General features: G+C 73.1%; 45 protein-coding genes. 22 read left to right on the plus strand and 23 right to left on the minus strand.

Annotated features, from left to right (window positions below):
* Positions 1-250: 250 nt before the first annotated feature.
* Positions 251-673: a hypothetical protein gene (locus ACF09K_RS16485; RefSeq protein ID WP_392244121.1), complete on the minus strand. Its 423-nt coding sequence runs from the start codon at positions 671-673 to the stop codon at positions 251-253.
* A gap of 2 nt (positions 674-675) precedes the next feature.
* Entirely contained in the window at positions 676-1,065 is a 390-nt protein-coding gene (locus ACF09K_RS16490) for a hypothetical protein (RefSeq protein ID WP_392244122.1), read from the minus strand.
* 396 nt (positions 1,066-1,461) lie between these two features.
* Between ACF09K_RS16490 and ACF09K_RS16495 the strand changes: the two genes are divergently transcribed.
* The 3 genes from ACF09K_RS16495 to ACF09K_RS16505 all read left to right on the plus strand — a co-directional run bounded on the left by ACF09K_RS16495 (position 1,462) and on the right by ACF09K_RS16505 (position 4,763).
* Entirely contained in the window at positions 1,462-3,108 is a 1,647-nt protein-coding gene (locus ACF09K_RS16495) for a M6 family metalloprotease domain-containing protein (protein WP_392244124.1), read from the plus strand.
* Positions 3,109-3,117: 9 nt separating this feature from the next.
* Positions 3,118-3,423 carry a hypothetical protein gene (locus ACF09K_RS16500; RefSeq protein ID WP_392244126.1) on the plus strand — a complete coding sequence of 102 codons (306 nt, stop codon included), beginning with the start codon at positions 3,118-3,120 and terminating at the stop codon, positions 3,421-3,423.
* A 236-nt stretch (positions 3,424-3,659) separates the two neighbouring features.
* On the plus strand, positions 3,660-4,763 hold the full coding sequence (locus ACF09K_RS16505; RefSeq protein ID WP_392244128.1) for a trypsin-like serine peptidase: 1,104 nt from the start codon (positions 3,660-3,662) through the stop codon (positions 4,761-4,763).
* 169 nt (positions 4,764-4,932) lie between these two features.
* On the opposite strand, the gene ACF09K_RS16510 is transcribed toward ACF09K_RS16505, so the two are convergent.
* Together ACF09K_RS16510 and ACF09K_RS16515 are read right to left on the minus strand one after the other, a co-directional pair.
* Positions 4,933-6,387: a M14 family zinc carboxypeptidase gene (locus ACF09K_RS16510; protein WP_392244129.1), complete on the minus strand. Its 1,455-nt coding sequence runs from the start codon at positions 6,385-6,387 to the stop codon at positions 4,933-4,935.
* Positions 6,387-6,731, minus strand: a complete 345-nt coding sequence (locus ACF09K_RS16515; RefSeq protein WP_392244131.1) for a hypothetical protein — start codon at positions 6,729-6,731, stop codon at positions 6,387-6,389. Before ACF09K_RS16515 ends, ACF09K_RS16510 begins: the two co-directional genes overlap by 1 nt.
* Before the next feature lie 371 nt (positions 6,732-7,102).
* Here ACF09K_RS16515 and ACF09K_RS16520 point away from each other — a divergent pair, with 371 nt between their 5' ends.
* The 3 genes from ACF09K_RS16520 to ACF09K_RS16530 all read left to right on the plus strand — a co-directional run bounded on the left by ACF09K_RS16520 (position 7,103) and on the right by ACF09K_RS16530 (position 10,915).
* A complete protein-coding gene (locus ACF09K_RS16520) occupies positions 7,103-8,437 on the plus strand; it encodes a S8 family serine peptidase (protein WP_392244132.1) in 1,335 nt (444 codons plus the stop codon).
* Positions 8,434-8,682, plus strand: a complete 249-nt coding sequence (locus ACF09K_RS16525; protein WP_392244134.1) for a hypothetical protein — start codon at positions 8,434-8,436, stop codon at positions 8,680-8,682. The genes ACF09K_RS16520 and ACF09K_RS16525 overlap by 4 nt, the downstream gene beginning before the upstream one ends.
* Before the next feature lie 667 nt (positions 8,683-9,349).
* Positions 9,350-10,915, plus strand: a complete 1,566-nt coding sequence (locus ACF09K_RS16530) for a hypothetical protein (protein ID WP_392244136.1) — start codon at positions 9,350-9,352, stop codon at positions 10,913-10,915.
* 4 nt (positions 10,916-10,919) lie between these two features.
* Here ACF09K_RS16530 and ACF09K_RS16535 read toward each other — a convergent pair whose 3' ends face one another.
* From ACF09K_RS16535 to ACF09K_RS16555, 5 genes are all read right to left on the minus strand, one after another.
* On the minus strand, positions 10,920-12,374 hold the full coding sequence (locus tag ACF09K_RS16535; RefSeq protein WP_392244138.1) for a hypothetical protein: 1,455 nt from the start codon (positions 12,372-12,374) through the stop codon (positions 10,920-10,922).
* 445 nt (positions 12,375-12,819) lie between these two features.
* Complete coding sequence (locus ACF09K_RS16540; protein ID WP_392244139.1) at positions 12,820-13,557, minus strand: adenosylcobinamide amidohydrolase; 738 nt, start codon at positions 13,555-13,557, stop codon at positions 12,820-12,822.
* Positions 13,558-13,653: 96 nt separating this feature from the next.
* Positions 13,654-14,250, minus strand: coding sequence for a HEAT repeat domain-containing protein (locus ACF09K_RS16545; protein ID WP_392244141.1), 597 nt, complete (start codon positions 14,248-14,250; stop codon positions 13,654-13,656).
* A 328-nt stretch (positions 14,251-14,578) separates the two neighbouring features.
* Positions 14,579-15,160 carry a rhodanese-like domain-containing protein gene (locus ACF09K_RS16550; protein ID WP_392244142.1) on the minus strand — a complete coding sequence of 194 codons (582 nt, stop codon included), beginning with the start codon at positions 15,158-15,160 and terminating at the stop codon, positions 14,579-14,581.
* A gap of 132 nt (positions 15,161-15,292) precedes the next feature.
* A complete protein-coding gene (locus tag ACF09K_RS16555) occupies positions 15,293-16,702 on the minus strand; it encodes a rhodanese-like domain-containing protein (RefSeq protein WP_392244144.1) in 1,410 nt (469 codons plus the stop codon).
* 331 nt (positions 16,703-17,033) lie between these two features.
* On the opposite strand from ACF09K_RS16555, the gene ACF09K_RS16560 reads away from it, so the two are divergent.
* The 6 genes from ACF09K_RS16560 to ACF09K_RS16585 all read left to right on the plus strand — a co-directional run bounded on the left by ACF09K_RS16560 (position 17,034) and on the right by ACF09K_RS16585 (position 26,151).
* A complete protein-coding gene (locus ACF09K_RS16560) occupies positions 17,034-18,362 on the plus strand; it encodes an MFS transporter (protein ID WP_392244146.1) in 1,329 nt (442 codons plus the stop codon).
* A 190-nt stretch (positions 18,363-18,552) separates the two neighbouring features.
* Positions 18,553-19,098 carry a DUF2231 domain-containing protein gene (locus tag ACF09K_RS16565; protein WP_392244148.1) on the plus strand — a complete coding sequence of 182 codons (546 nt, stop codon included), beginning with the start codon at positions 18,553-18,555 and terminating at the stop codon, positions 19,096-19,098.
* Between the two features lie 286 nt (positions 19,099-19,384).
* A complete protein-coding gene (lanKC, locus tag ACF09K_RS16570) occupies positions 19,385-22,039 on the plus strand; it encodes a class III lanthionine synthetase LanKC (RefSeq protein ID WP_392244150.1) in 2,655 nt (884 codons plus the stop codon).
* Positions 22,040-22,079: 40 nt separating this feature from the next.
* The gene (locus ACF09K_RS16575) at positions 22,080-22,208 is read left to right on the plus strand and encodes a SapB/AmfS family lanthipeptide (RefSeq protein ID WP_006130296.1); all 129 of its coding nucleotides are present in this window, start codon (positions 22,080-22,082) and stop codon (positions 22,206-22,208) included.
* 122 nt (positions 22,209-22,330) lie between these two features.
* Positions 22,331-24,214, plus strand: a complete 1,884-nt coding sequence (locus tag ACF09K_RS16580) for an ATP-binding cassette domain-containing protein (protein WP_392244533.1) — start codon at positions 22,331-22,333, stop codon at positions 24,212-24,214.
* A complete protein-coding gene (locus tag ACF09K_RS16585; RefSeq protein WP_392244152.1) occupies positions 24,211-26,151 on the plus strand; it encodes an ATP-binding cassette domain-containing protein in 1,941 nt (646 codons plus the stop codon). Before ACF09K_RS16580 ends, ACF09K_RS16585 begins: the two co-directional genes overlap by 4 nt.
* Positions 26,152-26,265: 114 nt before the next feature.
* Here ACF09K_RS16585 and ACF09K_RS16590 read toward each other — a convergent pair whose 3' ends face one another.
* Positions 26,266-26,856, minus strand: a complete 591-nt coding sequence (locus tag ACF09K_RS16590) for a LuxR C-terminal-related transcriptional regulator (protein ID WP_392244153.1) — start codon at positions 26,854-26,856, stop codon at positions 26,266-26,268.
* Positions 26,857-27,502: 646 nt separating this feature from the next.
* On the opposite strand from ACF09K_RS16590, the gene ACF09K_RS16595 reads away from it, so the two are divergent.
* Entirely contained in the window at positions 27,503-28,615 is a 1,113-nt protein-coding gene (locus ACF09K_RS16595; protein ID WP_392244155.1) for an ABC transporter substrate-binding protein, read from the plus strand.
* A gap of 573 nt (positions 28,616-29,188) precedes the next feature.
* On the opposite strand, the gene ACF09K_RS16600 is transcribed toward ACF09K_RS16595, so the two are convergent.
* On the minus strand, positions 29,189-30,016 hold the full coding sequence (locus ACF09K_RS16600; RefSeq protein ID WP_392244535.1) for an endonuclease/exonuclease/phosphatase family protein: 828 nt from the start codon (positions 30,014-30,016) through the stop codon (positions 29,189-29,191).
* Between the two features lie 533 nt (positions 30,017-30,549).
* Between ACF09K_RS16600 and ACF09K_RS16605 the strand changes: the two genes are divergently transcribed.
* The 4 genes from ACF09K_RS16605 to ACF09K_RS16620 all read left to right on the plus strand — a co-directional run bounded on the left by ACF09K_RS16605 (position 30,550) and on the right by ACF09K_RS16620 (position 35,607).
* Complete coding sequence (locus ACF09K_RS16605; protein WP_392244157.1) at positions 30,550-33,450, plus strand: cation-translocating P-type ATPase; 2,901 nt, start codon at positions 30,550-30,552, stop codon at positions 33,448-33,450.
* Complete coding sequence (locus tag ACF09K_RS16610; RefSeq protein WP_392244159.1) at positions 33,447-34,106, plus strand: NAD-binding protein; 660 nt, start codon at positions 33,447-33,449, stop codon at positions 34,104-34,106. The genes ACF09K_RS16605 and ACF09K_RS16610 overlap by 4 nt, the downstream gene beginning before the upstream one ends.
* A complete protein-coding gene (locus tag ACF09K_RS16615) occupies positions 34,103-34,759 on the plus strand; it encodes a potassium channel family protein (RefSeq protein WP_392244160.1) in 657 nt (218 codons plus the stop codon). The genes ACF09K_RS16610 and ACF09K_RS16615 overlap by 4 nt, the downstream gene beginning before the upstream one ends.
* A gap of 182 nt (positions 34,760-34,941) precedes the next feature.
* The gene (locus ACF09K_RS16620) at positions 34,942-35,607 is read left to right on the plus strand and encodes a DUF4389 domain-containing protein (RefSeq protein WP_392244162.1); all 666 of its coding nucleotides are present in this window, start codon (positions 34,942-34,944) and stop codon (positions 35,605-35,607) included.
* 111 nt (positions 35,608-35,718) lie between these two features.
* On the opposite strand, the gene ACF09K_RS16625 is transcribed toward ACF09K_RS16620, so the two are convergent.
* On the minus strand, positions 35,719-36,474 hold the full coding sequence (locus ACF09K_RS16625) for a hypothetical protein (RefSeq protein WP_392244163.1): 756 nt from the start codon (positions 36,472-36,474) through the stop codon (positions 35,719-35,721).
* A gap of 73 nt (positions 36,475-36,547) precedes the next feature.
* On the minus strand, positions 36,548-37,105 hold the full coding sequence (locus tag ACF09K_RS16630) for a CGNR zinc finger domain-containing protein (RefSeq protein ID WP_392244165.1): 558 nt from the start codon (positions 37,103-37,105) through the stop codon (positions 36,548-36,550).
* A 241-nt stretch (positions 37,106-37,346) separates the two neighbouring features.
* Here ACF09K_RS16630 and ACF09K_RS16635 point away from each other — a divergent pair, with 241 nt between their 5' ends.
* Complete coding sequence (locus ACF09K_RS16635) at positions 37,347-39,686, plus strand: heavy metal translocating P-type ATPase (protein WP_392244166.1); 2,340 nt, start codon at positions 37,347-37,349, stop codon at positions 39,684-39,686.
* Positions 39,687-39,781: 95 nt separating this feature from the next.
* Here the strand turns inward: ACF09K_RS16635 and ACF09K_RS16640 are convergent, their stop codons facing one another.
* The 6 genes from ACF09K_RS16640 to ACF09K_RS16665 form a co-directional block, all read right to left on the minus strand.
* Positions 39,782-42,781, minus strand: coding sequence for a carbohydrate binding domain-containing protein (locus tag ACF09K_RS16640; protein WP_392244168.1), 3,000 nt, complete (start codon positions 42,779-42,781; stop codon positions 39,782-39,784).
* Between the two features lie 311 nt (positions 42,782-43,092).
* The gene (locus tag ACF09K_RS16645; protein ID WP_392244170.1) at positions 43,093-43,764 is read right to left on the minus strand and encodes a LysE family translocator; all 672 of its coding nucleotides are present in this window, start codon (positions 43,762-43,764) and stop codon (positions 43,093-43,095) included.
* A 265-nt stretch (positions 43,765-44,029) separates the two neighbouring features.
* Positions 44,030-44,530, minus strand: coding sequence for a hemerythrin domain-containing protein (locus ACF09K_RS16650; RefSeq protein WP_392244172.1), 501 nt, complete (start codon positions 44,528-44,530; stop codon positions 44,030-44,032).
* Between the two features lie 90 nt (positions 44,531-44,620).
* Complete coding sequence (locus ACF09K_RS16655) at positions 44,621-45,802, minus strand: PP2C family protein-serine/threonine phosphatase (RefSeq protein ID WP_392244537.1); 1,182 nt, start codon at positions 45,800-45,802, stop codon at positions 44,621-44,623.
* A gap of 480 nt (positions 45,803-46,282) precedes the next feature.
* Positions 46,283-46,675: a VOC family protein gene (locus ACF09K_RS16660; RefSeq protein WP_392244173.1), complete on the minus strand. Its 393-nt coding sequence runs from the start codon at positions 46,673-46,675 to the stop codon at positions 46,283-46,285.
* Positions 46,672-46,974, minus strand: coding sequence for an ArsR/SmtB family transcription factor (locus ACF09K_RS16665; protein WP_392244175.1), 303 nt, complete (start codon positions 46,972-46,974; stop codon positions 46,672-46,674). The genes ACF09K_RS16660 and ACF09K_RS16665 overlap by 4 nt, the downstream gene beginning before the upstream one ends.
* A gap of 494 nt (positions 46,975-47,468) precedes the next feature.
* Here ACF09K_RS16665 and ACF09K_RS16670 point away from each other — a divergent pair, with 494 nt between their 5' ends.
* Complete coding sequence (locus ACF09K_RS16670; RefSeq protein WP_392244177.1) at positions 47,469-48,821, plus strand: cellulase family glycosylhydrolase; 1,353 nt, start codon at positions 47,469-47,471, stop codon at positions 48,819-48,821.
* Between the two features lie 65 nt (positions 48,822-48,886).
* On the opposite strand, the gene ACF09K_RS16675 is transcribed toward ACF09K_RS16670, so the two are convergent.
* A complete protein-coding gene (locus ACF09K_RS16675) occupies positions 48,887-49,924 on the minus strand; it encodes a LacI family DNA-binding transcriptional regulator (RefSeq protein WP_392244179.1) in 1,038 nt (345 codons plus the stop codon).
* The gene (locus tag ACF09K_RS16680) at positions 49,921-52,383 is read right to left on the minus strand and encodes a glycoside hydrolase family 2 protein (protein ID WP_392244181.1); all 2,463 of its coding nucleotides are present in this window, start codon (positions 52,381-52,383) and stop codon (positions 49,921-49,923) included. Before ACF09K_RS16680 ends, ACF09K_RS16675 begins: the two co-directional genes overlap by 4 nt.
* Before the next feature lie 268 nt (positions 52,384-52,651).
* On the opposite strand from ACF09K_RS16680, the gene ACF09K_RS16685 reads away from it, so the two are divergent.
* The 3 genes from ACF09K_RS16685 (at position 52,652) to ACF09K_RS16695 (ending at position 55,992) form a co-directional block, all read left to right on the plus strand.
* Positions 52,652-53,971, plus strand: coding sequence for an ABC transporter substrate-binding protein (locus ACF09K_RS16685; protein ID WP_392244183.1), 1,320 nt, complete (start codon positions 52,652-52,654; stop codon positions 53,969-53,971).
* Between the two features lie 198 nt (positions 53,972-54,169).
* Positions 54,170-55,147: a carbohydrate ABC transporter permease gene (locus ACF09K_RS16690; RefSeq protein WP_392244184.1), complete on the plus strand. Its 978-nt coding sequence runs from the start codon at positions 54,170-54,172 to the stop codon at positions 55,145-55,147.
* Positions 55,144-55,992 (plus strand): carbohydrate ABC transporter permease, encoded by an 849-nt coding sequence (locus ACF09K_RS16695; protein ID WP_392244186.1) that lies wholly within the window; start codon positions 55,144-55,146, stop codon positions 55,990-55,992. Before ACF09K_RS16690 ends, ACF09K_RS16695 begins: the two co-directional genes overlap by 4 nt.
* Before the next feature lie 231 nt (positions 55,993-56,223).
* Here the strand turns inward: ACF09K_RS16695 and ACF09K_RS16700 are convergent, their stop codons facing one another.
* Positions 56,224-56,976, minus strand: coding sequence for an anti-sigma factor domain-containing protein (locus ACF09K_RS16700; RefSeq protein ID WP_392244188.1), 753 nt, complete (start codon positions 56,974-56,976; stop codon positions 56,224-56,226).
* Positions 56,973-57,557 carry a sigma-70 family RNA polymerase sigma factor gene (locus tag ACF09K_RS16705; RefSeq protein WP_392244190.1) on the minus strand — a complete coding sequence of 195 codons (585 nt, stop codon included), beginning with the start codon at positions 57,555-57,557 and terminating at the stop codon, positions 56,973-56,975. Before ACF09K_RS16705 ends, ACF09K_RS16700 begins: the two co-directional genes overlap by 4 nt.
* Between the last annotated feature and the right edge of the window lie 114 nt (positions 57,558-57,671).

The following is a 57,671-nucleotide window of genomic DNA, read 5'->3' on the forward strand; positions in this document are numbered from 1 at the left end:
CCCCGTGCCGGCCACGGGCATGCCCGCCGGGCGCACGCGTTCGCGCGACGGCGACGGGTGACGGGTGACGGGCCGGCTCACCGAACCCGACGACCGGCTGCGCGACAAGGCCCGCCGCGGGGAAGGCCGCGAGGCCGACCCGGCGGCCGCGAGCGGGGAACGGACGAGAGTTCCGGCAAGCGGGGTGACCGCCGGTGTGATCACCGCGAGGTGGCCGGCGCGGTCGCCCTCACGTTCCGCACCGGAATCGTCAGCGCCGCCCCGCGAGTCCCGCCGAGCCGGCGGCGGCCGTCTCGAGCTGACCGGGTACGGCGGCCGGCAGCGCGGTGAGGGCTCCGGCGGGCGGGTTGAGGTTGACGATGCCGGACCGGACCTTGACCGTGCTGACCACCCGGCTCTGCGTGTCCCCGATCAGCAGGCAGGAGTCGAACGCCTCCTCGCGGACGTAGATCCGAGGGCCGTTCACGTCGGTCCAAAGGGTGCCGTCGGCGGCTTCTCCGTAGACGTACGACCAGGTGTTGCCGGTGTTCAGGACGTACGCCTCGCCGCCGGGCGGAATGTTCCACCAACCGCGCGTTCCCCAGCGGCCGTAATCGGCGCAGGTATCGGGGCTGAAGAAGAGGATGGCGGTGGAGACGGTCAGGTGGTATCGGTTGCGGATGCGAAGTTCCATGATCAGCTCTCTCCTTCCTGGAACCGTACGCGCAGTGGCCTGAGGTCCACGGCCTCGTTGCACGGGGGGAGTTCGTGGTTCGACGTCCCGTCGCTCCCGGCGGAGCGGGACGGCGGCGGGGCGGCGCCGAAGGCGGACGTCGAATCCGTCGGCCGCGGCTCGCTCCCCTGCCGCTCCTGGAACTGCTGCCGCAGCGGCCTGGGCTCGACGCCCCCGTCGTCGGCAGGGAGCTGCTCGTCCGTTTGCGGGGCGGAGCCGCCGTCCCGCGGGGAACCGGCGTCCTGAGCCGCGTGGAATGCCGCCCACAGGTCGGCGTCGGCCCGGTGTGACGCCGTCCCGGTATCGAAGTCGGCGGTGGGATCAGGTTGTTTTCGCAGGGCGCTGTCGCTCATCTTTCCTCCCTGTGTCCGTTGACCCGACGGATGGTGGAAGAGAGCGCGAGGAGGCACGGGTTCCGTGCGCCAAATTCCGCTCAAACGCCCTCATTTACCACGATAGAACCGTCTGGTTCATCCGGCATCATCCCGAGCGGGGGCACGCTCGGCCGAAGGGCGAGCGCGACGGGCGGGCGGCCCGCGCGGCACGGCAAGGGGACGACGGCGAGGCCGTCGGTGCGCGCGGCCGGCTCGACGAGGCCCGCGCCCTCGTCGACCCCCTCGCACCAACACCCGTCCCGACGGCGCCAGTCCGCTTCGCGCGGCGGTGTGATCGGTTTGCGGGCCCTCTGCGGGAGTGGGTCACTGGAGGGAGAGGAAAGTCCGAAAAACCTTTATGCGAAGGAAAATTCAATGGTTCACCATCATACTGTCCAGCATTCCACGACCGCGGCCTGGTCGGATTTCTGCGCCATCGCCCCCAGCCCGGAACTGCGCGAGAGGATGCGGCGGGAACTCGAGCGGGTCCGAGGGGAATCGGACCTGACGAGCATCTTCAGCCTCGGCGGTCCTCCCCGGCCTCTCGGGTTCGACGACGGCACCATCGTCCCGCCCGACGAGTTCCCCCCCGGCACTCCGCACGAGGCCATCCGCACCGCGGCCGCCGCCCGCTCGCCGCTGAGCGGCGTGGTGCGCGTCGTCGTCGTCCTCGCGGACTTCCAGGACAAGCCGATGACCACGGACAGGGAGCACTTCGAGAAGCTGTTCTTCTCCCTCGGTGAGCTCCCGCACGGCAGTGTCCGCGACTACTACCGCGAAGTGACACACGGCCTGGTGGACATCGTCGGCGAGATCATCGGTCCCGTCCGGATGCCGCAGAAGCTCTCCTGGTACGCCAACGACAACTTCGGCATCGGACGCCCGACGGGGCAGGCGCGGGCCCAGATCATGGCCCGGGACGCCGCCGTCGTCGCCAACCCCCTCGTCAACTACGCGCCGTACGACAACGACGGCAACGGTTTCGTCGACGCCTTCATGGTCCTGCACTCCGGCCCGGGTGGCGAGGCCACCGGCAACCGCGGGGACATCTGGTCGCACAAGTGGGTCCTGCCGAGTGCGTACAACGCCGACGGATCCCGGATCTACGGCTACCTCACGATCCCCGAGGACGCCAGAATCGGTGTCTGCGCCCACGAGCTGGGGCACCTGCTGTTCGGTTTCCCCGACCTGTACGACATCGACGGCTCGTCGGAAGGGATCGGCGACTGGTGCCTGATGGGCGGGGGCTCATGGGGCGGGGGCGGTGACATCCCGACACACCCGTCGGCGTTCTGCAAGATCCAGCAGGGGTGGGCCAAGGCCGTCGACGTCACGAGCGACGGGACCCTGTCCATCCCCGACATCAAGAACGGCTTCGAGGCCTACCGGTTGTGGACGGACGGTCTGCCGGGGAGCGAGTACTTCCTGCTGGAGAACCGCCAACGCACCGGTTTCGACGTGTCGTTGCCCGCCGGCGGAATTCTGATCTCGCACATCGACACCGGCCAGCGGGACAACTCGGACGAGAACCACTACATGGTGGGCCTGGTCCAGGCCGACAACCAGCGCGACCTGGAGTGGGGGACGAACCGCGGTGACGACGGCGACCCCTACCCCGGGAGCACCGGCAACACCTCGTTCACCTCGTCGAGCAACCCCGCGTCCCTGTCCTACGCCGGAGCCCCGACCGGTGTGTCCGTCAAGGACATCTCGGCGTCGGCGGCGACGATGACCGCCACGGTGTCGGTTTCGGCTGCGGGCACCGCGCGCGGGCCGCTCGGTGCCGCGGCCCGCCAGGAGGCGGAGGCCGTACCGGAGCTGGTCGAGGCCCTGCACGACCTCCGGGAACGGCTCGCCGCCCTGGAACACGCCGTGTCGAACTCCCCCTGGGTGGGGGCCGAGGCCTTCCTGAGGCAGAGCCTGCGCCCCGAGCCGAGGGAGACGGCGAGCGGCTCACCGCCCTTCGCCAAGGCGGGCAGCGCAGAAGGCGGGTACCGGCACGACGGCCCGTCCCACCCGTGACCGTCAGCCATGGTGCAGGCGGTCGACAACCGTACCGATCTGACCGTACGGCTGGTCGGCACGGGTCCACATCCGCGGCTGGAGGCCTGGGACCGGGCGGAGGTGGCCGTGGTCGGCGCCGAGCCGGTGGCCGGCTACGCCGACCTGCTGTCAGGAAACGTCGGACAGCACATGCTGCTCGCCGTGCCCAGCGGACTTCTGGCGGACGCGGTACCCGGGTCCACCATCCGCGTGAGGGCCAGGCTGGCCGCAGGTGAGGCGATGGCCGAGAGCAGGCCGCCCCCGGGTCGTTTCGCCGTCGAACCGCCGCCGTGAGAAGCGTGCGCCGGTGAAGGGGACGGACTGCGCCGGTCCCCTTCACCTCGCGTGCGCCCGCCGGGCCGGGTCGACGTGTGCCGGCAGCCGTTCGCGCCGGTCGGCCACACGGTTGTCGACGCTTCACGCGACCCGAGGAAGTTCCCCGCGCCCCGGCCCCAGGCCTCTCGCTCCCGTCACGGTGCCGACGACTCGGTTCCGAAGCAGTGTTTCCGGATCCCCCACGAAGGAGAGCCATGTCGAACGACCGGCCAGACCCGCTCGACCGCATCGTCGCGCGGTCGCGCCCGCAGCAGGGCGACGTACCCGCGGAGCTCGGCAACCCGCGCAACTACCTCGTCTTCGACCGTCCGTCGTCCGCCGCCCCGGTCGACGACCCTGCCGCGGTCCTCACCGCGGGCGAGGACGGACGCTGGGGGGTCAGCGATTCCGACACCGTCCTCGGTGTCGTCGTCGGGGCCGTGGAACCGGTGACCCCGGAGGCCGTCGAGTCCGAACTCGCCGACATGCGGGCGGCCGACGACACCGTGGGCCGCGACAGTTCGTCGTACATCCCGGACTGGACCGCCGTGTCCACGACGCCGACCCTGGCGCCCGGCGCCGAACGCCCCCGGATGGTGCGCCGCAACGGGACCCGGGTGCGTCCGGAGTGGGTGATCCCGCCCGACAACCGGTCGCCGTACTATCCCCATTCCTATCCGTTCTCCCTCGTCGGCCGGATCTTCGTCTGGCAGGACGCGGCCCGCCCGGACTGGTCCTGGTGGGGTACGGCCTCGCTCCTCGGCACCCGCACCGTCATGACCGCCAGTCACGTGGTGCCGTGGGGCTCGTCGAGCTGGAAGGCGCTGTTCGTGCCGGCCTATTACGACGGCGCCTCGGTCCACGGGTCGTGGGCGGCCTCATGGGTGACCGACGCCCGGGGCTACAGCAGCCACTCCCAAGGCGACGACATGGCGGTCATGCGCCTGAACGTTCCGCTCGGCAGCAACCTCGGCTGGTTCGGCTTCCGGACCTACAGCAGTGGCTGGGAGGACCTGAGCGTCTGGACACTGCCCGGCTACCCGTGGGACCACGACTCCGGCAACCGGCCGTGGCTGCACCTGAACTTCCCGATCATCGACGACGACAACGACGGCGCCGGCGTCGAGCTGGAGTACCAGGCCGACACCGAGGGCGGCCAGAGCGGCGCACCGGTGTTCGCGTGGTTCGACGGATCACCCGACGTCGTCGGCACCCACTCCGGGGGCGAGGACAACTTCGGCGAGCCGCGTCAGAACGTCGCCGCCGGCGGCAACGCACTGACGAACCTCCTGCACTGGGCGCGCAACAACTGGCCGTGAGGCCTGCCTGGAGCAGCACGGCCATCGGGATCGGGGTCCCCCGATGCCGATGGCCGACGTCTTCTGCTCTCGATGGCCGACGTCTTCTGCTCTCGGTCTTCTGCTCTCGATGGCCGACGTCTTCTGTGCCTTCTGCCGCGCTGGAGGTCCGGCGGAGCCCGGGCGACCGCTACAGCGGGCCCCGGCTCGTCAGTTGCCTCAGCACCTCGGCCGACGGCATCTTCCTCGCCTGCTCCAGAGCCGCGCCCACGGCTTCCAGATCGGTGCGCACCCGGGCGTCCTCGGCTCCGGCCCGCTCGGCGAGTTCGTCCAGCAGGGCCCGTCCCAGGTCGACGTCCTCGTCACTGACGACGGACGTCTCGCCCTCGAACCGCCTGCCCGCGCGCTCGATCAGCTCGGCTGCCCGGCCTGCCAGCTGCTCGTCGGTGAACAGGAGGGAGGCGACGGGCAGTTCGACCCGTTCGATGAGGGCGATCCACTCGCGGCCCGCCTCGGTGCTCGCGAGCACTTCCTCACGGACCCTGCGCAGCGCGTCCACCTCGGTCCGACGCCCGAGCAGGCGCAGTCCGATCAGGTCGAAGGCGCAGACGCTCTGCTGGGCGAGGGCCAGCAGGCCCGCCTTGGCGTCGCGCTTGATGAGGGTGGGGTCCGGCGGGTGGAAGGAGTCCTCCACGGTGCCGACCGGCGGACCCGTCTCGAGGGTGAAGCCGTAGGTCTTGTGCAGCGCGGGGTCGGCGATGTGGCGGCTGTAGGCGTAGTCGCTCTGCACGCCGGTGGTGGCGTACAGGGCCCGGCCCGTCTGCGGTGTGTACGCGCGCCCGCGTACTGCCGCGATCGCGTCGACGACCCGTTGCCCGACCGTCGTGAAGCGGAGCAGGTCCTGGGGCGTGATGTACTCCCGGTGACCCGGGACACCGATGGGCGCGCAGGTTCCGGTGGGCAGGCTGGTGAACCGCTGTGCCGGATCGCTGGTCTGGCTGTGGGCGTGACCCCACGGATACAGGACGAGCTCCGAGAACGAGTGCACGTCCACGAAACTGTGGATGTTCCGGGTGTCCAGCAGGTACTTGACGTTGCGGGTCTCCGGCTCGGAGAACGCGCCGGACCCGACGAAGACATCGCTGCAGGGGCTGCAGGAGGTCTGCCCCTCGGTGACTCCCCAGAGGAGGTCCGCGTTGCGGTTGAGGTCGACCCCGTCGCACGAGGTCCCCGGGTTGTCACGGAGGTTCTTGCGCCACATGTTGTCGACGGTCAGCACCCGGTTGCGGCCGTCGGGATTGGAGCAGGGCACGAACCAGAGGTCGAGGCTCTCCAGGACGAGTCCGACCTCCTGAGCCGTCCAGGTACGGCCGCCGTACACGACGTCGGTGCCCTTCAAGCGGCTCACGACGAGGTCGACGGCGAGTTCCACCAGGGCGTCCGGGTTCATCAACTCGCGGGCGTGGGTACCGCCCACGAACAGGACACCCCTGCGGTCCCCTTCCTCGCCGGCCCGCAACCGCAGGGCGAACACCGGGCGGCCCTCGACGGAGGTCTCGGGCAGTCGGGTCCTCGTGCACAGCTGCGGGAACCACGTGGCGAGGAGCGAGATCACGGAGTCGAGTTGGGGGACCGTTCGATACATCACGTGCCTCCCTGCCGCTCGATGCCCTGGAGGCGTTCCTCCAGCCAGGCCCTCACCGAGTCGTCCTCCTCCACCAGTTCGGCGGGGAGGGGCCGCACGGGCACCTGGGCGTGCAGACGTACTTCGTAGCCGTTCTCCAGCAGTCGCCGGCACTCCTCCGGGGAGACGACCACCCGGACGTCGCCCTCCCGATCGGGGATCCGGTCCAGATCCAGATCGGCGACGCCGAGGAGATCACGGTTCCTCGCGCCGGGATGGACCGTGGCGTCGAAACGCACCGTGGGGTTCTCACCCCCGGTGTCCCGGGGTGGAGGCTGGTGTGGGTGTTCGGACGGTTCGTTCATGTCCGTCTCCCTCGGTGTGTTTCCGTCTGCCACCAGGACCGTCGAGATCCACCAGATGCGCGCAAGTCGGACATTTCACCGGTACTGACATAGTCGGACACGTCCGCTCCGCTGTCAACTCCGTTGCCGCACAAGGCAGTCAGTACCTCCGCAACGGGTGAGGCAGCGCCGTGTTGCAGGCCCCTGTACCCGGTGGGACGGTGGAAAGGAGGGCATTGCCCGGGCGGCGGCCCGACAGGGACAGCCCTGCAGGCGACGACTCGCGCGTCGATGCGCGGCCGAACCGCGACCCACCGTTCCCAGAAGCCCGGCACCGGATGCGTCGGCGCGCCTCCCCTGGTCGAGGAAGCGCACAGAAAGCGGGAAATCCCATGGCGAACGAACCCTTGAACAGGCATGCCTTCGGCGAACAGCCGCCCCACCACAACGGGGGCCCGGCGGGCCGGGACACCGAGTACACCGGCCGGTACGTGGTCCTGCTCGACCTGGGCAACCAGCAGAGCGGTCTGAGCGCGCTGCGCTCCGCCGCCGACATCGCGCCCGTGGAGCGGGTGAGCGGAGCCGAGACCACCGACGTCGCCGAACTCCTGAAGAACCCCGAGGTGTCGGTGCACTTCGAAGAACTCGGCGCCGCCGTCGTCGAAGTGCGGGCCGAGCAGCGCCACGCACTGGTGACCACGGCCGAGGCCGATCCGTCGATCATCGCGGCCGAACCGGAACGCATGGTCTACGCCTCGATGATCACCGCCCCGCAGCAGGCACCGACCGAGTTCTTCCCGGCCTACCGCAGCGACGAGGAGACGGTCGAGCGCCACACCAAGGCAGAGATGGCAGCTGCGCAGGGGCCGGCTTTCGACGAGCAGAAACTGACCTGGGGCCTCCAGGCGATCCGGGCCGGCCTGTCCGGAATGACCGGACGCGGTGTGAAGATCGCCGTCCTCGACACCGGCGTGGACACCGGCCACCCGGACCTGGCCGGACGGATCGAGGACACGGCCTCCTTCGTGTCCGGCGAGACGGTCGAAGACGGCCACGGCCACGGCACGCACTGCATCGGCACCGCCGCCGGCCCGGCCGGCCCCCAGCAGGGGCCCCGCTACGGCGTGGCGACCGAGGCCCGGATACTCGCCGGGAAGGTGCTCAGCAACGCGGGCAGCGGCGCCGACGGCCAGATCCTGGCGGGCATGGCCTGGGCCGTCAACCGCGGTGCACAGGTGATCTCCATGTCGCTCGGCGCGCCCGTCTGGCCGGGTGAGCTCTTCCCCCAGACGTACGAGCGGCTGGCCCAACGAGCGCTCCGGCGGGGGACACTGATCGTCGCCGCCGCGGGCAACGAAAGCCGGCGTCCCCAGTTCGTCGCACCCGTCGGCCGGCCCGCCAACTGCCCCTCCGTCCTCGCGGTGGCCTCGCTCGACCAGTCACTCACGACATCGTTCTTCTCCTGCGGCGCCATCAACGGCGCGGGCGGCGAGATCAACATCGCCGCGCCCGGCAGGGACGTCCACTCGGCCGCGCCCGGCGGGGGATACCGGTCGATGTCGGGTACCAGCATGGCCACGCCGCACGTCGCGGGTGTCGTCGCACTGCTCGCCGAGGCCAACCCCGACGCCGGTTCGGCCGACCTCAAGGCCGCTCTCCTGGCCGGTGCCTTCCCGCTGACGCAACCCGTCGAGGACGTCGGCTCGGGTCTGCTCCAGGCCCCGTGAGCGAGTCCTCGCAGCCCGAGCCCGTCGGAGTCGTACTCGCAGTCGACCCCGACCGGTTCGCGGAAGTGACCGAGACAGCGCGACGGGCCGGGCTGACCGTCACGGGCGAGCAGCCGGTCCTCGGCACGCTGTCCGGAACCATCGCCGAGGACCGGATCCCGGCTCTGCGGGAGGTCGCCGGAGTGGAAGCCGTGGACCGGGAGCGCACCGTCCGCCTTCCCCCGCCCGACTCCCCGATCCAGTAGGTCCGCGCGGTCGGGCCGTACGGCCTCTCGAAGTATCGGCTCGCGCCCCGTCGAGCGGCCTGACGCGGGCCGCATCCGCTCCCGCCGCACCTGCCCACGCCGACGGCAGAAACCCGTGGTGGCTCGCTCCCGGCTGCCGGCCGGGTCGGTCGACGAACCCGGTCGGCCTCCAGGCCCTCTGTGCGGGATCGGCGTCCTGCCACGGTGCTCTCCGAAACGCACAGGGGCCAGGGCAGCCGTCGCGCCTCCACGGAACCACGGAGGCCACCGGTCGAGGCCTGCGCCTGCCGGTCGGCCACGGTCGCCCTGCTTCCCCCACGCGCCCGGGGCACGTCGCGTGCGATTCCGGAAAGCCACTGGCGTACAGGCTTTCTGACGGTCACTTCGTCGAAGTCCGCAGAGCGCCGGACGGCGGACGCAGTGCCGCCGGAGCAACAGCGGGCACCGCGCCACCGGGCTCGGTGCGCGGACACCTGGCCGGCCGAGCGCGTCCCGGAGCCGATGCCGCCGCGGCCCCGTGTTCCCGTTGCGGGACGCCCCGGACAGGTGAAGAGTGGACGTATATCGGTTCTGTGTTCTGTCGGCTCCGCATCTCCCGGAGCCCCCGTCAGCAGGAAGAATCCGCAACGGACGGAACAGCACCGCGCCAAGCGTCTCTGGAACCATCATGGCCAGAATTTCTCGGCGACATGTCTTTCACGCAGCCAGCGCGTCCGTTCTGGCCGCGGCGCTCGCGCTGCCGGCAGGTCTCATGACAGCCGCGGGAAACGCTCCGAGCCCGAACGAGAACCGTGCCGGTGCACCGGCACGGACCACGGCTCCTCCGCCGTCCCCTTCGCCTCCTCCGTCCGCCCCGGGCGATCCGACGGGGCCTGCCGCGTCCGCCTCCTCGCCCCCCGGTCCCGCACCGCCGTCCGAACCGAGCGACCCGTCGGAAACCGCGACGTCTCCTTCCTCCCCACCGAGCGGGACACCCGACGCGTCGGAGCCGTCGGAGCCCGGCGGCACGGACGACCACACGGACGGTGGGACCGACGGCGGAACGGGCGGCGAAACGGATGGGGAAACGGACGGTGACGCGGACGGACAGACGACCGAGACACCGGCGGAGCAGCAGGCGGAAATCGTCGAGGCGACGACCACGCTGAACGAGGAGAAGGAACAGCTCCCCGAAGACCTCGTCTCGACGGTGGAGACGCTCATCACCGTCATCGACTCGGTCGAGGATCCCGAGACGTCACCGCAGGACAGGCAGGGAGTCGTCGAGAGCGCGGAGAACCTGTCCACGGCGCTGGCTGCCATCAGCGACCGCGGAACACCTCCCGAGCTGCGGAAGGAGTTGGCCGCGATCGTCACGCAGGTGACGTCGACACTCGATGCGGTCAGCAGTTCGCGGGTGCCGGCCGAGCAGCGGTCCATGCTCACTCTGGTGGTCAAACGGACCACGACCCTCCTGGACGCGATCTGCGATCCCCGGACGCCACAGGCCGTGCGGAAACAGATGATCACCATCATGAAAGACACGACCTACGTCGTGGCAAGGAGCCAGGAGGAGCAGCAGGCCGGCTCGGCGCACACGAGCCGGGACTCACCCGGGAGCCTCGGTTCGAATCAGGCGATCGGGAACACCCTGGTGCTGGTGAGTTCCTCTTCGGACATCATGCACGACCGGAGGACCCCACCGAAGGAAAAAGAACGGCTCGCGAACATCACGCAGCAGGTCAGCACGCTGCTCAGGAAGATCAGTGACCCCCGGACGTCACAGAAGGACCGGTCCAGAGCCACAAAAGAACTGGATCAGAAAACGTCTCGCACGAAGGACCAGCAGGAGGAGTCCGCCAGTGCCCAGGAGCGTCCGAAGGAGGCACTCGGGAAGGCGGCCGCATTCTGCACCAGCGCCATATTCGAGTCCACCCCCGAGTCCGCCCTCATGCGAGGGCTGAAGGAGCTGGTTCCCCCTCAGTGGGAGGCCGAGGGGGTCAAGGACTTCTGGAAGGCGCAGGAAAAGAGCGACGACATGCTCGACGTGCTGGCCCAGCTGCGGAACGACGAGCACACGCACGGTCCGTTCGAGGTCGCGCCGCTCATCATCGCACTCGCCGAGCTCGTACCGCACGACAAGCTGTTCGGGAGCTTGGGAGGGTCTGCCGCGTATTGCGAGCAAACCGCCGCGTACCTCGAAAAGGATTCCGGCATCACCGTGGACACCTGGCTGGGAAGGATCGGCGACTGACCGGTCAGACCCCGGCGGACCTCAGCAGTTCGGCCGCGGGGATCTCCGAGTCCGCCTGGGCTGTCGCAGCTCCGTATCTCTCCAGCTCCCTCCTTTGCTCCCCGTAGTCGCTCACTCCGTAGTAGTTGAAGGGGAAGGAGGAGATCGAGGAGACGAACCGCCCCGTCGGTGACCAGACGGCAGTCACATAACGGGGCTTGCGCGTCACGTTGATGAGGTTGTTGTTGTGCCGCACCCTTCCACGGTAGACGAGCTGTTCACCGCATGCAGCAGGTTCGCAGTAGTAGGGCCCCTCGGCTTCTTTCCACGATCTGTGGGGAGCCCTGAACTCCTCCACATCGACCCGCCCTCGGTCCCTCCTCATGTACGAGATCTTCAATTCAACACTCACGGTGTCGTATCTGAGGGCCCTGGGGATTTGGAAAACACGCTTCATGGCGTATTCCTGCCCGACATCGAGCGAATTTCCGGAGTCGTAGAACCTTCCGGCGCTGATGGTGGTGTATTCGAGTTGGTCGACGTAGAGCTCAGCCTCTCCGTTGCTCGTCCCAGCCCTCCCGAAGCTCTTCTTCCATTCCGCCACCATGTCCTCCTCCACGTCGGAGTACACGGCGATCCTTCCGCGGACCGTGTAGACGTCGTTGATGATGTACACCGGAATCCCTCCTGTGTTCTTCATGTAGAGCATCAGCGGGACGTGCAGGAAATCAACGTTGTCATCCTTCCAGGCCTTTCCGAATTCCGCCTTCAGGGTGAAGTGCATGGGGGCGGCCGCGGGCTGGTACATCGTCGAGTAGGCGAGGCTGACAGCCGTCAGCATCACCGTGGCCACCACCCCGGCCGCGAATTTCTTCGGCTGCGGCAGCCCTTTCCATGACTTTTGGCGCACAAGAAGGCACAGTGCCCACAGGGACCAGCACAGGGCGGGCACGTAGACCAGCATGTAGCGCGTGTACTCCCGCTCCTCGAACCAGAGGAGGAGCAGGAGACCGTCGGTGGCCAGCACGATGATCGCCCCCAGCAGGACAATCGCTCCGGAGGCCTTGAACTGTCGGCGCCCCCAGTAGTCGAATGCCGCGATCGCCGCGATTCCCAGCACCGCGCCCGAGAGGACGAACAGGAGTCCGGTGATGCGTTGCGCGAAAGTCAGGGCTCCCGAGGCGTCCGGCCATCCGATGACCGCGTTGAAGACCATGGAAACGAGCGGTCCGGCGACCATGAGGGACAGGACGAGACGCCTCTTCCAGGCCCGGTCGGACCAGGTCCCGCTGTCGCCGCCGCGCCAGCACACGGATGCCGGATCATCCAGATCCATGTCCTCGGGGTAGCCGCGACGGCCCAGCATTCTGCGCAGTTCGGCCGGTGACCAGGCGCTGCCGACCGTCTCGCCGCCGATGGTGACGCGGCGAAGACCTCGACTGTCCGGCGGCTCGACGATGACCCATGGACGCATGCTCATGCCCTCAGACTCGAACCCGCGTCGGCGTCGTGCACGCGGAGCTACCCCGTTTGCCGGTGAGCGCGTCGCCGCGGCGAGTTCATGACGCCGGGCGGCCGGCCCTTCTGCCCCGGCCCGGCGCAGTTGCGTGGTGCGCGAGGCATGGTGCGTGTGGTGCGTGGTGCGTGAAAGGCTGCGGCCGTCTCGTCGTCGGCTCCGGCAGTTCGCTCCCGTCCGAGCCCGATACGACTCCGCGCGGACCCCGTCGTATCCCCGGAAAACGCCCTCGGAGGACGGCCGCGGAGGACGGCCGCGGGGGACGGCGGCCCGCCCGGCGGCGGTGCCGGGTTCGCGCTCACCGCCTCACGGACGAGACCCGCCGCGGACCCGTCCGCGGGTCCGGGACGGTGGTCGGTCCGGGCCGCCGTGCGCGTCGGCCTCGACCGTGGCACGTGCGGCGCCGCCGTCATCGTTCGCGGATTCCGGCCGGCGGGGCGGTGGGCCCGGGGAGTGCGGCGAGGACGGCGTGGTGCACGGCCCGTGCGAGGCGTGCGCCCCACAGCGATCGCGGGCCCGCGAAGGCGTGCGCGTCCTCGCCCGCCCGGGGCACGCGGGCGGCGACGCAGACCGCGTCGGTCGGCGTGCCGGAACAGTCGAGACCCGCCTCCACCAGGGCCTGCACCTTGGCCTCGGTCGCGGTGGCGACGGCGTTGACCAGCGCGGCGTCGCCGAGGGCCGCCGGAATCGTCGCGAGGACGTTGATCGTGCCGGGCGCGAAGGAGCCGTACGCGCCGGGCGGGCCGGCGGGCGCGGCGGCCCACCCGCGCACGTCGACGCCGGCGGTGACGACGGCCTCGACGCCGCCGTCACCGGCGTGGGCGTGGTCCGCGACGTCGGCCGCCGTCATCAGGCCCACGCCCTCACCGGTCAGCCCGGCCGCGGCGGCGACCTCCCTCAGGTGCTCGGCCGGGTCGAGGCGCCGGTAGCCGTGGCAGACCTGGGCGTTGAGGACCCAGAACCGCTCCCCCACTCCCCCGCCGAGGACGGCGCTGCTGACCATCCGCCATCCCGGACCCGCCCGCCACACCAGCGCCGACAGCTCCTCACCGTCCTCGAAGCGGCTCAGCCGCTCCACGGTCAGCCGCCGCGCGGTCGGGGTCGGCGGCAGGACGGCGCGTTGCACGGGGGGGGGGGCTCCTCGCATGGGCGGGCACGACCCGCACATGCTACGAACCCGCCCCGTCGTGACGACGGCCGGTGCGCCGCTCCGCGACGCCTTCCACGACGGGGAGCAGGTCCGCTACTCGCCTCGCAGGGAGGCGGCCGCCGCCTCGGCCACGTCGGCCCGGGGTCCGGCCGCGCATGCGCGGAGGAACTCCGCGACCCGGGGTCCCGGCCATTCCACCGCGGCGGCCGCGGCCCAGAACCTGAGCCCGTCGTGGGGGTCCAGGGGAGCGAGGAAGTCGAGGACGTGGTCGACCGTGGCCGGGTCCGGGCAGAGGCGTTGCGCGGCGACGGCGCGCAGGGCGCCGTCGGCGAGCATCGGGGTGCCGCTGTCCAGGCACCACCGCAGGGCACCGGCGGTGTCCCCGGGAGTGCTCAGCCGGACGACGGCGTCGCCGAGGGCGGTGTACACCGCGGTGGCCTCGTACGGGCGCCGGGCGAGTTCGCGCAGGAAACCGAGCGCGGGGCGGTGGCCGCACGTGCCGAGGGCCATGGCCATCTCGTACTGCGTCTCCCAGGTGCGGGGGTCGTCGGCCTCACGCCGGAGGGCCTCCAGCAGCGCCGGCCCCGCGGCGGGATCGGCGAGCCGCCGCAGGCGTCGGGCGGCGGAGCGCCGCTTGGGCGAGAGCCTGTGGCCCAGCTGCGCCACGGCTTCGTCCACCGTCAGTGGCATGTCGCCCCCCTCTGATCGGTTCCGGCTCGGCAGCACCGTAGCTGCCCGCACCGACAGAGGCCTGCGCGGGGCGACGCGAGGGGCACCCCTCCGACGCCGTACGACCCGCTTCCGGGGCCGGGCCCGCGCATGCCGCGCATGCCCGCGCGAGGCACGACGGCCACAGGGCCGCAGGGCCGCATCCTCCCTGAGCCCGCGGTGCCGCCGGCCGTCAGCGTCCCGCCGCCGCGGCGTCAGCGTCGGGCGAGGCGGCCCGGGGCGGGGTCGCCGCCACCGAGCGCGCCGAGGCCGGCACCGACGGGCGCGGTGGCGGTGACGAGCGGGACGGTCACGGGGTGCCGCGCAGTTCCGCGATCACCGTGCGGATGTCGGGGCGCGGCCCGCGGTTGTACGGCAGCTTGGACAACAGGACGCCCATGGCGCAGGAGTTGCTGAGGGCCGCGTAGGTCAGGCCGGCGCCGACCGCGGTGCCGATCAGGTGCGCGCCGGGCACGAGGACCCCGACGAGGCCGGTGGTCAGGACGATCGAGCCGGCGACGAGCCGGACCTGGCGCTCCATGTCCCACCTCTCGGGGCCCCGGTTGACGGGCGCGCCGGCCGTCTCCCAGGCGACGATGCCGCCTTCCAGGACGCGGAGGTTGGGCAGACCGGCGCCGGCCAGGGCCTTCTCGGCCTCGGCAGCGCGGGCCCCGGAGCGGCAGACCAGCACGACGTCCTCGTCGAGGTGGGCCAGGAGTTCGGCCCGGTGCTCGCGCAGGGTGCCCAGGGGCACGTTGTAGGAGCCGGGGATGTGCGCCGTGCGGAACTCGCCGGGGGTCCGTACGTCGAGCAGGCGTGGCGCCCGCCCTTCCTGGACGAGCCGGTGCAGCACGACGGGGGTGAGGGTGGCGGGTGCGGGGGTGGTGCTCATGGGTTTCCGTTCTGCCGGATCCCCGTACCGCGAGGGGTACGGGGGAGGGGTACGAGGGGGCCCTGCCGGTGAGTGGCGAGGGCCCCGGGGGGACGTGGGGGCCGCTGCGGCGGGGCGCAGGGGGCGTCGCGGTCAGGCGTCGGCGAGTGCGGGGGCTTCGGCCGGCTCCGCCGGGAGGAGGGCCCAGGCGGCGTATCCGCCGAGGACGTCGGAGACGTCCTGGAAGCCGCGGTGGCGCAGCAGGCTCGCCCCGATCGAGGAGCGGTGGCCGCCCGCGCAGTGCAGGACCACGGGGCGGTCGGCGGGCAGTTCGTCCGCCCGGCGGGGCAGTTCGCTGAGCGGGATGTGCAGGGCGGACCCGATGAAGCCGTTCGCCTCGCGTTCGCCGCAGGTGCGGAGGTCCACGACGAGCGGAGGGGTGTCGCCGGCGAGGGCCGTGCGCAGGTGCGCGGCGGTCACGCGGCTGGCGGGGGCGACCTCGCCGGCCAGCGCCTCCAACGCGTCGTCGGGGTTGCGCAGGTAGCCGACGGCGCGGTCGAAGCCGATCCGGGCGAGGCGCGTGACGATCTCCTCCTCCCGGTTCTGCGGCGCCATGACGACCAGTTCGTCGGCCGGGTCGAGGACGGTGCCCGCCTGTTCGGCGAACCGCCCGTCCGCGGGCACGTTCACCGCGCCGCGCAGGTGTCCGGCGGCGAACTCCTGCGGGTCGCGGGCGTCCACCACGACCGCGCCGGCGGCCCGCAGCCCGGTGAACTCGGCGAGGGACAGCGGCCGCGGGGCCGCCGAGGCGTCGTAGCGGACGCGGTCCTTGCGGTTGAGTTCGGCGTCGTAGGCGAAGTAACCGGGTGCCGCGGACTGGCCGGCGGTGACGAGCGCGACGAACTCCTCGCGGCTCATCGGCGCGCACGCGTAGTTGGTGGCGCGCTGCTCCCCGATGGTCGACTGCTTCTCGGTCGAGAGGTTCTTGCCGCAGGCGGAGCCGGCGCCGTGCGCGGGGAAGACCCGCACCTCGTCGGCGAGGCCCATGAGCTTGTTCTGGACGCTGTCGTGGAGCATCGCGCCGAGTTCCTCGGCGGTGACACCGAACGAGGCGAGCAGGTCGGGGCGTCCGACGTCGCCGATGAACAGGGCGTCGCCGGTGAGGACGCCGTACGGGACGCGGTCGTCGGCGTGTTCGTACACCACGACGCTGATGGACTCGGGGGTGTGCCCGGGGGTCTCCATGATCTCCAGGGCGACGTCGCCGAGCAGGACGCGCTCGCCCTCGGCCAGCTTGCGGATCGGGTACTCGGTCTCGGCCCGCCGGCCGTAGCCGATCCAGGCGCCGGTCTCGTCCGCCATCTCCAGGTGGCCGGCGACGAAGTCGGCGTGGAAGTGCGTGTTGATCACGCCGACCACCGTGAAGCCGTGCGCGGCGGCGTCGGCCAGGTACTCGGAGACGTCCCTGCGCGGGTCGACGACCACCGCCTGCCCCGTGTGCTCGTCGGCGATCATGTACGACGCCTGGGAGAGGCAGTCGAGGTAGTACTGGGCGAAGAACACGGGCAATCCCTTCCTGAGGAACGCGCACCCGAGGGGTGGGCGCGGGCGGGGCGACGCGGGCTGTCGCACGCCCGGCGTGAGGGATACGGGCGGGTTGCTGTGGTGCCGTCCGACCCGACTCGATACCCCCTGGGGTATTTACACAGTCGACGGTAGGACACCTCTCACATCACTGTCAAATACCCCCTGGGGTATCGCCGATCACAGACGCGGCGCGTTCCCCGTCATGTCGTTCGTATACCCGTGGGGGTATCTTGAGGTGCAGATACAGCCCAGCCCCTGCCCAGCAGCCCGTTCCTTTCCCCCAGCCACGGCACGGAGGACCCCGCACGTGAAAGCCACTCCCCCGGTCGGCACGCCGTCGGCCACCGCGGCGACCGGCGCCGAGCCGGCCGACGCCACGCCGACCGACGCCTCCGGGCGGCCGGTCCGTCTCGGGCTGCGCGAGAACTGGCCCCAGTTCTCGCTGCTCGTCGTCGTCAACATCGCCGTGGGCGGTCTCGTGGGCCTGGAGCGCACCACGGTGCCGCTCATCGGCACCGACACCTTCGGCCTCACCAGTGACCTGGCCGTCTTCTCCTTCATCGTCGCCTTCGGCCTCGCCAAGGCGCTGACCAACCTGGCCGCCGGGGCCCTGACCGCCAGGTTCCGCCGCAGACAGCTCCTGATCGCCGGCTGGCTGCTCGGCGTGCCCGTGCCCTTCGCCCTGGCCTGGGCGCCGTCCTGGGGCTGGATCGTCGCCGCGAACGTGCTGCTCGGCCTCAACCAGGGCCTCACCTGGTCGATGACGGTCAACATGAAGATCGACCTCGTCGGCCCCGCCCGCCGCGGCCTCGCCACCGGCCTGAACGAGGCCGCGGGCTACACCGCCGTCGGCGTGACCGCGCTGGCCACCGGCTACCTGGCGAGCAGCTACGGGCTGCGCCCCGTCCCGGAGCTCATCGGCATCGTCTTCGTCGTCGCGGGCCTCGCCCTGGCCCTCGCGGTGCGGGACACGGCCGCGCACGTCGCCCTCGAACTCGCCCGCCACGCCGCGCCGCTGCCCACGGGGGAGGGAACGGGCCTGCGCGCCACGTTCGCGCGCACCTCCTGGCGCAACCGCTCCCTGCGCGGCGCGAGCCAGGCCGGACTGGTCAACAACCTCAACGACGGGCTGACCTGGGGCGTCTTCCCCCTGCTGTTCACCGACCACGGCCTCGGGCTGGCCGGCGTCGGCCTCATCAAGGGCCTCTACCCCATCCTCTGGGGCATCGGCCAGATCCCCACCGGCCACCTCGCCGACCGCATCGGCCGCAAACCGCTCGTGGTCACCGGGATGCTCGTCCAAGCCGTCGGCTTCGTCCTCGCCCTCGCCCTGCTGGACAACCCGCTCCTCGCGGGCGTCCTCTCCGCCGTCGCCCTCGGGCTCGGCACCGCCATGGTCTACCCCGCCCTCATCTCCGCCGTCTCCGACCACGCCCATCCCGCCTGGCGGGCCAACGCCCTCGGCACCTACCGCTTCTGGCGCGACATCGGTTACGCCGTCGGCGCCCTCGTCGCCGGCGTCCTCGCCGACACGCTCGGCCTGAACACCACCGTCGTCGCCGCAGCCGTCCTGACCGCCGCCTCCGGGCTGCTCGCCGCCCGCTGGATGACCGAACACCGCCCCGGCCTCCGCTGACCGTTCCCCCGCCACCGCACCTGCGGCCGCGGGCACGGAAGCGGATCCACCGACTCCGACCGGCTCCGGACGGGCGTGATCCTCAGAGGAAGTTGAGAGATTCCTGTGCGAGGCTGACGCGCCCCCTCGGCCGGTGCGCGCAGCCGTGCCCGCGCCGTCTCCTCGTCGTCGCCCTCCGGAGGAACACCTGATGAGCCTGAGCCTGTCCCTGGTGAACGGCCTGCCCGCACACGTCCTGGTCGTGCACTTCGTCATCGTGCTGGTCCCCCTGAGCGCGCTGGCCGTCGTGGCCGGCGCGACATGGCCGGGTGCCGCTCGGCGCATGGGGGTCGTACTGCCGGTATTGGCCCTGGTGACGCTGGCGAGCGTGCCCGTGGCCGCGGAGGCCGGCGAGTGGCTGGAGGAGCACGTCGACAGCAACCCCCTGGTACGCCGGCACGCCGAGCTCGGTGACGGTCTCCTCCCCTGGGCCGCGGGCCTGTTCCTGCTGGCGGCGGCGATCTGGTGGACGAACCGCGGGTCGGCCGCGGCCCAGGCCGCTCCCGGCGGGGGACCGACCCGTTCCGCCTCGCTCCGGTCCTCGCTGGTGGTCCGGGTGGTGGCGGTGGTGCTGTCCGTCGGGGTCGCCGCGGGCGCCGTGGTGGACGTGTACCGGATCGGCGACTCGGGGGCGAAGGCCGCCTGGCAGGACGGCTTCTCCCGGACCGCCACGGGCGACGGGGGCGACGACGACTGACACCTGACGCCGCACCGCCGCACCGCCACCGCCACCGCCGCCCAGCCCGCGGCACCGCCGCCCAGCCCGCGGCACCGCTGCTCGCCCCGGCTCGCCGCCGCGGACCGGGGCGCTCCTGCCCTCCCCTCCCCTCCCCTCCTTTCCTCCGCCCGCCCGCCCGCTCGCCCGCTCGCCGAAGTTACCCGTGCGTTCCGCACGTCGGATTGATGACAGCGGCAACTGTGCGGGCCCCCGCCACGCGTGACAGCGTCTAGCCCGTCAGCGATCGGCGGGGGAGGGAGAAGGCGTGAACAAGGGCTACGCCGTGTACTGCGACGCGGACCCGTACTTCTACGACGCTCCGTACCGCACGGCCCCCCGTACCGGCTCCGGACGTTCCCGGTACGCGGCGGCCTCGGCGCCCGTCCCGGCGGGATGGCGGCGCAACGAGAGCGGGGACTGGCTGGCCCTGCGCCCGGTGGACGCGGACCTGCCCGACCAGGGCTGGAAGATCCACGTCTCCGCCTGCCTCGACAACGCCGAGTCCGTGCTGGAACGCGTGTGGCGGCACTGCGTCGCCGACGGCACGGCCTTCAAGTTCGTCCCGAGCCGCTACCTGCTGCACCAGCGCAACGCCAAGTACGCCGACCGGGCCGGCAGCGGCAAGTTCATCACGGTGTACCCGGCGGACGAGGCACGGTTCGAACAGCTAGCGGGCGAGCTCTCGGCCCTGCTGGCCGGCGAGGCCGGGCCGCACATCCTGAGCGACCTGCGGCTCGGCGACGGCCCCGTGCACGTCCGCTACGGCGGTTTCACCCGCCGCAACTGCTACGACGAGAACGGCGAGTTGCGGCCGGCCGTGACCGGTCCCGACGGAGAGCTGGTGCCCGACCTGCGCGGTCCCGTCTTCCGGGTGCCGGACTGGGTGAGCCCGCCCGCCTTCCTGCGCCCGCACCTGGACGCCCGTTCCGCGGTGACCGTCGCCGACCTGCCCTACACCATCGAGTCGGCGCTGCACTTCTCCAACGGCGGTGGCGTCTACCTCGCCCGCGACACCCGCACCGGTGAGCGGGTCGTGCTCAAGGAGGCCCGCCCGCACGCCGGGCTGGCGGCCGACGGCGCCGACGCCGTGACCCGGCTGCACCGCGAACGCCGGGCGCTGGAACGGCTGTCGGGTCTGGACTGCACACCCGAGGTGCTCGATCACCTCACCGTCGGGGAACACCACTTCCTCGTGCTGGAACACATCGACGGCAAGCCGCTCAACACGTTCTTCGCCCGCCGCCACCCGCTCATCGAGGCCGACCCGGGCGCGGAGCGGCTGGCCGAGTACACCGAGTGGGCGCTCGACGTCCACGCGCGGGTGGAGCGGGCCGTCGCGGAGGTCCACGCGCGGGGCGTGGTCTTCAACGACCTGCATCTGTTCAACATCATGCTCCGGGAGGACGGGAGCGTCGCCCTGCTGGACTTCGAGGCGGCGCACCGGGTGGACGAGTCCGGCCGGCAGACCGTCGCGAACCCGGCGTTCGTGGCGCCCTCCGACCGGCGGGGCGTGGCCGTGGACCGGTACGCGCTGGCCTGTCTGCGGCTGGCGCTGTTCCTGCCGCTCACCAGTCTGCTCGCGCTGGACCGGCGCAAGGCGGCGCATCTCGCCGACGTGGTGGCGGACCAGTTCCCGGTGGACCGCGCCTTCCTGGACGCGGCGGTCGAGGAGATCACGGCCGGCGCCGCCGGCGCACCCGCGGGGCGGCCCGCGGCCGGGACGGCGCGGCCCGCCGCCGGGGCCGCGGCCGAGCCGTTCGTGCCGGTCCGGCCGGGCGACTGGCCGCGCAGCCGGGAGTCCATGGCCGCGGCGATCCACGCGTCCGCGACACCGTCCCGCACGGACCGCTTCTTCCCCGGCGACATCGCGCAGTTCGCCACGGCGGGCGGCGGGCTGGCCTTCGGCCACGGCGCGGCAGGGGTGCTGTACGCCCTCGCCGAGAGCGGGGCGCGGCGCAGCGAGGACGGCGAGCAGTGGCTGCTGGAGCGGACCAAGCAACCGCCGTCCGGCATGCCGCCCGGTTTCCACGACGGGCTCGCCGGGATCGCCTGGACACTGGAGCACCTCGGCCATCGCGACCGCGCCCTCGACCTCACCGACCTGCTCCTCGACCAGTCCTTCGAGCATCTGGCCCCGGACCTGCACAGCGGCACCGCCGGGCTGGGTCTCGCCCTGGACTCCCTGGCCGCCACCACCGGTGAGGCCGCACTGCACTCGGCGGCCCTGCGCTGCGCCGAGCTGACCGCTCGCGGCACACCGGCCGGGAAGGGCGGCTCCGCCCGGCCGCGCGCCGGCCTGCTGCACGGCGCGGCCGGCAGCGCGCTGCTCTTCCTGCGGCTGTACGAACGCACCGGGGACTCCGCGCTGCTCGACCTCGCGGGGGACGCGCTGCGCCGGGACCTGGCCCGTTGCGTGCGGGGCGCGGGCGGTGCGCTCCAGGTCGACGAGGGGTGGCGCACCATGCCGTACCTGGGCGCGGGCAGTGTGGGCATCGGCATGGTGCTCGACGACTACCTGGCGCACCGCGAGAACGACGGGTTCGCGCGGGCGAGGAACGAGATCGTGGCCGCCGCGCAGGCCATGTTCTACGCCCAGCCCGGCCTCTACCGGGGCGTGGCCGGGATGGTGCTGTACCTCGGCCGCACCGCCGCCGCGACCGCCGGCGCCCCGGCCGCCGGCACGGGGCCCGAGGCCCTGCGCCGCCAGCTCGACGCGCTGACCTGGCACGCCATGTCCTACGGCGGCCACCTCGCCTTCCCCGGCGAGCAGATGATGCGCCTGTCCATGGACCTCTCCACCGGAACGGCAGGATGCCTGCTGGCCGTCGCCTCCGTCCACGGCGACCCGCCCGCCGCCCTGCCGTTCCTCCCGCCGCCCACCGGCCGGCGGCCCTCGACTCGGCCCCGTCAGGGGTCGTGATGAAAGAACAGCACCCGTTGCCACACGAAGGGAAGATGTCATGAACCTGTTTGACCTGCAGTCGATGGAGACCCCCAAGGAAGAGGCCATGGGGGACGTCGAGACCGGCAGCCGCGCGAGCCTGCTGCTCTGCGGCGACAGCAGCCTCAGCGTCACGACCTGTAACTGACGCTCGAGCCGGCCACCGCGGCGACGCGGTGAACGACGCCGTTCGGCACCGGTGCCCCGGGCTTTTCGCCCGGGGCACCGGTGTCCCCGCGGGGGGACGGAGGGGAAAGGGTTCGTGGGGTGGTGGTGACGACCGGGCGACGGGCCCGGCAGGGGCCCGCGGCGGGTGGCGGAACCGACGGCGGCGGGCCGGGGCGTACGCCCGAACTGCTGGTGCTGCTCTGCTCGTCCGCGGCGGCGGTGGCGGCGGTGGCCCAGCCCTTCGTGCTCGGCCGCACCCTCGATCTCCTGCTGCGCGACGGTCACGCGGGACACTGGCCGGCGCTCAGCGCCGCCCTGCTCGTCGGCGAGATGCTGCTGGACAGCCTCACCTCGCTGTTCACCGTCCGCTGCACCGCCGGGTGGACGGCCGCGATCCGTTCGCGCGCCTTCGCCGGGCTGCTGGGCGCCGTACCGGACCGCGCGCGGGAGCACACCCCGGGGGACGTCGGCACCCGTCTGACCCTCAACGCCGCCGACGCGGGAGGTGTCCCGGCGGCCCGCGCGGCGCTGGCGGCCTCGCTGGTCACCCCGGTGGGCGCGCTCGCCGCGCTGGCCCTCGTCGACGTGTGGGTGGCGGCATGCGTGCTGGCCGGGCTGCCCGCCCTGGCGCTGGTGCTGCGGGCGTTCGCCCGCGACACCGGTGCGTCGGTGGCCGCCTACCAGCGCACCCAGTCACAGATCGCGTCCCGGCTGCTGGAGGCGCTGGAGGGCGCGGCGACGATCGCCGCGGCGGGCACCGGCGCCCGTGAACGCGCTCGGGTGCTCGCGCCGTTGGGGGAACTCGCGGCCCTGGGCCGGCACATGTGGGCGCTGCACGGACGGGCGCTGGGCAGGAGCGGGGTCCTGGTGCCGCTGCTGGTCCTGGCCGCCACGGCCGTCGGGGGCCTGCGCCTCGCGTCGGGCGCCCTGAGCGTGGGCGGCCTGCTCGCCGCCTGCCGGTACGCCCAGCTGACGGCCGGCGTCGGCGGTGCCGCGTCCCTGCTGGGCGCGGTCGTACGGGGCCGCCGGGCGCGGGAGCGGACCCTGGAGCTGGAACGGCTGCCCGCGCTGTCCTACGGCACGCGCGCCCTGCCGCCGACGGGCCGGGGCACTCTCGAACTGCGCGGTGTGCGCGTGGTGCGCGACGGCAGACAGGTGCTGCGCGCCGACCGCGTGCGGATACCGGGCGGCACCACCGCCGCGGTGGTCGGCCGCGGCGGAGCGGGCAAGTCCGTGCTGGCGGCCGTGGCGGGGCGGCTGATGGACCCCGACGAGGGACAGGTGCTGCTGGACGGCGTCCGGCTCGACCGGCTGGGCCGCGAGGCGTTGCGCACCGAGGTCTCCTACGCCTTCGAGCGTCCGGCGCTGGGAGAGGGGACGGTCGCCGAAGCGGTCGCCGCCGGGCCGCGCGTCCTCTCCCCCGAGCGGGTACGGCAGGCCGCCCGGGCCGCCGGCGCCGACGGCTTCGTACGCCGGCTGCCGCACGGTTACGACACCCCGCTGTCCGCCGCGCCGCTGTCGGGCGGCGAGCACCAACGCCTGGGGCTGGCAAGGGCGTTCGCGCACGCCGGACGGCTCCTGATCATGGACGACGCGACGTCCAGCCTGGACACCGCCACGGAACACGAGGTGGAGCGGGCGCTGCGCCGGTCGCCGCGACCCGGGACCCGGCTGGTCGTCGCGCACCGCCCGTCGGTCGCCGGCCGGGCGGACCTGGTGATCTGGCTCGAGAACGGCGAGGTGCGGGCCGTCGCGTCGCACCGCGACCTGTGGCACGAGGCCGACTACCGGGCGGTCTTCGGCGTCGGCGACGCAGACCGCGTCGACGACACCGGCCGCGGCGACGACACCGGCGGCGGCGAGAGCGGCGACACCGGCAGCGGTGGCGGTGGCGGCGACCGCGTCGGCGGCAGCGCAGGGACCACAGGAGCCGCGGAGGCCGCGGGAGCCGCTCCGGCGCCCGCGCCCGAAGGGGCGCGGCCGTGAACCCCTCCGGTGCCGGCCGCGCGCACCACGCGGGCGACGGCCGCGGGGCCCTGCGCCGGATCGCGCCGCCGGCCCGTCGCTTCCTCGCCCGCCGCAAGGGGGTCCTCGCGCGGCTCGCCCTCTGGTCGCTGGCGGAGGCGGGGCAGGCCTTCCTGGTGGGGCACGGCGTCGCCCGCTCCGTCGACCGGGGGTTCCTCGCCGGTGACATCCGCGAGGGACTGCTGTGGCTCGCGGTCGCCCTGGTCGCGGTGCTGTGCGGTGCTCCGGTGATCCGGGGCGTCTTCGCGCAGTTGGCCGGGCTCACCGAGCCGCTGCGCGACGGCCTGGTCGGGCGGGCCGTCGACCGGGCCATGGACCGGGCCCCGGACGCGCCGGGCGGGACGGACCGGGCGACCGTCTCCCGGCTGACGAACCAGGTCGAGATCGCCCGGGACAGTTTCGCCGGTCTGGTCCTGACCCTGCGGTCGTTCCTCTTCACCGCCGCCGGAGCACTGCTCGGGCTGCTGTCCCTGCACCCGTCCCTGGTCGTGGTGGTCCTGCCGCCGCTGGCCGGCGGCCTGGCCCTGTTCCTGGCCACGCTGCGGCCCATGGCGGCGGCCCAGCGGCGCGCCCTGGCGGCCGACGAGGCGCTGGGCGACCACGCGGCCCGTACCCGGGCGGCGCTGCGCGATCTGACGGCCTGCGGGACCGGCCCCGAGGCGGCACGGCGCGGCGCGGACCTGGTCGCCGGTGCCGCCGCCGCGTCCCGTGTCCTGGCCGGCTGGGCGGCGGTGCGCACGGCGGCGCTCGGCATCGCCGGTCAACTGCCCGTCCTGGCCCTGCTGGTGGCGGTGCCGTGGCTGCGCGGCCGGGGGGTGACGGCGGGCGCGCTGCTGGGCGCGTTCACCTACCTCGTCCAGTCGCTGCTGCCCGCCCTGCACACCCTGATGACCGCGCTCGGCGCGGCGGGCTCCCGGCTGCTGGTCGTCCTGGACCGGATCGCCGGTCCCGCGCCGTCGCCGACGTCCGCGGACCGCGCGCGCCCGGAACCGGCCCACCCGGCAGGGCCGCCCCCGGCCACCGCCGGCGCCACAGCCGCCACCACCGCCCCGGCCCCCGGCGGTCCGGCCACCACCGCCATGGGTTCCGGCGGCCCGATCCCCGCCTCCACGGCCCCCGGCGGCCGTGGACGGCCCGCGCGCTCCCGGCCGGCCGCGGGCAGTGGGCCGGCCGCGGCGGTGGAGCTGCGGTCCGTGACCCTGTCCTACGGCGTCCGCGCCGAGCCGGTCCTCGACGCGCTGGACCTGCGCGTCGCGCCGGGTGAGCACCTCGCCGTCGTCGGACCGAGCGGCATCGGCAAGTCGACGCTCACCCGCCTGGTCGCGGGGACGCTCGCGCCCAGCGGCGGGGAGGTGCGGGTGGCCGGGCACCGGGTGACCGGGCGCGCCGCCCCCGAACTCGCCGCGCTGCGCACGCTGGTGCCCCAGGAGGCGTACGTCTTCTCCGGCACCGTGGGCGACAACCTCGCGTATCTGCGGCCGGACGCGGGCCGGACGGAGCTCGACGCGGCCGTCCGGGCCCTCGGCCTGCGGTCGCTGGTCGACCGCCTGGGCGGGCTCGACGGCGCCGTGCGGCCCGGCGAACTCTCTCCCGCCGAACGGCAGTCGGTCGCGCTGGCACGCGCGTACCTGTCGCCCGCGCCCCTGCTGCTGCTCGACGAGGCGACCTGCCACCTGGACCCCGCCTCGGAGGCCCGGGCGGAGGAGGCCCTCGCGCGGCGGCCGGGGACGTTGCTGGTGGTCGCGCACCGCCTGTCGTCCGCCGTCCGCGCCGACCGGGTACTCGTGCTGGACGGCGTGGCGGCGGTGTGCGGCGGGCACGAGGAGGTGCTGGCGCGTTCGGCTCTCTACCGCGACCTGACGGGCCACTGGAACGGCGACCCCGGCCGGGAGGCCTGAACCGGGCAGTCTGAACCGGGCGGCCTGAACCGGGCGGCCTGAACCGGGCGGCCTGAACCGAAAACGCGAACGGGGAACGCCGAGCGGGCGCGGGCGACGGGTGCGCGCGGTGCCTCAGGTCCAGCCGGCGTCCTGGACGATGCGTATCGCGTCCACCCGGTTGCGGGCGCCGAGCTTGCGTATCGCCGTCGCCATGTAGTTGCGGACGGTCCCCCTGGACAGGTGCAGACGGGCCGCTACCTCGGGCATCGGTGCCCCCTCGGCCGCCAGGGACAGCACGCTCAGTTCCCGGGCGGTCAGGGGCATGACCGCGCCTTCGAGCAGGGCGACGGTGAGGGCGGCGTCGAGGAAGCGCTCCCCTTTGGCCACCGTGTGCACCGCCGTGATCAACCGCTGGGCCGGGGCGTTCTTGTCGACCAGACCGAGTGCGCCGGCGTCGAACGCCCTGCGCAGGACACCCGGACGCCGGGGCGTCGTCAGGACGACGAGCGGCTCCCCGTGCCGCGCCCGGAACGGCTCGCCGTGCTCCTCCCCCGGCCCCTGCAGGCACTCGCCGTCCACGACGCACACGTCCGTCGGCGGCACCTCGCCCTCGTCGGCGCCGGGGGACGTGTCCGAGACCTCCAACGTGTCGTCGGATCTCAGCAGTTCCACCAACGCCGAGCGCAGTAATTCCTCGTCGTGCACCACACGGACATGGACCATTTCCCCCACCTCTGTCAGCGGCTGTCTCGTACGGCGGCCGGCCGGCCGCTCACGCACCAGGGCCATGTGCCCTGATCCGTCGCGGGGGAACACGGCGCGGGAGGACGGAGGGGGCGCACCGGATGCAATCCGCCGCTTCCGGCGCGCGGAAGGGCGCGCGAGGCCGCCACTCGCGCCGGGGGAAAACGGCGCAGACGTTCTCCGGCCTCCGGCGGGGACCGACGCCCGGCGGCCCGGACGGCGGACCGGCGTGCGCCCCGCCGCCCTCCTCGGACCCCTGGCCACGGCGGCGGACCGCCCCGCGGACCGGCCGTACCCCGCCGGACGAGAGGTAACGGACGTCGGTACGGCACCGTCCGGCGACCGGCCGGAAACAGCCCTCCGCCGATCTGACGCGAAACCCACGGCCCCGTCGGCCGCACCGCTCCCCCGCCGCCCGGCGCGGGACGGGCGCGGCGCGGGGTCGGACACCCGGCCGGGCGGAGCGGTTAACCGGTTGCCCGTCGACGACGGTCGTGTGTGCAATGTCCGTCATGGTCACCTGGGCGCGCCGGTCACGGCGGGACGAGAGAAGCGTGTGCCGCCGGACGCCGTCACCCGGCGGTCCGGGGCCACGACCGAGCCGTCACCCGGAAGGCGCCGCCGCATGAACACGCTGTCCTCGCCGCCCGGAGCGGAGCGGACCGGCGGGCCGGCCGTCCGGATCGGCGCGCTCGTCCCGCTGTCCCGGCCCGGCTGGGTGGAGGCGGGCCGCCACCTGCTCGCCGGACTGGAGCTGGCCGTGCGCGACGTCGGCCGGGCCGGCGGGATCGGCGGACGGCCGCTCGAACTGGTGGTCCGCGACACCGCGGCCGATCCGCGGAGGGCCGTGGCGGCGGTGGACGAGCTGGCCCGCCTCGGCGTGGCCGCCCTGGCGGGGGAATACCACAGCGTCGTCGCCCGTGCCGCCGCCGCGCGGGCCGACGCCCTCGGTCTGCCGTTCCTCTGTTCGTCAGCGGTTCTCGACGCGCTCACCGAACAGCCAACGGAGTGGGTCGCGCGTCTCGCCCCCGCCCAGTCCCACGGCTGGCGGGTCTACGCGGACTTCCTCCTCGGCGCCGGCCACAGCCGCATCGCCGTGGCCGCGCAGCCGAGCGTCTACTGGGCCGCCGGGACCCGTGTCCTGCGGGACCACCTCGCTCCGCGCGGCGGCACCGTCGTCGAACTCGACGTGAGCGCGCTCGATCCCGCGGCACTGTGCGACGAAGTCGTCGGCCGTCGTGCGACCGCGCTCCTCCTCCTGACCGGTCACCCGGAGCCGGCGGTGCCGATCGTCCGGTCCGTCCGCCGCGACCCGCGCCTCGCCGGCCTCGCGATCGGTGCTCCGGCCGGACAGCCGGAGTTCGCCGGATGGGCGCGGGCGCTGGGCGACGACGGCGCCGCCGTCCCCTTCCTGCGCTACCTGCCCGAGCGCCTCACCCCGCTCGGCGCACGGGTCGGGCAGGCCCTGCGCGAACGGCTGGCCGAGGCGCCCTCCTTCGTCGCCTTCGAGGGCTACGACACGATCGCCGTCCTCGCCGAAGTGCTGCGCTCCCACGGCGCGGACCGGGCGCGCGCGGCCGGGTCCTGGCCGCGCGTCGCGGTCGAGGGCACCCGCGGCCCGATCCGCTTCTCCCGCCCGCCGGGCGCCGGCGTCTGGCAATGGACCCGGCCGCCGCTCCAGGTCGTCGACCGGGACCCCGCGGCACCCGACCGCTTCCGGATCCTCCACACCGGCTGAGGGGCACGGGGTCCGGCGGTTCTCCGGCCGAGGGCGGCGGCGAGCGGGCCCGCCGGGTCTTCCCGGTGGCCTCGCGCCCTCGTGCCCGCGCACCCTGCCGGGGCGGGCCCGCCCCCGCCCCGGCGGCAGCCCTCGCGGCGGGGGGTCTCCACGCCCCGGAGGGGACCGGTCGGAGCCAGGCGTCCGGCACGGCGGCCGCGACCGCGACCGGGACCGGGACAGCCTGGCGGTCGGCGCCACGAGCCGGCCGGAGGCCGCCCCGCCGCCGCGCACCGTCCGCCCCCTGCCGCTTCAGCCGGCGCGGTCGGCCTTCGACGGGTCCGCCGGCGGGTCCCCGCACGGGCCGTGGCTTCCGGAGTCCCGCCAGAACGCGCGGAGTGCGGCGACGAGTTCCCCGGGTGCCTCTTCGGCGATGTGGTGTCCGGAGGCGATCGGGCCTCCCTCCAGGCGGTCGCCCGCCCGGTCGCGCCAGACGCCGAGGACGTCGCCGAACCGGTCGTGGTCCCGGGCCGGCCGGGCCGGCCGGGCCGGCCTCCGAGCCCCGGCCCCCGGACCCGCCCCGTCCGGTGGGTCTCAGACCGGGCCCAGGTCGGCGTGGAGCAGGTGGTGGTCCGAGTACGGGGTGGGCAGCACGCGGTGCGCGAGCGGGGCGATGCCGCGCAGGAAGACGTAGTCGAACTTGCTGTGCCAGTCGGTGGTCGGCGGGCAGGTGCCGGCTGACGAGGGCCGGCAGCGGGGGTCCGCGTCCGCGGCCAGTGCCCACATCCGGCCGAGTTCGGGGGCGTCCGGCACCGCGTTGAAGTCACCGAGGACGATCGCGCGGTCGTACCGGGCGACCTCCGCGGCGAGCACCGCGGCCTGCTCCGCCCGGACCGCTTCCTGGCGTCGTTCGGCGAAGTGGGTGTTGAAGACCCGGACGGGCCGGCCGCCGACCGTGGTGGTGACCGCCATGTACCCGCGGTCCTCGGATCCGCCGTCGGGGTACTCCACGTCGACGCGGTCGGTCATCGGGGCGGCCGAGAGCACCGCCTGGCCGTAGGCCCCGGGACTCCAGGGCTTTCCGCCGCAGCGGCCCCAGTTCCGCAGGACCGTCCCGTACGCGACGTGGTAGACCAGCCCGTGGCGGTTCTCCAGGTGGTTCCTGATCTTCTCGACGTCACGCGCGCACGCCTCCTGCACCGCGACGACCTGGGGCGCGTACGCGGCGATCTGCGCCGCCCGGTCGGCGTCGTCCGTGTCGCAGGGGTTGCAGAGGTTCCACGTCATGACGCGGTTCGGCACGACGTCCCTGACGGCGTCGGCGGGCAGTGCCCTGCCGGAGAGGTCGTCGCCCGGCGCACCGCGGCCGACGAGCGCCACGCAGACCAGGGCCAGGATCGCGGCGCCCACGAGCAACGGCATGCGCCTTCCGGACACCCTCGCCTCCTCGTTGTGGGATACGCGCGGCAACGGGCCGCCCCGGCAACGAGATTACGGGACGGGGCCGTCGGCGACACGCACTCGTCCCCTCCGGGCCCCCTGGTCCTCCTGGCCCCTCTGGTCCCCTTGGTCCCCCTGAGCCGACGGCGACGGCGACGCGGCCGGGGCCCGCACCGGCGAACCGTTCGCGCACCCGCCGGGGAACCGGAGCCGGTGCCGTGGCGCCGGTCGCCGCCGGCCGTCAGGCTGGTGACAGGGACGACCGTGGCGCGGGACCACCGGCGGTCCGCCGTGCCGGGCCGGACCGGCGGCGGACGCCCTGGAGGGGCGGCGGTGCCGCGACGGCGGTCCCGCCCTCGCGGACCGGACGGCCCGGGCCGCCGCGGCGGGCGGGGCCGAGGACGAGGAGGTGGTCGCCGCCCCGCGACGGGTCCGCGCCGGTACCCGCCGGCACGCTTCCGAGCGCCCAAAAGGCGAGGAGGCCAGGAGGCCACGATGCAGACACCCACCAGGACGTGCGCCGCAGCCGGACGGTGTCCACCGGCCGGGGCCGCGGCCCCGCGGGCCCCGCTGCGCGGGCGGCGCTGATGGGCGTCGGGGCGGACGTCACGGGACCCGGCGCCCGGACCGGTCCGCCGGCCGGTCCGGGCGGGGCGCCGACCGTGCAGGAGTTGCGCGCCGGGGACGTCTTCACCATGTTGGACACCTCGCCGCGGGGACTGCCGGCGGCGCGGGCGCGCACCCGGCTGGACCGGTACGGCGCCAACGAGCTGCCCCGCCCGGGCCGCACCCGGGTGTGGCGGCAGCTGGCGGCGCAGTTCACGGACCTGTTCGCGATCGTGCTGCTCGTCGCGTCGGCGATCACCTTCGTCGCGTACGGACTGGGGCGGCCCCGTGACGTGGGCACCCTGCAGCTGGCCTTCGCCATCCTGGGCGTGGTGGTGCTCAACGCCGCCATCGGTTTCGCGCAGGAGTACTCGGCGGAGCGCACGGCGGAGTCGCTGCAGGCGATGGTGCCGCACACCTGCCGGGTGCTGCGCGACGGCGAGCGGCTGGAGCTGCCGGCGCGCGAGCTGGTCCCGGGGGACGTGGTGTGGGTGGAGGCCGGGGACGCGGTGTCGGCCGACTGCCGGGTCGTCGAGGCGCACGAGCTGTCCGTCGACAACGCTCCGCTGACCGGGGAGAGCAACGCGGTCGGCCGTACCGCCGAGCCGGTGTCGTCCGGTCCGGCGCTAGAGGCCCGCAACTGCCTGTTCATGGGCACGGAGGTGGTCGCGGGGGCGGGCAGGGCCGTCGTCTTCGCCACCGGCGCGAGAACGGAGTTCGGGAAGATCTACCGCCTGGCCGCGGCGGCGCCGCCGCAGAAGACGCCGTTGCAGCGGCAGGTGGCCTCGATGGCCCGCCGGGTGGCGGGGGCCGCGCTCGCGATCGGCGCCCTGCTGTTCGCCGTCCGGCTGCCCACCGGCGAGTCCGTGGTGTCCTCGTTCGTGTTCGCCCTCGGTGTCATGGTCGCGCTGGTTCCCGAGGGGCTGCCCGCGACGCTCTCGGTGTCGCTGGCGATCGGCGTGCGGCGCATGGCGCGGCGGCACGCGCTGGTCAAGCGGCTGCTCGCGGTGGAGGCGCTCGGCTCGACGACCGTGATCTGCACCGACAAGACCGGCACGCTCACGCAGGCGGAGATGACCGTCACCAGGGTGTGGGCCGACGGCGTGCTGCACGCGGTGTCGGGGGTGGGCTACGCGCCCGTCGGCGAGGTGGACGATCCGGCGCCCGTGCGGGAACTGCTGCGCGTGGCGGGGCTGTGCTGCGACGCCCGTCTGGTCCCGCCGACGGGTCCGGGGCACTGGAAGGTGCTCGGCGACACCACCGAGGGAGCGCTGCTGGTCGCGGCGGCCAAGGCCGGCGTCGACCTGGCCGCGGCGGAGGCGGCCGCGCCCCGCGTGACGGAGTTCCCCTTCGACTCGGACCGCAAGCTGATGACGACGGTGCACCGCGACGGCGCGGGCCACCACGCCTGCGTCAAGGGAGCGCCCTCGGAGCTGCTGGCCCGCTGCACCGCCGTCGAGTGGAAGGGCGAGCGCCGGCCCCTGACCGAGGAGACGCGCGCCGCCGTCGTAGCGGCGGGTGACGACCTCGCCTCCCAGGGGCTGCGGGTCCTGGCGGCCGCACGGCGCGAGGTGGGCGGCCCGCGCCCCGCGCGGGAGGAGGCGGAGTCCGGGCTGACGCTGCTCGGTCTGGTCGGCATGCTCGACCCGCCGCGGCCCGAGGTCACGGACGCGGTCGGAGCCTGCCGCCGGGCCGGTGTCCGCATCGTCATGGTCACCGGCGACCACCCCCTGACCGCCGAGGCGGTCGCCCGCCGGGTGGGCATCGTGCTCGGTCCCGACCCCGTGGTGGTGACCGGCGCCCGGCTCGACGCCCTCGACGGGGACGCGCTGGACGCGCTGCTGGCCGAGCCGTCGGAGCTGCTGCTGTGCCGGGTCAGCCCGGAGCACAAGATGCGGGTGGTCACCGCCTTCCAGCGCCGGGGCGAGGTCGTGGCGGTCACCGGGGACGGAGCGAACGACGCGCCGGCCCTGAAGCACGGCGACATCGGGGTGGCGATGGGGGCCTCGGGCACGGACGTGGCCCGGGAGGCGGCCTCGATGGTGCTGCTGGACGACTCGTTCGCCTCCATCGCCACGGCGGTGCGACTGGGCAGGACGGTCTACCAGAACATCCGCAAGTTCCTCGTGTACCTCTTCAGCCACAACATCGGCGAGCTGGTCCCGATCCTGGCCGCCACGTTCACCGGGTTCCCGCTGGTGCCCATCAGCGCGGTGCAGATCCTGGCGATCGACCTGGGGTCGGACGTGCTCCCGGCCCTCGCGCTGGGCGCGGAACCGCCGGAGCCGGACGTGATGGACCGCCCCCCGCGCTCCCGGCGCGAGCCGCTGTTCTCGGCGGCGGTGGTGGGACGGATCCTGTTCCTCGGCGGCATCCAGGCCCTCGGCGTGTGCGCCGTGTTCTTCTGGCACATCCACTCCGCGGGCATCCCGTTCGACGATTTCACCAAGGACGATCCGGTCTACCGGGAGGCGATCACCATGGTCCAGGCCGGGATCGTGGTCAGCCAGTTCTTCAACGCGCAGGCGGTGCGCACCGACCGCGAGAGCGTCCTGAAGGCCGGACTGCTGTCGAACCCCGCGCTGCTGGGCGCCGGCTTCGCCGGAATCGGCTTCATGGCCGCGATCAGCTACGTCCCCCTGTTGCAGGGGGTCTTCAACACCGCGCCGCTGGCCGCCGGGGACTGGGCGGTCCTGACCGGGCTGGGAGTGCTGCCGCTGCTGGCGGACGAGGCCCGCAAGGGGTGGCTCCGCCGCCACCGGCGTGTCGCCCTTCGTCCCCGTGCCGCCCGGGAAGAGGTGAACCGATGAGAGTGATCATCGTGGGCTGCGGACGGGTCGGGTCCGCACTCGCCGTCCAGCTCGCCGCCGAGGGCCACGACGTGCACGTCGTCGACCGGCGTCCCCGGGCCGCCCGGCGGCTCCCCGGGACCCCCCGCATCCACTTCCACGAAGGCAACGGCTACAGCCGGGCCGTGCTGGAGGCGGCCGGGATCGAGCACGCCGACGCCTTCGTGGCGGTGACCTCCGGGGACAGCAGCAACGCCGTCAGCGCCCGGACGGCGAAGGAGACGTACCGGGTGCCGCACGTCCTGGCCCGCGTCTACGACCCCCGCCGCGCGGACATCTACCGTGAGCTCGGCATCCCCGCCGTCGCCGGTGTCCGCTGGACCGTGCACCGGATCCACCGGATGCTGCTGCACCGCGACCTCTCCCCCGACGTCAGCTTCGGCGACGGCGAGACCCTGCTCCACCGCGCCGAGCTGCCGGCCTACCTGACGGGGCGGCGGCTGGCCGAGTTCGACGTCGACGGTGAGATCCGCGTCGTCGAGGTCACCCGGGGCGGCCACTCCCTGGTCCCCGCCCACAGCACCACCGCGCGCCCGGGCGACCTGGTCACCTTCGCCGTCGCCACCACCGCGCTGGGCAGACTGCGCGGCTTCCTGGGCAAGGAGCTGGGCACATGAACGTGATCGTCGCCGGGGCCGGGCGGCTCGGGACGCAGATCGCCCAGGTGCTCGCCGCCGCGCACAACGAGGTGACGCTGATCGACTCCGACGACGACCGCGTCGCCGAGCTGGGGGGCCGCCTCCCGGTGCGCCTGGTCGCCGGGGACGCCTGCGAGCCCGCCCTGCTGGAACACGCGGGTGCTCTCACCGCCGACCTCGTCATCGCCACCACCGGCGACGACGAGGACAACCTGGTCATCAGTCTGCTCGCCAAACGCCGGTTCGCCGTGGACCGGGTCGCCGCGCGCGTGAACGACGCGGACAACACCTGGCTGTTCGACCGGCGCTGGGGGGTCGACGTCGTCGTGCCCGCCGCGACCCCGCTGATCTCCCTGATCGAGGAGGCCACCGGTGCCACGGACACCGTCGCCCTGCTGCGGCTGAGCAAGGCGGGCGTCGACGTCATCGAGACCGCGATCACGGCGCGGTCCCGCACCGTGGGCCACGCCCTCGCCGAGGTGCCGCTGCCCGAGGGCACGGTGATCGCCACCATCATCCGCGACGGGCAGCCCACCGTCCCCACCCCGGCCTTCACCCTCCGGGCCGGCGACGAAGTCCTGCTGGTCTCCCACACCGCCACCGAGCAGGAGATCCACGCCGCGTTCCAGTGACGGCCGGGAACCCGGGCGCGGGACCCGCCCCCGGCGGGGCGCCGCGAGCGGCGGCCGTGCGGGCCGAGGGGCCCCCGGACGGGGCCGGACTGCTCTCGCGGCGGCGCGCCGAAGCGGCCAGGCTTGTCATGAGCGCAATTCGGCGTCCCACCGGTAGTCCCGGAGCGAAGGAGCTGATCGCCATGGCACACCTGGTCGGATTCCCGGACCGCCCGGTCCGGGTGGACGCGCGTGTCGACGCGCCGCTGTCGCGCTGGCTGTGGCTCGTGAAGTGGATCCTCGCCATTCCGCACTACGTGGTGCTCTTCTTCCTGTGGATCGCCTTCTGCGTGGTGACGGTGATCGCGTTCTTCGCGATCCTGTTCACCGAGCGCTACCCCCGCGCCCTGTTCGACTTCAACCTGGGGGTGCTGCGCTGGAGCTGGCGGGTGGCCTTCTACGCGTACGACGCGCTGGGCACCGACCGCTACCCGCCGTTCAGCCTGGGCGAGGAGCCGGACTACCCGGCCCGGCTGGACATCGCCTACCCCGAGCGGCTCTCCCGCGGCCTGGTGCTGGTCAAGTGGTGGCTGCTGGCGATCCCGCACTACCTGGTCGTCGGGTTCCTCGTCGGCGGCGCCCACCTCGGCTGGTGGTCCAGCGGGCTGATCGGCGTGCTGACGCTGGTCGCGGTCGTGATCCTGGCCTTCACCGAGAAGTACCCGAAGGACCTGTTCGACCTGATCATCGGCCTCAACCGGTGGGTGCTGCGCGTCTCCGCCTACGCCGCGCTGATGACGGACGCCTACCCGCCGTTCCGTCTGGACATGGGCGGTTCGGAGACGCCGGCCGCCGGGGAGCGGGCCTGAGCGCCGCGCCGCGAAACGCGTGCTCCTCCCGGGCCGCGGGACGCGCCCTCCCTCCCGGCACCGCCCGTACCGCGGGACGCGCCCTCCCTCCGGCGCCGCCCGCGCGGCCGTTCATCCGTGCTCGGACCGCAGTGCGCGGACCCGGGCGCGGAACACGCGCCAGCGCCGCTCGTTGCCGTGCACGAGCATCGCCGACTCCGCCATCAGGTCGGCCGCCCGGTCGAGCAGTTCGGAAGCCGCGTACAGGTAACGGGGGGCGTCGCGCTCCCCCGCCAGGTCGGCCCGGAGCGCCGCCGGAGCGAAGTCGACCCGGGCCAGCAGGTCGAGGGCGCGGCGCAGCAGCCGCGCGACCAGGGTCTGCAGGCCCGCCGACTGCCAGTCGTCGGCGATGATCCGGTGCCGCTCCCCCAGCAGGTCGGCCAGCGCCGGGTGGGCGGCCAGGCTTCCGGCGATCTCCCAGGCCTCCTCCATCGCCCCGGCCAGCCACGCCCCGCTCTGCCCGGTGTCCTCGGCGATCGTGCCGACGTCCCTCCTCAGTCTCCGCAGTTCCGCGGGCTCCCCCTCCCCTTCCATGAAGAGGATCCCCGACTCCGCCACGAGCCCCGGGGCGTTCAGGTCCTCGGCGCCGGCGAATCCGATCGCCGGCGTCCGCCCGTCGGCCTCGGCCTCGCTCCGCCCGCCTGCCTCGGCCTCGCTCCACCGGTCGGCCAGCGACTTCAGCGCCCGGGACCGCGCCTGGAGTTCCGCGGCCTGCCGCAGGGGCGCCTGCGCGTAGTACTTCTCGTGCTCCCGGTGGAACCGCGCCAGGTTGTCGATCACTCGCAGCAGCGGGTCCGGCGGGGTGCGCCGCGTCTCGTCCTCGGGCATGCCGACAGTCTGCGGCAGCCCTCCCGCACCGGCACGGGGGCCGCGTCCGTCGGGGCGAGCGCGGCGGGGTCCCTCAGGCCGTCCTCCGCCCGCTCGTCCGCTTGCGGGCACGGTAGGCCGCGGCCTTGATCCTGTTGCCGCACGGATCCATGGCGCACCACTCCCGCCGCGCCCCCCGGGACCGGTCGACGTAGACCTGCGAGCACTCGGGGTTGCCGCACTCCTTGAGCAGCGCGGCGTCCGGCCCGCCGAGCACCGTGACGGCGTCCCGGGCGACGGCGGCGAACGCCTGCTCGAGACGGGCTTCGACATGGCACCCCGTCGCGGTGAGCTGCGGGACGGGGGCGGGCTTGCGGGCGTACGCGTTCACGAGCGCCAGCGCGTCGCGGTCGTAGGCGGTGCCGGCCATCCGCGCCCGGATCAGCCGGTGGAGGGCCTCGCGCAGGGCCAGGGCCGTCCGGAGGTCCGCGGCCTCGCAGGGGATCGCGTGCTCCGTGATCCCGCTCTCGCGGAACCACGCGCTGAGGCTCTCGGGCGAGGAGAGGTCTTCACGGGGTTCGGGGCGGTGCCGGTAGCGCAGCGTTCCCGCGAAGTCGAGCGCGAGGGCGCCGCCGGGGAAAGCATGCGTCATGTCACCATTCTGGACGGTGACGCATCGGGGCGCAAGGGCCGTCTTCCGCGGGGTGCGCTCCGGGGCCGGTTCCCGTTCGGGGAGCGGCGGGAGGGGCCCGTGCCCCGGTCGGCGCCCGCGCGGCCGCCGTAGGGCCCGGGCGGCAGGGCCACAGGTCCCCTGGAGGAACGGCGGCCGGCGCGGTGTGATGGAGGAGGACGGAACCGAAGGCGGCGGCCGCGACAGCCGGACGAGGTGTGCCATGGACAACTCCACCAGCCCCACCCCCGGCGGGCGGCCGCGCCGCCTGACGGGCGCCGTCCTCTCCCCCCGGTGGGAACCGGTCCTCCTGGCCGTCACGGCGGCGGCGCTGGCGGCCGGCGGCATCGCCTGGCTCGCGGGCGCCGGCGGTCTCGCGGACCTGTTCTGGGCCCTGGGCACGGTGTCCGCCGTGGTGCCGGCGGTGGGGTGGGTGGTGGCCGCGCTGCGGCACGGGCGCGCCGGCGTCGACCTGATCGCCGTGCTGGCCCTGGGCGGCACCCTGGCCGTGGGCGAGTACCTGGCCGGGGCCCTGATCGCGCTGATGCTCGCGACCGGCCGCACCCTGGAGGCGGCCGCCCAGCGGCGCGCCTCGCACGACCTGCGCGCCCTGCTGGAGCACGCGCCGCGATCGGCGCGCCGGCGGACGGGCGCCGGGGTCGACACGGTGCCGCTGGCCGAGGTCGGTGTCGGCGACCTGCTCGTCGTGGGTCCCGGCGAGGTGGTTCCCGTGGACGGCAGGGTGGAGAGCGCCGCCGCCGTCCTCGACGAGTCGGTGCTCACCGGTGAGCCCCTCCAGGTCGAGCGGCCGCGGGGCGAGACGGTCCGCAGCGGTGTGGTCAACGCGGGCGGCGCCTTCGAACTGCGGGCGACCGCGACCGAGCAGGACAGCACCTACGCGGGCATCGTGCGCCTGGCCCGGCAGGCCGGGGCGGAGTCCGCGCCCGTGGTGCGGCTCGCCGACCGGTACGCGGCCTGGTTCCTGCCGCTGTCCGTGGTGGTGGCGGGACTCGCCTGGCTGATCAGCGGGTCCGCCGTACGGGCGGTCGCGGTGCTGGTGGTCGCCACCCCGTGCCCGCTGCTGCTGGCCGCTCCGGTCGCGATCGTCTCCGGTCTCTCCCGCGCCTCCCGCCTCGGCGTGGTCATCCGCGACGGCGGCGCCCTGGAGAACCTCGGCCGCGCCCGCACCCTGCTGCTGGACAAGACCGGCACCCTCACCGGCGGCCGCCCCCGCGTCGTGGACGTGATCGCCGCGCCCGGCCGCAAGCCCGCGGAGGTGCTCCGCCTGGCCGCGTCCCTCGACCAGTACTCGCCGCACGTCCTGGCCCGCGCCATCGTCGACGCGGCCCGCGAACGCGGGCTGGGGCTGTCGGTCCCGGCGGACGTCGACGAGGAGCCCGGACGCGGCGCCTCGGGCACGGTCGAGGGGCGACGGGTCTACATCGGCCGTCTCGACGCCGTGGACCTGGAGCCCTCCTGGGCCCGTGCCGTCGACAACCGCGCCCTCCTCGACGGCGCGGCCGTCGCCTGGCTGGCCGTCGAAGGCCGGCCGGCCGGCGCCGTCCTCCTGCGCGACCCGGTCCGGCCCGACGCGCCCCGCACCCTGCGCCACCTGCGGGCGGCGGGCATCGAACGGCTGCTGATGCTCACCGGCGACCGCGCCGAACCCGCCCAGGAGGTCGCCGCCGTCCTCGGGCTCGACGACGTGCGCGCCGGGCTCAGCCCGGCCGACAAGGTCGCCGTCGTGCGCGCCGAACGCGAACGCGCGGTCACCGTGATGGTCGGCGACGGCGTCAACGACGCACCCGCCCTCGCCGCCGCCGACATCGGTGTGGCCATGGGGGCCCGCGGCTCCACCGCCTCCTCCGAGGCGGCCGACATCGTGCTGACCTCCGACCGCGTCGACCGGCTGGCCGACGCCGTCTCCATCGCCGTACGGGCCCGGCGCATCGCCGTGCAGAGCGCGCTGGGCGGCATGCTGATGTCGCTCGCCGCCATGGCCGTGGCCGCGTTCGGGCTTCTCCCGCCCGCCGCCGGCGCGCTGCTCCAGGAGGGCATCGACGTCGCGGTCATCCTCAACGCCCTGCGCGCCCTGCGCGTCGACCGGTCCGCGCGACCGGCCCTGACGCCGGCCGCCGAGGCGCTCGTCCACCGCTTCGCGGCCGAGCACGACGACCTCCAGGACGTCCTCGAGGCCGTGCGCGACGCCGCCGACCGGCTCTCCGACGGCCCCGGCCCCCAGGCCCTCGCGGCCGTCGAGGAGACCCACCGGCTGCTCACCGAACGGCTGCTGCCCCACGAGTATGCCGAGGAGCACCAGCTCTATCCGGCCCTGGCCCCCACCCTGGGCGGCCCCGAGGCCACCGCCACCATGAGCCGCGCCCACGCCGAGATCGAACGCCTCTCCCGCCGCATCGCCACCCACCTGCGCCTGGCGCACGCCGACGGCGGCCTCACCCCCGGCCAGCTGGACGACCTGCGCTCCAGCCTGTACGGGCTGAACACGGTCCTGCGCCTGCACTTCACGCAGGAGGAGGAGAACTACTTCTCGCTGGCCCCGTGAGGAGGGACCCGTGAGGAGGGGCCCCGGTACGGGTGGGTGCCCCCGGCCGTCCGCATCGGCCGGGGGCACCCGTTCTCCGCTCGCGCGGCGGTGCGTCACTTCAGGTAGGCGCCGGCCGTGCCGATCTTCCCGGGGCCGTCGAGGACGTAGACGCGCAGGTTGCCCTTGCCGGGGGCGGCGACGGTGAGCTTTCCGCCGGTGACGACCCGGGTGTCGCCGGTCACGGCGTCCCGGTAGGTGCCGTCGGGGATGCCGGTGTAGGTGGCGCCGCCGGTGACGGTGACCAGCGCGAAGCTGTCCGTGGTGCCGTCGGTGTAGCGGCGTTTGAAGGCCATCCCACCGCTGATGCCCTCGGTGGAGTACTGGCCCGTCTGGAGGGCGGGGATCGCGCGGCGGATCCGGTTGAGCCGCTGGACGTGTCCGACGAGCGGCTGGGCGAGGGTGTTCGCGACCTCGCCGGTGGCGGAGTCGACCTTGCCGAACTCCGAGGCGCTGACGTCGCCCCGCAGGTGGTCGCCGTAGTAGGCGCGGCCGGTGGTCGCCAGCGGGCAGGCGGGTCCGCAGTCGATCTTCCTGCCCTTCTGGAACTCGATCTCGGAGCCGTAGTAGAGGGTGGGGATGCCGCGGAAGGTCCACATCAGCGACATGTTCTCGGCCCAGGCGTCGGTGCCGCCCGCGTAGCGCTCACCGGCCTTGTTGGGACCGTAGTCGTGGCTGTCGACGTAGACGACGTTGTACGTGGCGTCGTTGTAGCTGTCGTCGGAGTCCTTGCCGTTGCCGAAGGCGTTCTGCGCGTCCCCGAAGTTCATGTGCATGCGCATGTCGATGACGTTCATGCCGGAGAACCTGCTGTGGTCGGGGGTGTGGTAACTGTTGCCCTGGAGGAAGGCGTTGGTGCTGGTGGGCTGGCCGGCCGGGCCGATCCGCTGTTCGTTGTCGTACATCTCCAGCGCGGCCTCGGCGTCGTCGGCGGCGTACTCCTCGCGCTCCTTCCAGGTGTAGAACTGCGCGGAGTGGTTGACCGAGCCGCGGTTCCACTTGTCGTTGACGAAGGCGGCGACCTCGCCGAAGACGAAGAAGTTCTTCGCGGCCTCGGCGCCGTGCTGCCGGGTGACGCGTTCCTGGACGGCGGGGAGGAAGCGGCGGTTCCAGGTGGTGCGCGGGATGTGTACGGCCGTGTCGACGCGGAAGCCGTCGACGCCCATGTCGATGTACTTGTCGTACGCGCCGATCAGGTAGTTCTGGACGGTCGCGTTCTCGGTGTCGAAGTCGGCGAGGTCCTCGTGGAGCCAGCAGGAACGGGAGTCCTCTCCTTCCCAGTTGCCGATCCAGCACTGGTGGTAGAGCGCCTCGGGGAACATGCCGGAGGTCGGTGAGGGCCACTGGCAGTTGTAGAGGGTGTAGCCCTCGGCGCTCCTGCCGCCGGTGGGCTTGCCCCAGTCGAGGCAGGTGTTGCCGGCCGGCTCGGCCGTCGACCACAGGTCGCCGTTGTAGTACGACTTCCCGGACTTCGGCTCCACGGTGAGCCCGTCGTACTCGAAGGAGGAGTTCGGCTCGTCGTAGAACCAGCTCCACTGGCTGTCGCGGACGCCGTACGTCTTCGGGGTGGACAGGCCCTTGGCGCCCCAGCGGGAGGAGTGGTTGTAGACGACGTCCTGGTAGATCTTCATGCCCTTGGCGTGGGCGGCGTTGATCAGGTCCTGGTAGGAGGCGCCGGCGGACTCCAGGCGCGGGTCGACCCGGTAGAAGTCGTAGCCGTGGTAGCCGTGGTAGTCGTAGTCCGAGCGGTTGAGGACGACGGGGGTGACCCAGACGGCGGAGAAGCCGAGGCCCTTGATGTAGTCGAGCTTCTGGATGAGGCCCTTGAAGTCGCCGCGGAACATCGGGTCGTCGTTGGCGGCGTTGCCGGACTTGACGTGCTGGCTGCCGCCGCGGTTGTTGGAGGTGTCGCCGTCGTTGAAGCGGGCGGTCAGGACGAAGTAGATCGGATCCTTTCGCGGGTCGGTGCCGAGCGGCTTGCCGGGGGCGGCGGCCGGGGGCTTCTCGCCCGTGGTGGCGCTCGCCGCGGCGGAGGCGGCGGAGACGTTCCCCGCCTCGTCGGCGGCCCTCACCGTGTAGGTGTACGTGGTCCGCTCCTCCAGGTTCGCGTCGGGGAGGACGGTGGAGCCCACGTCGGTGACGAGCGTGCCCTTGGTGCCGCCGGTGCGCGTGACCTGGTAGCGGGTCACCGCCTTGTCGTCGGTGGAGGGCTCCCAGGTCAGGACGACGGACACGCCGTCGGCCTTGGCGGTGACCTTCGTCGGGACGCTCGGCGCCTTCGTGTCGGGCACCTCGGCGGCGCACGGGTCGGCCGCGTCGCCGGTGACGGTGTTGTTCTCGACCGTGGACAGGCCGGCGCCGATCGTGTAGTCGGTGCCGCGGTTGTTGTCCCAGACGCCGTTGCCGTTGTTGAACGCGGCCTTCAGCGAGGCGGCCGTCCCGAGGTCGACCTCGTGCTTCCACCAGCCCGTGCACGCGGGCCGCATGCCGACGCCGGGCACGGTGGTCCAGGAACCGCCCGCGGGCCGGTAGTGGATGTTGGCGGTCGTCCAGCCCAGGGCCTCGGTGGAGAAGTAGACCAGGGCCTTGGCGCCTGCTCCCGTCGTGGGAGTGGGAGTGGGGTCCGGGTCGCCGGCCCCCGCGCACGGGTCGGAGTGGGCGACGACGCCGTCCTTGACGGTGATGTCGCCCGTGCCCAGGTCGTAGTTCTTGCCGGCGTTGTTGTCCCAGGTGCCGGATCCGTCGGTGAACGTGGCCCGGAGGCCCCCGGCGGTGCCGAGGTCGACGGTCTTCTTGACCCAGTCGGTGCAGGCGGCCTCCATCCGCACGCCGGGTACGGCCGTCCAGGAACCGCCGTCCGGCGCGTAGTGCAGGTGGTACGCCGCCCAGTTCTTGGTCTTCGTGTGGTAGAAGACGGTCGCGGTGGTCCCGGAGGCGGCCGCCGGCTGCGGGGTGAGACCGACGTCGGGGGGAAGGGCCGTGAGCAGGCCGAGGACGGCTGCCGCGGCCGTGGCTGCCGCCGGTGGTCCGAGCAGCCTGTGCGGGATGCGTCTCATGGGGGTCTCCAGGCAGGGGCCGCGGCGACGGGCCGTGGCGTTCAGCGGTGACGAGGTCGGTGGCACGGGTGGGGAGCGTCGAGGGCGCCCGCCGGCGGCTGAGGCGCCGCGAGGGCCGACGCCCGGGGATCGACGCCCGAGGATCGACCGGCCTGAAAAGACAGCCGGAATCTTTCTGCAAGTCTTTGCGGCAAGGAAATTACCGGTACATGACAGACTCGTAAAGTGCCGGGACGGTGCCGGTCGTCCGAGAGGCGCGCCGACGCCGGCTCCGGGGCCAGGCGGGGTGGACCGGGCGGGACCCGGCTGTCTCACTCCGCCGCGGCGATCCCGATGCCGATGCCGATGAACAGCCACCCCGTCGTCAGCTCCCAGCGGCGCCGGCAGGCCGGGCGGTCGAGCACGGACCGCAACCGCGCGGCGACACTCACGAGGACCTGCCAGTAGACGAGGCCGACCACGATGTCCACTGCGCCCAGGAGGAAGATCTGTCCGGTGGGTGAGCCGCCGTGCCGGACGAACTGGGGCAGGACGCTGAGGAAGAACAACGCCGCCTTGGGGTTGAGGACGTTGGTGAGGAAGCCCTGCACGAAGCTGTCGCGGCGGCTCGCCGCGACGGCCGTCGGCCCCTCGCGGCCCGCGTCGCGCTCCGGGGGCGACGGGACGGCTCCCTCGACGCGCGTGGGCCGGTCACCGGTGCCGCGCCGAGCGTCGATCAGGGCACGGACACCGAGATACGCCAGGTATCCGGCACCCGCGAACTTGATGACGGTGAAGGCGAGCGCTGACCCCGCGGCGATCACCGACAATCCGAGGGCCGCGGCACCCATGTGCACGCACAGCCCGGTCTGCGCCCCGAGCGCGGCCGCCCTGCCCAGCGCGGAACGCCGTGCGGCCGCCCTGACGATGACCAGGAAGTCCGGTCCCGGAACGAGATAGGCCAGCAGCACCACACCGAGAAACGCCGCGAGGTCGACCGGCATCCGCCCGCTCCGTCCCGTGCACCCGGCCGGCGGGTCCACATCAGGCGTCCCGGGTTCCACCTCGGTGGCACCTCATGCGCCGTGCGCGGCGCGACCGCGTGCGCACCGAGCGCACGGTGCGGGCGGCGCGCCGCCCCTGACCCCGCCCGCGCGGCTCGACGGCCTCCGCGGCCGGCGGGCCCACACCCCTCCCGCGTTCCTCACCGGGCCGGGCCGGGTCCCCCGGCCCCGGCCCCGGCCCGGTGGCACCGCGACGCGGAGGCGGTCAGGAGCCGACGAGCGCGCGCACGTTCTCCAGCGTGCCGCAGCCCGCCTTCAACTGGCGCCCACGCTCCGCCAGGAAGGCCTCCCCCAGTTCCTCCCGACGTTCCGTGGCGACGTTCTCGCGTGCGCCGTTGAGGATCGTCCGCTCCTCCTCGTCGGCGTGGTGGGTGACCGCCTCCACCAGCGCTTCCAGCTTCTCGTCCCACTCCTCGGAGCCGACCTCCCCGGCCTCCCCGACCTCCAGGAGTTCGAGGAGTGCCTTGTTGCCCTCCTCGTGCTCCTCCTCGCCGTGCTCGACCTCTTCGTCGTCGATCTTCTTGTAGCGCTTGAGGGCGGGGTACACCTCCGCCTCCTCGGCCCGTGCGTGCGCGATCAGCAGATCGGCGAACTCCCGCAGGGCGGCGGCCCGGTCGGCCTCGACGCTGCGCATCAGGCGGAAGAGGTCCTCCATCCTGCGGTGGTCCCGGAGGATGAGTTCGACGACGTCTCGTGTCTCGGCCATGCGGCAGCCATCACTTTCGTACGAGGGAACCTTGCCGGGATCGGCTACCCCCGCTCGACGACTTCAGCGCTCCCCGCTCCGCGGCGCGGTTCACGGGACCAGTTCCCGCTGGTGGCCGCCGCGCCACTCGGTCATCAGGACGGTGGCGTCGTCCTCGAGGGTGCCGTCGTGATGGTCCAGCACGGCGGCCATCAGCCGGCGCAGGGTCTCGTGCAGCGTGTGCTCGCCGGAGTGGTGCCGGTGGACGAAGTCGATGAACCGCTCCCGCCCGAACTGCTCGCCGTGGGGGCCGCGGGCCTCGATGACGCCGTCCGTGTACATCAGCAGACGGTCACCGGGCTCCAGCTGCTCGTCGGCCACGGTCACCGGCAGGCCCAGGTCGGCGCCCATCGGACCGGCCGGCGGGCAGACCAGCTCGGTGATCCACCGGTTGCCGCGCAGCAGGATCGGCGGGGGATGGCCTCGGTTGATCCACGTCAGCCGGCCGGTCACGAGGTCGAGGTCGGCCAGGACGCCGGTCGCGTAGCGGCTGGTGCCGAACTGCTCGATCAGGGTGGCCTCCACCTGCTCGCTGGTCCCGGTCAGCGAGGCGCCCTGGCGGCGGGCGTTGCGGCAGGCGGCCACGGCCACGTTGGCCGTGATGCCGGCCGTGGTGTCGTGGCCCATGGCGTCGAAGACGCTCAGGTGGAGGGTGCTGCCGGCCACGGCGTAGTCGAAGGCGTCCCCGCCGACCTGGTAGGCGGGTTCCATCACCGCGCCCACGGTCGCGTCATGGCCGGCGAAGGCGGGTGGCGGGGTGAGGTTCCACTGCATCTCCGCCGCCACGTTCATCGGCTCGGTGCGCACCAGGCGGGCGTAGGAGTCGCTGAAGGAGCGCTTGCTGAGCAGCAGCAGGGCCGTCGTCGACGCCAGGTCGCGCAACGCCTGGCGCGTCACCTCGTCGTCGGTGTCCGTGTCGGCCCGCAGCACGCCCAGGCGCTCCACACCGTCGGTGACCGCCACCCACCACCGCCGCCGCTCCCGGCCGCCGCCCGTCCTGCCCTGCTCGGCGAGGAGGTCCACGCGCTGGTAGGCCTGTCCGGGCAGGCTGCCCTCGACACCGAACTCCTGGCCGCCGTCGCCGGCTCGCGGCCCCTTGCCGGTGAGCTCACGCAGCACGGTCTCCCGGAGGTCCACGACGAAGACGGCCGTCTCGTGGAGGCCGGCCAGGGCGGCGTGCCCGGCGATCAGCGCCGGAAGCTGCTCCAGGGTGACCGTGTGGCTGATCTGCATCAGCTCCAGCAGCGGCGCCGCCGCGATCCGCTCAACCACGCCGTACACCCCTCGTCGGACGGAACCCACGCGGACCACCGGGCGCCGGCGCGGCCGGGCACCTCACGGGCGGATACATCATGTCGGGCCCCTTCCGGCCGCTCGCACCGCACCGGCCCTCACACGCCCCGGGCCTCCCGGCGGCAGGCCCGGGGCACCCGCGTCGGCCGGGACCGCGTCGTGCGGCCGGGCGGCCCGTCCCTCACGGCACGTGTGCGCGGGCCCCGGAACATCGGACAGGGAGGGCGGCACCGACCTCCCCAGGCTGTGCCGCGACTCCCTGCCGCTCTGCGCGTCTACCCCGAAGCCGATCCCTCATCCCTCCCCGTCGTGACGACTTTCCGGGGTGGCGGCTTTCCGGGGTGGCGGCTTTCCGGGGTGGCGCGGCTCGGCCGCGCGGAGCGGCACCACGGCGAACGGGCCCGCACGGGAGCCGGCCGCCTACTGCGGCCTGGTCGCGATCTGGATCAGGTTCCCGCAGGTGTCGTCGAAGACGGCCGTGGTGACGGGGCCCATCTCCAGCGGCTCCTGGGTGAAGCGGACGCCGAGGCCGCGCAGGCGCTCGTACTCAGCCGTCACGTCGTCGACGGCGAACTGGGCGAGCGGGATGCCGTCGCCGACGAGTGCGTCGCGGTAGGGCTTGACGGCCGGATGCCCGGCGGGCTCCAGGAGCAGTTCGGTGCCGTCCGGCTCGTCGGACGAGACGACGGTCAGCCACCGGGCGTCCCCGCCCAGCGGGACGTCGTGCTTCTTCACGAAACCGAGGACCTCGGTGTAGAAGTGCTCGGCCTCGGCCTGGTCGTCGACGAAGACGCTGGTCAGATGGATCTTCACGGGGTGCTCTCCTGCGGTCCTGAGGGGTCGGGCACGCGCCAGCGCTCGGCGATCTGCCGCAGCGGCGTCGTGTTCAGGTCGTGGAACTTGCAGCGGCCCTCCCGCCGGGTCTCGACGAGCCCGGCGGCCTCCAGCACGGCGAGGTGCTGGGAGACGCCCTGGCGTGAGATGCCCAGCCCGTGCTTCATGGTCAGCCGCGAGCAGATCTCGAACAGCGTCTGCCCGGACTTCTCGGTGAGCTCGTCGAGGACGGCGCGACGGGTGGGGTCGGCCAGAGCCTTGAAGACGTCGTCGGCCACCACCCCAGGATAGGCAAGTACTCACTTGCCTATCAAGTCGGCGCGGGCGACGGGCGGAGGCCGCCCCACGGAGTCCGGCCCCCACGCGTCACCGGACACGGGTGATCCGGGCCGCCGACGGGAGAGGGACACCCGCGGGAGGCGGGAGCGCCGTTCCGTCCCACTGCGTCTCACTTTCCCGGCTTTCCCGGAACTCAACCGGAACTAAACTTAACCGGTTTTGCTCGAATGGTTGTCTGTGCGCCACGTCTCCTTCTAGCCTCTCCCACGACCGCGGACCGGAGGGTCATCCCCGCCGCCCGTCTCCTTCCCGACCACGGAGGACGGGTGACGGTCCGCCGCGGTCGCCCGACGTCCCGCCGCCCGGTGCGAGTCGCGCACCGGACCCGGGCGACGGGGTTCCCGGCAGACACGAGGCACCCCTTTTGCCGCCCGGGCACGGCCGGGAAAGGCGAGCACGCGTGTCCGCGACCGTGACGACCTTGGGAGCAGCGATGAGAATGAGAAGAGGACTGGCCACCGCGGCGGGAGCACTGCTGGCCGTCGCGGCCTCGTTACTGGCCGCCCCGCCGCCGGCACAGGCGGAGACGCGGGCCGGGACGGGGTTCCACGTCGGTGACGGCCGCCTGCTGGACGCGAACGGCGACGACTTCGTCCTGCGCGGCGTCAACCACGCCCACGCCTGGTATCCCACCCGGACCCCGCAGGCGCTGAAGGACGTCAAGGCACTGGGCGCCAACTCGGTGCGCGTGGTCCTCGCCACGGGGGACCGCTGGACCAGGACGGAGGCCGCCGACGTGGCCGCGATCATCACCGAGTGCAAGCGGGACCGCCTGATCTGCGTCCTGGAGGCGCACGACACCACCGGTTACGGCGAGCAGTCCGGAGCGGCGTCCCTGGCCCGCGCCGTGGACTACTGGATCGGCGTCCGGGACGTGCTGCGGGGCCAGGAGAAGTACGTCGTCCTGAACCTCGGCAACGAGCCGTACGGGAACTCCGGCTACGCGGCGTGGACCTCGGACACGCAGAACGCCGTCACGCGCATGCGCGACGCCGGTTTCGACCACACCCTCATGGTTGACGCGCCCAACTGGGGGCAGGACTGGTCGTTCACCATGCGGGACAACGCCGGAAAGGTCTTCGCGGCCGATCCCGACCGCAACACCGTCTTCTCGATCCACATGTACGGCGTCTTCGACACCGCCGCCGAGGTGAACGACTACCTGAACCGGTTCACCTCACAGAAGCTGCCCATTGTGGTGGGTGAATTCGGCAACGACCACTCGGACGGCAACCCGGACGAGGACGCCGTCATGGCCGCGGCCCAGCGCCTCGGCGTCGGGTATCTGGGGTGGTCCTGGAGCGGCAACGGCGGCGGCGTCGAGTACCTCGACATGGCCACCGGCTTCGACGCCTCCCGGCTCACCGACTGGGGCCGCCGCGTCTTCGACGGCAGCGACGGCATCAGGCAGACCGCACGGGAGGCGGGCGTCTTCGGCTCCGGCCCGGACGACGGTTCCGCCGGGGGAGGCTGCGCGGTCACCTACCGGCTCAGCGACTGGGGCGGTTCGTTCAACGCGGACGTGACCGTGCGCAACACCGCCGGCACGGCCGTGAAGGGCTGGCAGCTCGACTTCGCGTTCCCCGGCGAGCAGAAGATCAACCACGTCTGGAACGCCCGGGCGACCCAGCAGGGGCGTCAGGTGCGGGCCACCCACGAGTCCTGGACGGAGACGATCCCGGCCGGCGGCACGGTGAGCTTCGGCTTCAGCGCCTCCTCCACCGCGGGAACCAACGGCGTTCCCGCCTCCTTCACGCTCAACGGCAGTGTCTGCACCACGAGTTGACGGCGGCAGACAGGCCGACGCAGGGTCGCTTCCCCGGTGGAGCGGCCCTGCGCGCGTTCACCGCGCTACCCGCCGGCCCTGGGCGCCCGGGCGGTGGAGCCCCGCGGGGTCAGCGTGGGCGTCGGCGCCTGGTGCGGACCGGTCCGGGTCCCGTCGACGACGTCGAACAGGACCCGCGCCACCTCCGCTCCGAAGTGGTGCACGTCGTGGCTCATCGCCGACAGCGTCGGGTGGGTGATGCGGCACAGCTGGGAGTCGTCCCAGGCGACCAGTGACAGGTCGTCGGGGACGGCGAAGCCCATCTCTGCGGCGACGCCCGCGCCCGCGACCGCCATGATGTCGTTGTCGTAGACGATGGCGGTGGGCCGGTCGGCGGCGAGCAGCAGCGAACGGGTGGCGCGGGCGCCCTCCTCCTCCTCGAAGCCCGTGGCGATCTGGCGGGCCTCCTCCAGCCCGAGTTCCCGCATCGTGGACGCGAACGCCCGCGTGCGGATGACGCTGTGGCCGAGGTCGGCCGGGCCGCCGACGCGGGCGATCCGGCGGTGGCCGAGCGCCGCCAGGTAGCGGACGGCCTCACCGACCGCGGAGGCGTCGTCGGTCCACACCGCCGGGAACGGGCCGGTGAGGCGGGGGTGGCCGACGGCCACGGCGGGCAGCCCGAGGCCCTCGAGGGCGGGCAGCCGGGGGTCGTCCTCGCGGAGGTCCACCAGGATCGCCCCGGCGATCATCCGGCCGCTCCACCACGCCTTGTGGACGGCGACCTCCTCGTCGAGGTCGCGCACCAGCCGCAGCAGCAGCGAGCACGACCGCTCCGCGAGGACGCTCTCGATGCCGGAGACGAACTCCATGTAGAACGGTTCGAGGCCGAGCAGCCGGGCGGGCCGGCACAGCACGAGTCCGACGACGTCCACCCGCCGGTTGGACAGGCTGCGGGCGGTGGCGCTGGGGGCCCAGCCCAGCTCCCGGGCGGCCTCGAAGATCCGCTCGCGGGTGGCGGCGGAGACACCGGGCTTGTGGTTGAACGCCAGCGACACCGCGCCCTTGGACACCCCGGCGCGGGCGGCGACGTCCTTGATGGTGACGCGTTCCGTCAGACTGCTCACGTCACGTCCACGCAGTACAGGGCGGCCCGGACGTCCCGTACGTCGACGCCGTCGCAGCCGGTGACCCGGATCCGCACCCGCTCGCCGGGCAGCAGGGTCTGCGGGCCCCGGTCGCAGACGGCGGCCGGTCCGAGCCGGTCGGCCTGGAGCAGGAGGTCTCGGACGAGGGTACGGGCGCTCACCACGACGTCGACTCTATCCCGCTGTCCGGGGACGGGTTCCACGGCGACGTCGTAGACGGGCCGCGGGTAGGCGAAGTCCTTGTCGGCGACCGGGAAGTGCAGCGCCCGCAGCCCTTCCCCGCCCTCGCCCCCGCCGTCGCCCGGGCGGGAGGACGCCCCCGTGTCGGCGACCAGGAACTCCTTCGCCGACCGCGGGTCCGGGACGAGGTCGGGGGGCACCGGGAGCCGGACGACCGAGCGGGGTTCGACCTCCGCGTCGAGGACGCTCTCGTGGATCAGGGTTCCGTCCGCCCGCCACCGGCGCAGCGTCACCGCCGTCGGCCAGGGCTCGGCGGCCTGGTTGACCGCGGCGAGCACCGGGCCGTCGGGGCCGGGCTGCAGGGTCAGGAGCCGGTCGGCGTAGACGCGGCGCAGCTCGTGGTAGAGGGGCTTGGGGCGGCCGTCGCCGTCGACGGCGGCCCAGGAGGTGACGGGCCAGCAGTCGTTGAGCTGCCAGACGATCGTGCCCGCGCAGACGGGCCAGTGCGAGCGCCAGTGTTCGATGCCGGCCGCGACCGCCCGGGCCTGCACGAGCTGGGTCAGGTAGTGCCAGCGGTCGAAGTCGTCCCCGGGCGGCGGGAAGTGGCGCGCGAGGCCGCGGTCGAGCTTGCCGTTGCCGTCCTCGGCCTTCTGGTGGTGGAGCATGCCCGGGGAGTCGGGGGCGAGCCGCTCGCCGGGCAGGGCTCGCCGCAGGGTGGCCTGCGCGGGCGGCGCCTGCCAGCCGAACTCCGCGACGAAGCGGGGGACGTTCGCCCGGTACTCGGCGTAGTCCTGACGGTTCCACACCTCCCAGGAGTGATGGGTGCCGTGGGCGGGGTCGTTGGGGTGGTGGTCCCAGGAGCCGGACCAGGGGCTGCCGGCGGTGTAGGGGCGGGTCGGGTCGAGCTCGGCGACGACGCGGGGCAGCAGGCCGAGGTAGTAGCCCTCGCCCCAGGAGTCGCCGGCGAGCGCGTCCTCCCAGCCCCAGTCGCGGAAACCCCACAGGTTCTCGTTGTTGCCGTTCCACAGGACCAGGGAGGGGTGCGGCATGAGCCGGACAACGTTGTCGCGCGCCTCGGCCTCCACCTCGCCGCGCAGCGGCTGTTCCTCCGGGTAGGCGGAGCAGGCGAAGAGGAAGTCCTGCCACACCATCAGACCCAGCTCGTCGCAGGCGTCGTAGAAGGCGTCGTCCTCGTAGATGCCGCCGCCCCAGACCCGCACCAGGTCGACGTTGGCCTCGGCGGCCTGGGTGAGCCGGGTCCGGTAGCGCTCGGGGGTGATCCGGGAGGGGAAGGCGTCGTCGGGGATCCAGTTGACGCCGCGGGCGAAGACGCGCACGCCGTTGACGACGAGGGTGAAGCCGGTGCCGTGCTCGTCGGCCGAGCGGTCGAGCGCGACCGTGCGGAAGCCGATCCGGCGGTGCCAGGTGTCCAGCGGAGCGCCCTCGTCGTCGCTCAGGGCGAGGTGGAGGTCGTACAGGGGCTGTTCGCCGTATCCGCGGGGCCACCACAGGCGCGCGTCGGGCACCTCCAGGCGCAGGACCGCCTCGTCGCCGGTCAGGACGGCCTCGGCGCGGGCGCCGGCCAGCCGGGCCTCGGCGCGCAGCGTGCGCTCCCGCCCTCCCTCGGTGCGTTCGACCTCGAGTCGCACCTCCACCCGGCCGGTGCCCTCGTCGACGGTGACGAGCGGGCGCACGCGGGCGATGCGGGCGGTGGACCAGTGTTCGAGCCGCACGGGCCGCCAGATGCCGGCGGTCACCAGCGTGGGGCCCCAGTCCCAGCCGAAGCCGCAGGCCATCTTGCGGATGTACTGGGAGGGCTCCGGATAGACGTTGGGCCGTTCCCCGGTGACGGCGCGCACGGCCGCGGCCTCGTCGTAGGCGGAGGCGAAGCGGATCTCCAGCGGCCCGGTGCGGCCGGTGACGTCGAAGCGGTAGCGGCGGTGCATGTTGCGGGTCGTGCCGACCGGGCGGCCGCCGAGGGTGAGGCGGGCGGCCGTGTCGAGGCCGTCGAGGACCAGGTCGGTGCGCTCGTGCGCGCCTCCGTGCGCGTGATCCCCGGGATCCCCGAGATCCCGGACGTAGGTCCAGGCGCGACGGCCGACCCAGGCGACCTCCGTCTCGTTGAGTCCGGTGAACGGGTCGGGGATGACGCCGGCGGCCAGCAGGTCGGTGTGGACGCAGCCGGGCACCGTGGCCTCCAGCAGTTCCCGCCCATGGCGCAGGCTCCAGCCCTCCGCGAGCTGGGTGACGTCCTTCATGTGCGGCTCCCATCGCCTGAATCGGGCCCCGGTGGAGGGACAACGGCCGACAACCTAGCCCGCTGATCAACCGCTGTCCATAAACCGGTCTAGTCGGCTCCATGATCTCCTTCCGTGACGCGTCGCACGTCAGGATCGACTTCTCGCCACCCAGGGTAACGATTGCGTATCGTGCGGGAATTCTCAGCTTTACCGGTTAATCGACGACTGCCATAGTGCCCACATCCCACCCGCGGAGCTGAGCCGCAATCCTGAAGGAGCTGGGCACATGGGGACGAAGAAGTCGCTCACCGGAGTGTTTCTGGCCGCCACCATCCTGACCGTCGCCGGCTGCAGTGGCCAGAGCACGGCCTCCGGCGAGGCGGCGGAGGCACCCGCCGATCCCGCCGACGCCTCGGGCACCATCAAGGTGCTGACACACCGCACCGACCTCGTCCAGAACGGGACGATGGACGAGTACGCCGCCGAGTTCCGGAAGACCCACCCCAAGGTGAAGGTGGAGTTCGAGGCCCTCACCGACTACGAGGGGGAGGTCAAGATCCGGATGAACACCGAGGACTACGGTGACGTCCTGATGATCCCGGCCGCCGTCGCCAAGAACGACTACCCGAAGTTCTTCGCCCCTCTGGGCAGCCGCGCGGAGCTGGGCGCCAGGTACCGCTTCAGCGACAGGGCCGACGTCGACGGCAGGATCTACGGCATCACCACCTTCGGGACCGCGAACGGCTTCCTCTACAACAAGGCCGTGTGGAGGAAGGCGGGCGTCACCGCCTGGCCCACCACGCCGGAGGAGTTCGTCGACGACCTGAAGGCGATCGGGTCCAGGACGGATGCGGTGCCGTACTACACGAACTTCAAGGACGGCTGGCCGCTGACCGCGTGGAGCAACGCCATCGGCTCGGTCACCTGCGACGCCCGGGCCAACGACAAGCTGGCCGGGCCGGTGTCGCCCTGGAGGAAGGGCGGCGAGCTGCGCACGATCGACTCGCTCCTGCACGACGTCGTCACGTCCGGCCTGTCGGAGAAGGACCCCAGCACCACCAACTGGGAGGCGTCCAAAGGCATGATCGCCAAGGGCGAGATCGCCACCATGCAGCTGGGGTCCTGGGCCATCACCCAGATGCGCGACGCCGCCCGGCAGGCCGGCACCGATCCCGGCGACATCGGTTTCATGCCCTTCCCCGCGCAGAAGGACGGCAGGTACTGCGCCGTCCTCGGTTCCGACTACCAGCAGGCGGTCAACGCCCACTCCGAGCACAAGGCCGCCGCGCGGGCCTGGATCGACTGGTTCGCGGAGAAGTCCGGCTTCGCCGCCAAGGAGGGGGCCGTCTCCGCGCTGAAGTCCGACCCCATGCCCAGCACGCTTGAGGACTTCGTTGACAACGATGTCACCTTCCTGGAGCGCTCGGAGGCGAAGACCGGCGAGGTGAACGCGATCGACAACGCGGCCGAGATCGGCCTCAACAAGCCGGACTACCGGCAGAAGCTGGTCGACCTCGCCCGCGGCGCGCAGAAGGGCGACCTGGAGGACTTCTTCGCGGACCTCGACAAGCGGTGGAACGAGGCGGCCCGGACCGTCGGCTCCTGACCCCGGCCGGCCCCTCCCCCTCCCTCTCCCCCTCCCCCGGCCGTGACCGGCCCCGCACCCCGACCGACGGACGGGGCCGGCCACCCGCCACGAATCGACGAGTCGACGGACCAGCGGATCGGCGGACCAGCGGATCGGCGGACCAGCGGATCGGCGGACCAACGGACCGACGGACCGACGGACGACGAAAGGCCCGACATGCCCGAGACGACCGAGACGACCGAGGCGGCCGAGGCGGCATCGGCGAAAACGCCGCGCGCCACCACCCCACCCCCCGGCAGGTCGCGCCGCCCCTCTCCCCGCGGCGGCCCCCCGCTGCTGCGCCGCCTCACCCCGTGGTTCTTCCTCGCCGCCCCGCTGGCCCTGCTGATCACGTTCACCTACGTGCCCGTGGGAAACATGATCTTCTACAGCCTCACCGACTGGGACGGCGTCAGCCCGGACCGCGACTTCACCGGCCTCGACAACTACCGCCAGATCCTCACCCGGCCCGAACTGTTCCGGGTGTTCTTCGTCAGCTTCTACTACCTCGCGGCCTCCGCCGTGCAGATCGTGATCGCCCTGTACTTCGCGACCGTCCTCAGCTTCGACCTGCGCCTGCGGAACCTCTTCAAGGGCATCCTGTTCTTCCCCTACCTGGTCAACGGCGTGGCCATCGGCTTCGTCTTCCTCTACTTCTTCCAGGACGGCGGCACGCTGGACTCGGTGCTGTCCCTCTTCGGCGCCGGCTCCGACCACGCGTGGCTCGGTGACCCCGCGTCGGCGAACACCTCGCTGGCCGGGGTGTCCGTCTGGCGCTTCACCGGGCTCAACTTCGTGCTGTTCCTGGGCGCGATCCAGTCGATCCCGGCCGAACTGTACGAGGCGGCCCAGCTGGACGGGGCCTCGCGGTGGCAGCAGTTCCGCCACATCATCGCCCCGGGCATCCGACCGGTCGTCAGCCTCAGCGTCGTCCTGGCCGTCTCGGGCTCGCTGTCCGTCTTCGAGATCCCGTACGTCATGACCGGCGGCGCGACCGGCACCTCGACCTTCGTCATCCAGACGGTCAAGCTCGCCTTCCAGTTCAACAAGACGGGCCTGGCGTCCGCCGCCGCCGTCGTCCTGCTCCTGATCGTCCTGCTGGTCACCTGGATCCAGCGCCGCCTCGTGCCCGACGAGAAAGTGGATCTGGTATGACCACGCCGCCGCCCGCCGTACGCCGTCGCCGGATCGCTCCGGCCCTGACCTACCTGTCGTTGGTCGCCGCGTCCCTGATCGTGCTGGTGCCGCTCGTCGTCGTCTTCCTGACCTCGCTGAAGACCTCGAAGGAGGTCGCCGACGGCGGCGCCCTGACACTGCCGCGCGACTGGCTCAACTTCGGCAACTACGCGACGGCCTTCACCGACGGCCACATGCTGTCCGCCTTCGCGAACACCGCGTTCATCCTGCTCTTCTCGATCACCGGAACGGTCCTCGTCGGCTCGATGACGGCCTACGCCGTCGACCGCTTCGCCTTCCGGGCGAAGAAGCCGGTCATGGCGCTGTTCCTGATCGCCACCCTGGTGCCCGGGGTCACCACCCAGGTCGCCACCTTCCAGGTGGTCAACAGCTTCGGCCTGTTCAACAGCCTGTGGGCGCCCGTCCTGCTCTACATGGGGACGGACATCGTCTCGATCTACGTCTTCCTGCAGTTCGTCCGGGGCATCCCGGTCTCCCTCGACGAGGCCGCGCGCCTGGACGGGGCGAACGCCCTCACCATCTACTGGAAGATCATCCTGCCGCTGCTCAAGCCGGCGATCGCCACCGTGGTGATCATCAAGGGGATCACCGTCTACAACGACTTCTACATCCCCTTCCTCTACATGCCCTCGGAGGACCTGGGCACCGTCTCCACCGCGCTGTTCCGCTTCAAGGGCCCCTTCGGCGCGCACTGGGAGAACATCTCGGCCGGCACGATCCTGGTGATCGTACCGACCCTGCTCGTGTTCCTCTTCCTCCAGCGCTACCTCTACAACGGGTTCGCGCGGGGCGCGACCAAGTGAGGCCCGGCGCCCCGGTTTCGCGGCGCCCCGGCTCCTCGGCGGGCGGCCGCGGAGCCGGGGTCCCGCGCCGGCCGCGCACCCGATGCGCGAGGGAAGGGTGACGGAGGAGTGACGCGCGAAGAAGGACCGGGTCCCGCCGACGCCGGCGGGGCCCGGTCCGTTCGGGCCCGGTCCGTTCAGGTCCGGTCCGTTCAGGTCCGGTCCGTTCAGGTCCGGTCCGTTCGGGTCCGCTCAGGTGGTGAACGCCATCACGGCGACCGGATCGGAGGTGGGCCGGCGCGAACCGCCCTCGGGTTCCACGGTGATGCCCATTCCGGAGGCCCCGTCCAGGGATCCGGCCATGACGACGGCCTGGTCGGTGCGGTCGGGATCCATCAGACCGGCGGACCGCATGGTGCCGTGGTCGTCGAACCAGAGCTGGTAGACCTTCCCGGAGGGCGGCCGCTCCATCCCGGAGGCGAGGAAGACGGCCCTGTCCCGGCCGCCGGAGACGACGACGGTGCCGGTGGCGCCGTCGGCCAGGCGCGCGGTGCTGGTCCTGGCGTCCGGGGCCGTGAGGACGGCCGTGATCTCGTCGACGCTCCGTTCGGCGGCACGGGCCTGCCCGCGGGCGTCCTCGGCACGCTGGTGCTGCCACACGGTCGCGCCGCCCAGTCCGGCGGCGGCCGCGACGCAGGCGGCCAGCGCCCACCGCGACATCGTCCGCATGCGCCGGGCGGCCCCGACCGGACGCGTGGGCGCGGGTCCGCCGGGACTGGCCTGCCGGACGGTGGTGATGCGGCGCAGGACCTGCTCGCGCATCACCGGGGCGGGCGTGGCGAACGCCGCCAGTCCGAGGCGGGCGGCGGTGGCGGACAGCTCCGCGGTCTCCTCCACGCACAGCTCGCAGTGCTCCAGGTGCCGCTCGAAGTCCTCGCGTTCGTCCGGGGGGAGGGCGTGCAGGGCGTAGGCACCCGTCATGCGGTGCAGATCGGCGGTCGTCACGCGCTCACCCCCAGGCAGTCGCGCATCCGGATGAGTCCGTCGCGCAGTCGGGTCTTGACCGTGCCGAGCGGAAGCGTGAGCGCCTCCGCCACCTCGCGGTACGTCAGGCCGCGGTAGTACGCGAGCGTGACGGCCTGCCGCTGGATGTCGGTCAGGGTGCGCAGGCAGCGCCGTACCTGCTCCCGCTCCAGACGTGCCTCGACCTGCTCGGTCACCTCGTCGTACTCGGGTGTCCGGTCCAGCAGCGCCGCCTTGTGGTCGCGGACGGCCGCGGCCTCCACGGAGCGGACCCGGTCGACGGCACGGCGGTGCGCCAGCGTCAGGATCCAGTTGATGGCGGTCCCCCGGTCGGCCCGGTAGCGCGGCGCGGTACGCCACACCTCCACCAGGACCTCCTGGGCCACCTCCTCCGACTGGGCCCGGTCGCGCAGGACGGCGCGGGCGACCCCGAGGACCGACCCCGCCACGGTGTCGTAGACCGTGGCGAACGCCTTCTCGTCGCCGAGGGCCACCCGGCTCAGCAGCTCCTCCAGGTCCGGCTTCGCCACGGGGTTCGTGCCGATGTAGACGGCTTCTTTCACAAGGGTCCTCCGGGATCGGGCTCTTCCACCGGTAATCCGGTCCCCGGAGGGCGGCGGATTGGTCCCAGTCGTACACCACCGGCGGGCGGTCGCGGACGGGGTACGAGGAGGCGG

Source organism: Streptomyces sp. NPDC014882, assembly GCF_043081325.1.
In the GTDB taxonomy this organism is placed as follows: Bacteria; Actinomycetota; Actinomycetes; order Streptomycetales; family Streptomycetaceae; genus Streptomyces.

What these genes read in the sequence shown, in the direction of transcription:
- ACF09K_RS16530 (WP_392244136.1), top strand. Translation starts at nt 9,350, where the DNA reads ATGGCCAGAATTTCTCGGCGACATGTCTTTCACGCAGCCAGCGCGTCC.
- ACF09K_RS16685 (WP_392244183.1), top strand. Translation starts at nt 52,652, where the DNA reads ATGGGGACGAAGAAGTCGCTCACCGGAGTGTTTCTGGCCGCCACCATC.
- ACF09K_RS16610 (WP_392244159.1), top strand. Translation starts at nt 33,447, where the DNA reads ATGAGAGTGATCATCGTGGGCTGCGGACGGGTCGGGTCCGCACTCGCC.
- ACF09K_RS16550 (WP_392244142.1), bottom strand. Translation starts at nt 15,160, where the DNA reads ATGAGCACCACCCCCGCACCCGCCACCCTCACCCCCGTCGTGCTGCAC.
- ACF09K_RS16540 (WP_392244139.1), bottom strand. Translation starts at nt 13,557, where the DNA reads ATGCGAGGAGCCCCCCCCCCCGTGCAACGCGCCGTCCTGCCGCCGACC.
- ACF09K_RS16625 (WP_392244163.1), bottom strand. Translation starts at nt 36,474, where the DNA reads ATGCCCGAGGACGAGACGCGGCGCACCCCGCCGGACCCGCTGCTGCGA.
- ACF09K_RS16620 (WP_392244162.1), top strand. Translation starts at nt 34,942, where the DNA reads ATGGCACACCTGGTCGGATTCCCGGACCGCCCGGTCCGGGTGGACGCG.
- ACF09K_RS16520 (WP_392244132.1), top strand. Translation starts at nt 7,103, where the DNA reads ATGGCGAACGAACCCTTGAACAGGCATGCCTTCGGCGAACAGCCGCCC.
- ACF09K_RS16640 (WP_392244168.1), bottom strand. Translation starts at nt 42,781, where the DNA reads ATGAGACGCATCCCGCACAGGCTGCTCGGACCACCGGCGGCAGCCACG.
- ACF09K_RS16670 (WP_392244177.1), top strand. Translation starts at nt 47,469, where the DNA reads ATGAGAATGAGAAGAGGACTGGCCACCGCGGCGGGAGCACTGCTGGCC.
- ACF09K_RS16535 (WP_392244138.1), bottom strand. Translation starts at nt 12,374, where the DNA reads ATGAGCATGCGTCCATGGGTCATCGTCGAGCCGCCGGACAGTCGAGGT.
- ACF09K_RS16565 (WP_392244148.1), top strand. Translation starts at nt 18,553, where the DNA reads ATGAGCCTGAGCCTGTCCCTGGTGAACGGCCTGCCCGCACACGTCCTG.
- ACF09K_RS16505 (WP_392244128.1), top strand. Translation starts at nt 3,660, where the DNA reads ATGTCGAACGACCGGCCAGACCCGCTCGACCGCATCGTCGCGCGGTCG.
- ACF09K_RS16590 (WP_392244153.1), bottom strand. Translation starts at nt 26,856, where the DNA reads ATGGTCCATGTCCGTGTGGTGCACGACGAGGAATTACTGCGCTCGGCG.
- ACF09K_RS16630 (WP_392244165.1), bottom strand. Translation starts at nt 37,105, where the DNA reads ATGACGCATGCTTTCCCCGGCGGCGCCCTCGCGCTCGACTTCGCGGGA.
- ACF09K_RS16485 (WP_392244121.1), bottom strand. Translation starts at nt 673, where the DNA reads ATGGAACTTCGCATCCGCAACCGATACCACCTGACCGTCTCCACCGCC.
- ACF09K_RS16595 (WP_392244155.1), top strand. Translation starts at nt 27,503, where the DNA reads ATGAACACGCTGTCCTCGCCGCCCGGAGCGGAGCGGACCGGCGGGCCG.
- ACF09K_RS16510 (WP_392244129.1), bottom strand. Translation starts at nt 6,387, where the DNA reads ATGTATCGAACGGTCCCCCAACTCGACTCCGTGATCTCGCTCCTCGCC.
- ACF09K_RS16650 (WP_392244172.1), bottom strand. Translation starts at nt 44,530, where the DNA reads ATGGCCGAGACACGAGACGTCGTCGAACTCATCCTCCGGGACCACCGC.
- ACF09K_RS16690 (WP_392244184.1), top strand. Translation starts at nt 54,170, where the DNA reads ATGCCCGAGACGACCGAGACGACCGAGGCGGCCGAGGCGGCATCGGCG.
- ACF09K_RS16645 (WP_392244170.1), bottom strand. Translation starts at nt 43,764, where the DNA reads ATGCCGGTCGACCTCGCGGCGTTTCTCGGTGTGGTGCTGCTGGCCTAT.
- ACF09K_RS16635 (WP_392244166.1), top strand. Translation starts at nt 37,347, where the DNA reads ATGGACAACTCCACCAGCCCCACCCCCGGCGGGCGGCCGCGCCGCCTG.
- ACF09K_RS16615 (WP_392244160.1), top strand. Translation starts at nt 34,103, where the DNA reads ATGAACGTGATCGTCGCCGGGGCCGGGCGGCTCGGGACGCAGATCGCC.
- ACF09K_RS16695 (WP_392244186.1), top strand. Translation starts at nt 55,144, where the DNA reads ATGACCACGCCGCCGCCCGCCGTACGCCGTCGCCGGATCGCTCCGGCC.
- ACF09K_RS16495 (WP_392244124.1), top strand. Translation starts at nt 1,462, where the DNA reads ATGGTTCACCATCATACTGTCCAGCATTCCACGACCGCGGCCTGGTCG.
- ACF09K_RS16490 (WP_392244122.1), bottom strand. Translation starts at nt 1,065, where the DNA reads ATGAGCGACAGCGCCCTGCGAAAACAACCTGATCCCACCGCCGACTTC.
- ACF09K_RS16600 (WP_392244535.1), bottom strand. Translation starts at nt 30,016, where the DNA reads ATGCCGTTGCTCGTGGGCGCCGCGATCCTGGCCCTGGTCTGCGTGGCG.
- ACF09K_RS16680 (WP_392244181.1), bottom strand. Translation starts at nt 52,383, where the DNA reads ATGAAGGACGTCACCCAGCTCGCGGAGGGCTGGAGCCTGCGCCATGGG.
- ACF09K_RS16545 (WP_392244141.1), bottom strand. Translation starts at nt 14,250, where the DNA reads ATGCCACTGACGGTGGACGAAGCCGTGGCGCAGCTGGGCCACAGGCTC.
- ACF09K_RS16515 (WP_392244131.1), bottom strand. Translation starts at nt 6,731, where the DNA reads ATGAACGAACCGTCCGAACACCCACACCAGCCTCCACCCCGGGACACC.
- ACF09K_RS16575 (WP_006130296.1), top strand. Translation starts at nt 22,080, where the DNA reads ATGAACCTGTTTGACCTGCAGTCGATGGAGACCCCCAAGGAAGAGGCC.
- ACF09K_RS16500 (WP_392244126.1), top strand. Translation starts at nt 3,118, where the DNA reads ATGGTGCAGGCGGTCGACAACCGTACCGATCTGACCGTACGGCTGGTC.
- ACF09K_RS16655 (WP_392244537.1), bottom strand. Translation starts at nt 45,802, where the DNA reads ATGCAGATCAGCCACACGGTCACCCTGGAGCAGCTTCCGGCGCTGATC.